Below are 54,822 nucleotides of genomic sequence, written 5' to 3'. Positions count from 1 at the left end.
GCGCCGGGATCCAGAAATAGAAGATGCGGAAGACGATCACCGCCGCGATGATCGCATCCTTCTGGGCGACGTCGGTGATGTGCATCGCGGTGATGAACACGATCTCGAACACGCCGAGGCCGCCGGGGGCGTGGGAGGCCAGGGCGACGGAGAACGAGGCGAGGAAGATCGCCAGCACCGGGATGAAGCCGGGGTTCATCGCATCCGGCAGGGCGAAATAGATGATGCCGGCCGCGCCGAGCAGCTCGAGGGGCGCCGCCAGGAGCTGCCGCACCATGATGCCGGGGCGCGGATATTCGAGCTTGAACGACCGGACGTGCAGCGGCCGCATGTGCAGGATCGAGCCCAGGGCGTAGAGGGCGACGAAGCCGAGCATGCAGGCGCCGACGACGAGGGCGGTCTTCGGATCGGTCAGGAAGCCCGGCAGCTTGCCGTCGAGCCGGGAGAGGAGCTGCGGATCGATGACCAGCGTCATGCCGCCGAGCAGCACCGTGCCGAGGAAGAACGTGAAGGAGCACAGGGCGACGAGGACGGCCACCTGCGCCGCCGAGAGCCCCTTGGCCGTGTAGGCGCGGTAGCGCACCAGCGCGCCGGAGAAGACCGAGGCGCCGATATTGTGCGAGAGCGCGTAGGTGGTGAAGGAGCAGAGCGAGACGAACAGCCACGAGATGTGGCGCACCCCGAGGTGCAGCAGCGCGATCCGGTCGTACCAGGCGAGCGCCGCGTAGGCGACCAGGGTTGAAAGCCCCGCCAGCAGGATCCGATGCGGAGGAATCGCCAGGATCGCGTCGCCGATAGCGGAAATCGAGGTCGTCTTGAGTTCCTGATACAGGAAGTAGCCGGAGATCACGACGGCCGCGAGGCCGATCACCGGCCAGATGAACTCGCTGAGCTTCTTCATGGACACCGACGCCTCGGGAACGACCCCTGATGCGCCACTATCCGGCGCGCCGCAACCCGGTCGAACCCGGCTGCTGGCGCGCTCCCATGTCACCCGATCGTGACGCTTTCGTGCAAGCCCGGCGGGGCTCCCGATTCAGGTGCGCGTCAGGCGCGGGCGCGGGAGAGGCCGATGCCGTCCATCGCCGCCTGATCGCGGGCGGATTCGGCGGCCCGCTCGGCCGAACGCTCCCGGTCGTCCAGGATCTCGACCTTCTTCAGTTCCTCGAACGCCTCGCCGAGCTCGGCCTTCGCCTCGGCCAGCTGGCCTTCGAGGGCCTGGGCCGACTGGCGCATGTTGTCCCGGCGGGTCGCCGCGGCGCGGGCATAGGTCGGGTAGGCGAAGTGGGCGACATCGGTGATGCCCGCCCGCGCCTCCTCCATGGCGACCTCCCGGTCGAGCTCGGTCGCCATGCGGTTGAAGTCCGCCATCATCATTTCGATTTGAGTGACGCGGCGACGCTTCTCATCGACCTGGAAGCGGCGCAGGCGGATCAGCGTGTCACGCGATTTCATTGGGGAACGCTCACTCCACGCGATGCGCGCCGGCCATTGCCGCCCGATGCGCGACGCTTATCAGCTCCCCCCGACGATCTGGGCGAGCCGTGCGTAACCATCGCCTATGGACGTTGCTTCTTCCTTACCCTGCCCCAGAAAAGCCTCAAGATCTGGCATGAGAGCGACCGCTTCATCGACCTCCTGCGACGAGCCGGCCCGGTAGGCGCCGAGGCGGATCAGCTCCTCCATGTCCGCGTAGGTGGAGAGCACCCGGCGCGCCCGGCGCACCACCGGCAGGTAGGCCGGATCGCAGGAGCGGGGCATGGTGCGGGACACCGATCGGAGCACGTTGATCGCCGGGTAGCGCCCGCGCTCGGCGATGGCGCGCTCCATGACGATGTGCCCGTCGAGGATGCCGCGGACCGCATCGGCCACCGGCTCGTTGTGGTCGTCGCCCTCCACCAGCACGGTGAAGAGGGCCGAGATCGTCCCCGCCCCGGTCCCCGGCCCGGCCCGCTCCAGCAGACGCGGCAGCTCGGAGAAGACCGTGGGGGTGTAGCCCTTCGCCGTCGGCGGCTCGCCCGCCGCGAGGCCGATGTCGCGCTGGGCCATGGCGAAGCGGGTGATCGAGTCGATCATGCACAGCACCCGCGCGCCCTGATCGCGGAAGTGCTCGGCCACGGAGAGGGTGACGTAGGCGGCGTTGCGGCGCATCAGGGCGGGCTCGTCGGAGGTCGCCACCACCACCACGGAACGGGCGAGGCCCGCCGCCCCCAGATCGTCCTGCAGGAACTCCTGCACCTCGCGCCCGCGCTCGCCCACGAGTCCGATGACCGCCACGTCCGCCGCGGTGTAGCGCGCGAGCATGGAGAGCAGCACAGACTTGCCGACGCCGCTGCCCGCGAAGATGCCCATGCGCTGGCCGGCGCACATCGTGAGGAAGGTGTTGAGGCAGCGGATGCCGAGGTCGAGGGGGGCCCCCACCCGCTGCCGGGCATGGGCCGGCGGCGGATCGGCCCGGAGCGGATAGATCTCCGGCCCCTGCGGCAGGGGGCCGAGCCCGTCCACCGGCCGCCCCAGGGCGTCGATGACCCGGCCGAGCCAGGCCGGGGACGGGCGGATCGCGCCGGCGGCCTCGTCCCGGACATAGGCCGGGCAGCCCCGGCGCACGCCCTCCAGCGAGCCGAACGGCATCGCCAGCGCCCGGTCGCCCTGGAAGCCGATGATCTCGCACGGGATCGCCCCCTGCCCGCCCGCACCTTCGACGTCCAGGCGCCCGCCCAGGCGCATGGCCGCCACCGGGCCGGCGACCTCGATCAGCAGGCCGCGGATCGCCACTACGCGCCCGTAGGTCTGGAGTGTCCCGATTTGGTCGATGCCGGCCAGGGCGCCGGACAAAGAAGTCACGATTCTTGCCGGCTCGTTCGCCAAAGGGCCCGCCCTCAACGGTTCGTTTACCCGCCTCCTTAACACTGCGGTCATCGGGCTTGTAGCGGCCCGGCGCCGGGACCCTCGTCGGCCATCTCCCCCCCGCATTGCAGGGCGGGTGTGGCAGGCGGGTCACGCCCCTTCGCCGGAGCGTTGCGGCCGAAGCACTTAGACACGGGTCGCGGGCGAATCCAGCGACGATCGAGGGGACGCTCCGGCGTCCCACCCACGAGGCGGGGGCACTTTTCTCCGGCCAATCTGGTCGATCGCGCAAGTAAGAGCTTGCGGGCGGGAATCAGGTTTTGTTAACGATTAACTCATAGCGTTTCACGTCAAGAGCGGTGGGGCGCCTGTCCACAGGCCGGTGGCAGGCTGTCGACGGGGACGTGTGCGCGCACTGATACGGCCGGCTGGGCTGGGGACCTACGATGCGGGTACTTCTGATCGAGGACGACAGCGCGACTGCGCAAAGCATCGAGTTGATGCTGAAGTCCGAGAACTTCAACACTTACACGACAGACCTTGGCGAAGAGGGGATCGACCTCGGCAAGCTGTACGACTACGACATCATCCTACTCGATCTGAACCTGCCCGACATGTCGGGCTACGAGGTGCTCCGCAACCTCCGGGTTGCGAAGGTGAAGACCCCGATCCTGATCCTTTCCGGCCTCGCCGGGATCGAGGACAAGGTGAAGGGCCTCGGCTTCGGCGCCGACGACTACCTGACCAAGCCGTTCCACAAGGACGAACTGGTGGCCCGTATCCACGCCATCGTCCGTCGCTCGAAGGGACATGCCCAGTCGGTCATCACCACCGGCGACCTGATCGTGAACCTCGATCAGAAGACCGTCGAAGTCGGCGGCGCCCGGGTCCACCTCACCGGCAAGGAGTACCAGATGCTGGAACTCCTCTCGCTCCGGAAGGGCACGACCCTCACCAAGGAGATGTTCCTGAACCATCTCTACGGCGGCATGGACGAGCCCGAGTTGAAGATCATCGACGTCTTCATCTGTAAGCTGCGTAAGAAGCTGGCCAATGCGAGCCAGGGCAAGAACTACATCGAGACCGTCTGGGGTCGCGGCTACGTGCTGCGCGAGCCGATGGACAGCGAAGAGCGCATGGCGGTCTGATCCGCCCCACCTCCACCCAGCCCTTCGACCCCGCCGGCCCGCGCCGCGCGGGGTTTTTCGTTGCGGGGTGTTCCGTTGCCGGCCTTCCGCCGCGCGGTCAGCGCACGGCCGAGCCGGAGAAGACCTGCGCTGCGGGCGCGACGATGACGTAGCGGCCGCAGGGCGCCGACTTGGCGATGACCGCACTGGCCACGCCCCAAACATAGGTGCCGCCCCGGTCCGTCGCGACGACGGGGCCGCCCGAATCACCGAGGCAGATCCGCCCGCCATCCACCCGGGCGATAGTCAGGCCCGTGCTGGTGGAGGCGACCGGCGTGAGGCCCGTCGTGCGCAGGTATCCGACCCCCGCCCGGGACAGGCCGGTGCCGGCGAATCGCAGGTGCTTCGGCACCCGGCTCGGGTCGCTGGCCAGCGGCACCGGCCGGCGGCCGCGCACGGGCTCGGTCAGGCGCAACACCGCGAGGTCCACGGAGAGGTCGGCCAAGCTGATATCGGGCGCCGCGTTGGGCAGCATCTCGCCGGGATCGGGGCTGTAGCGGGCGGCGATCCGCGCCGCGTAGACCGGGCGCACCGGGTTGGCCCCCCGGTAGAAGACCACCAGCGCCCCGAGCGGCTCGCCGTTCACGCAATGGGCCGCGGTCAGCACGAGGTCCGGCGCCACGAGCACGCCCGAACAGCGTGACAGGCGCAGGGCCTCCTCCGGCCGCGTGATCGTCCCGATGCCCACCGTGGCCTGGGTGAGGGCGTCGTTCCCCGCCGCGGCGCCGCCGTCGATGGCGAGCGCGGGGGACGAGGCGAGCCACGCCATGGCCGCGGCAAGGAGGAAGCGGCCCCGTCCGACGAATCGCAAATGCCTGCTCCCGCTGCGGACCGCGCTCACCCCGCGACGGTCCAGGTGGTGGTGCCGTCCTTGTTGTCCTTCACCGCCACGCCCATGGCGGCGAGCGCGTCCCGGGCCCGGTCGGAGGCCGCCCAGTCCTTGGCGGCCCGGGCCTCCTTCCGCGCGGCGACCAGCGCTTCGACCGCCGCCACGTCGACGCCGGAGGCCGCCACCCGCGCATGCTCGCGCTCGGAGCGGGTCTGGCGCAGGAAGCCGAACAGGTTGGCCCCGGCCCGCAGGCTCGCCGGAACGTCGAGCTTGTGCAGTTCGGCGAGGGACGCGGGGGTGTTGAGGTCGTCGAGGAGGGGCGCCAGCACGGTCTCCGGCGTCTCCGCCGCCGGGGCCGCGTCGCCGGCCGCCGCGTACCACCGCTCCAGCATCCGACCGGACTCTTCGAGGCCCCGGACGGTCCAGTCGATCGGCTGCCGGTAATGCGTCTTGAGCATGTTGAGGCGCACGACCTCGCCCGGCCAATCGGCGAGCACCTGCCGGATGGTGATGAAGTTGCCGAGGGACTTCGACATCTTCTCCCCCTCCACCTGGAGGAAGCCGTTGTGCATCCACACGTTGGCCATCACCGGCGTGCCGAAGCAGCAGCGCGACTGGGCCACCTCGTTCTCGTGGTGGGGGAAGATGAGGTCGATTCCACCGGCATGGATGTCGAAGGTCCGGCCGAGGTGCTTGGCCGACATGGCCGAGCATTCGATATGCCAGCCCGGCCGTCCAGGCCCGGCGATGCCGCAGGGCGAGGGCCAGGAGGGCTCGCCCGGCTTCGACGGCTTCCACAGCACGAAATCGAGGGGCGAGCGCTTGTAGGGCGCCACCTCGACCCGGGCGCCGGCCTCCATCTCGTCCAGGGGCCGTTTCGAGAGACGGCCGTAATCGGGCATCGAGGGCACGTCGAACAGGACATGCCCGTCCGCGACGTAGGCGTGGCCGGCGGCCACGAGGCCCTCGATCATCGCCGCCATCTCGGCAATGTGATCGGTCGCCCGCGGCTCGATGAAACGGGGCGGTTCGCCGGGCACGTTCACGTCCTCCGGCATGAGGATGCCGAGGTCGCGGATGTCCGCGTGGAACGTCGCCAGCGTCCCGTCCGTCAACTCGCGGATGGTGATGCCGCGCTCCGCCGCCCGGGCGTTGATCTTGTCGTCCACGTCCGTGACGTTGCGCGCGTAGGTGACGTGCGCCGGCCCGTAGAGACGGCGCAACAGCCTGAACAACAGATCGAAAACGACGATCGGCCGGGCGTTGCCGATATGGGCGGCATCGTAGACCGTCGGGCCGCAGGCATAGAGGCGCACATGGGCGGGATCGATCGGGCGGAAGGTGTCCTTCTGCCCGGTCAGCGTGTTGTAGAGCCGCAACATCGGCGCCATGAACCCCCGAACCTCCCGGCCGCTTCCGCCCGGCGACCCATCTCGAATTCGCCCCGCGCCCCAAGGGCCTGGGCGGCGCTCCGGCGAGGAAGCGGCGAAACCGTGGCACGCCGCGGGACGCGGCCCGGCTGCGTGTTGCACCGCCGCGACGGTCCTCGGCGCCCGATGGGGCTAACGCAAATGCGTGAGGAATTCGAGAAGGGCGACGGGCGATCGGGTCGAGCGGGACCGTAAGGGTTCCTTAACCCCACTCTCCGACCGTCCCTTCAGCGATCGTCACGTCACCCTTCCCGTGACAGAGGAACCCCCATGCGACGCAGTGCTGCCGGATCCCTTGCTATCGTTGCGCTGACGGCGATCGGCCTCGCCGGGCAGGCCCTCGCGGGCGGCGACGGCGAGACGCCCCGGGCGGCGGCGAACCACGTGGAGAAGACCTTCCTGATCCCGTCCAGCGACGGCTACGGCGTGGCCGATTGCCTGACCTCCCCGGGCAGCGAGTGCGGGCAGGTCGTCGCCAACGCGTGGTGCGAATCGCAGGGCTTCGCCTCGGCCGGCTCCTACGGCACCGCCGCCGCCGACGAGTATACCGGCGCCATCGAGCAGCCGGCCGTCACCAAGCCGGCCGACCGCCCGATCCGCATCACCTGCCAGGATTGATCCCCGCCTTACCCCTTGAAGAAGTCGGCGCATTTGGCCGCCGGCTCGGTCCCCCAGGGGGCGAGCGGCACCGCCGATGTCGAGTTCTTCGGCGAGCCCTGGATCACCTTGTCCGAATAGACCATGTAGATCAGGGTGTTGCGTGCGACGTCGCAGCCGCGCACGATCTGCATCGACTTGAAGATCAGCGAGCGGCGCTCGCTGAAGACGACTTCGCCCTGCTTCATCTTCTCCTTGAACTGGATAGGCCCTGTCTGTCGGCAGGCGAGGGAGATGTCGGAGACATCCTCGGCGAGGCCGAGGGTGCCCTTGATGCCCCCCTTCTCCGGCTGCGTGTACCAGCAGGCGACGCCCGACACGGCCGGATCGTCGACCCCGTAGACCACGAGCTTGTCGTTGGGCGTCAGCGGACGCCACACGGTGGATTTGTCGAAGATCCGGTCGGGCTCCTGCGCCACCGCGCCGGAGGCGGCACAGAGCGCCAGCGCGCCCGCAAGGCCGATGCCGGTGAGACTACGAAACAACATGAGCGATCAATTCCCCCTCGTGTCAGGCGCCCCGCATGTAAGAGGGGTGACGCCCCAGTGCGAGGAGGGCTAAGATTGCTTTCGCTTCCCCCGAATACGCGAACCGGCCGCGCAGCGGTCGCAGCCCGACCCAGAGCGCGATTTCTGCGATGACACGGATGCGTCCAACGCCGCTCGCCCGTCTGGCCGGCCGCCCCCGGGCGGTGCTGCGCCGCGTGGCCCTCGTGCTCGTCGCGGCCCTCGGTGCCGGGGCGGCGCAGGCGCTCCCGAGCCCCGTGCCGGACAGGCCGGACGCGCCCACCCGGGCCGAGCCCGTGGCGCCCCAGCTCCCCTCGCCGGAATGCCGGCGTTACCGGGCCGAGCTCGCCTCGATCCAGAACGGCGCGAGCGCGACGCGTGCCCTCCAGGACGAGATCGGCCGCCTGCAGACCTACTATCGCAGCCTCAACTGTGAGGGCGGCAAGTTCCTGTTCTTCGATACGCGCCCGCCGCAATGCGGAGCGGTGGAGCAGCGCATCCGCGCCCTCAACGCGACCTATGGCGGCGCGGTGATCGACGACAATTCCGGCCGCCGGCGCGAGCTGCAGGGCCTCGTGGCGCGGACCTGCACGGCCCGCGAGGGGGCGTCCATGCCCACGGGCGAGACCTATGCCCGCGGCGGGGCGCAGGTCATCTGCGTCCGCACCTGCGACGGCGGCTACTTCCCCATGCCCAACCTGCCCGAGGGCCGGAGCGGCGCCGACGAGATGTGCCAAGCCCTCTGCCCCGGCACCGAGGCGGTGGCCTACTCGATGCCCCACGGCGACGAGGCGCTGAAGCAGGCGGCCACGGTGAAGGGCAGCCGCGCCTATACCGGCCTCGCCAACGCCTTCCGGTTCCGCAAGGCCTTCACGCCGAACTGCTCGTGCAAGCCGGACGGCAAGACCTGGGCGCAGTCCCTCGTGAAGGCGGAGAGCATGCTGGTCCGGCACAAGGGCGACATCTTCGTCACGCCGATGCAGGCGGAGGCCCTGTCGCGGCCGAAGGTCCGCCTCACCCTGGTCGGCCGGGCCGACAAGACCGCGGCGGAGCTCGCCGCCGACGCGGCGGACCGGGCCGGCCTCGATACCGCGAGGGGCGCCGACCCGCTGTCCAAGGCGCTGAGTGCGGCGGACGCGGACGGGCGCCGGGGCGAGCACGTCCCCGTCCGGGTCATCGCCCCGGATCTCGTGGCGGTGCCGGGCCGGCCGACGCCCTGATCCCGGGAACCTTTCGGCATCTGCGCTGTTCGGTACCGCCCGAATAGAGCGAAATGCCGATGCAGCGTTACCGCCTCCTCCTCCTGGCTGGCACCGTCCTGCCGGGCCTCGTCCTGGCTCAGGTCGCCGCCGCGCGGCCGGAGGGAATCCTCCTGGCTCAGGGGGGGCCGGAGGAGCGTGGTCCCGGCGGGCACGGGGGCCCCGGCGGCCCGCGCCCCGGCCCCGAGCGCGCTCCGGGCCCCGAGCGAGGCCCCGGCCCCGAGCGTGGTCCCGCCCCGCCGCCCCGCGAGCGACCCGAACCCCGCCAGGAGCGCCCGGCGCCCCCCGTCCAGCGTGAGCGTCCGGAGGCGCCGCCCGCCCAGCGCGAGCGTCCCGAGCCGCGCCCCGAGCGGGCACCTCCGCAGGCCCCTCCGCAGGCCCGCGAGCGGCCGGAGCCGCGGGAGGCACCGGAGCCCCGTCAGCCCCGTCCCGAACCCCAGCAGGAGCGCCCGGCACCGCCGCGTCAGCAGCAGCCCGTGCCCCCGCGCGAGGACCGCCGTCCGGAGCAGAGGCAGGAGCGACCCGACCGGCGCGAGGATCGCGAGGCGCCGCCTCCGGGCCGTGCCGCGCCCGAGCGTGCCGCCCCGCCGGCCGCCGCCCCGCGCCCGCAGCCCCAGGCCGCCCCCGACCGGCCGACCCCGGAGCGCGGGTCGCAGGAGCGTGACCGAGGCCCCGACCGTCCCGGCGCCGGCCCCGACCGTGGCCCGCCCCAGGGCGGCCCTGATCGTGCGCCCCCCGGCGCCGACCGCAACGCTCAACCGCCCGCCCCGAACGCGGCACCCGGCGTTCCCGGCCGCCCGGTGCAGCGGCTCGAGACCGCGCCCTCGCCCGGCGAGCGCAACGGCACGCCGCCGGCCCCGAACGCCGGGCCCGGCCAGCCCAACCAGCGCCCGGACGGCGCCCCCGGTGCCGGCCCCGACCGCCCGCTTCCGCCGAACATGCGGCCCGGCGTCCCCGGCCGTCCCGTGCAGGCACCGGGTCAAGCTCCCGGCGCCCTGGGTCAGCCCGGCGGGCCGGGCCAGCCCCCCGTCGCCCCGGGCCAGCCCCCCGTCGCCCCGGGCCAGCCCGGCGGGCCGGGCCAGCCCCCCGTCGCCCCCGGCCAGCCCGGCGGACCGGGTCAGCCCCCCGCCGGCCCGGGCCAGCCCCCTGGCATTCAAGGCCAGCCCGGCGGGCCCGGCCAAGCCCCCGGTGCCCCGGGTCAGTTCGGCAGGCCGGGTCAGCCGCCCGGTGCCGTCGGCCAACCCGGCTTGCCGGGCCAGCCGCCGGTGCCCGGTCAGGCGCCGGGACAGGGACAGTTCCGCAACGACCAGGGTGCCAACGGCCCGGCGCGGGGCGACTTCAACGTGCCCGGTCGCCCGGGCTACATCCCCGGCGGATTCCGCGACAACGACGAGGTCCGCGACTACGAGCAGGTCCGCCGCGACCGCCGCGAGTTCAGCGCGGACGGGCGCACCTATTATCGTGAGCCGGGCCGCCTGATCGTGCAGGACCGCAACGGCTACCTGATCCGCCACGACGAGAACGAGCGGTTCCGGGAGCTGGACCCGCGGGGCTACCGCTCCGAGCGCCGCGGCGACGACTATGTCAGCTATATCGACCGCCCCGGAGGCGACCGCATCTACACGGTCACCGACGACGACGGCCGGATGCTGCGCCGCTACCGCCGCTTCCCGGACGGGCGCGAGGTGGTGATCATCGACAACAGCTACGCCGGTCCGCCGCGCCCGATCTACGACGACGTCGTGGTCCTGCCGCCGCCGGACATCCGCATCCCGCGGGACCGCTACGTGGTCGAGTACGATCAGGCCGATCCGGGCCTCGTCTACGAGGCGCTGACGGCTCCGCCGATCATGGCGGTGGACCGCCGCTACACCCTGGACCAGATCCGCTACAGCCCGGACCTGCGCGCCCGGATGCGCTCCGTCGACATCGACACGATCAACTTCGACACGGGCTCCTTCACGGTCACGCCGGATCAGGGCCGTCGCCTCTCGGTGATCGCCGACGCGATCAACAAGGCGATCCGCGCCAACCCGCAGGAGGTGTTCCTCATCGAGGGGTACACCGACGCGGTCGGCTCCGACATCGACAACCTGTCCCTGTCGGATCGCCGGGCGCAATCGGTGGCGACGGTGCTGACGCAGCAGTTCCAGGTGCCGCCGGAGAACCTGACCACCCAGGGCTACGGCGAGCAGTACCTGAAGGTGAACACGCAGGCCCCGAGCCGCGAGAACCGCCGCGTCACGGTCCGCCGCATCACCCCGCTCCTGCAGCAGGGTGGCGGCCAGGGCCAAGCCGCCCCGCCGCGGTAGCCTGCCCTTACCTCCCGCCCCCTCTCCGGGGGCGGGAGGCCGTTTCGCACGAAGCCGTGTAAGAGGCGGCGTGCCGTTTCCCGCCCCAGCATCCCCCGACGTGGCCGACCTCCGCATCGCGGACCTCGCCCACCGCGCCCTCCTCGACGAGTTGGAGGCGTGGCCCAAGCCCGGCCTCGTCAGTCCGGTCGATTCGGGCAGCCACCGGGACATGGATGCACGGACCCTCCGGCGCAGCGCCGGGGCCATCGCCCCCTTCTTCGCGGAGCTGGCCCGGGCCGGGGCGGAGGACGCCCCCCTCGCCACCCTGCGCCGGATCGGCATCCAGGCCGAAGCCGCCATGCTGGCCGCGACCGGCGGGATCAACGCCCACAAGGGCGCCATCTTCTCCCTGGGACTCATCTGCGCCGCCACGGCCCGCGCGGGGACACCGGTCTCCGCCGAGGCCCTGGCCGAGCGGGTCGGCACCCTGTGGGGCCGCGAGATCGCCCGCCGGCCGGCCTCCCCCGTCACCCATGGCGGCCTCGCGGCCCTGCGCTATGGCGTCGGCGGGGCCGGGTCCGAGGCGGCGGCCGGCTTCCCGGCCGTGCGCGCCTTCGGCCTTCCGGCCCTGCGGCGGGGGCGGCTCCTGGCACCGGGGGATTCCCAGGCGGCGCGGATCGAATGCCTCTTCGCCCTGATGGCTGAGCTGGACGACACCAACCTGCTCCACCGCGGCGGCCCGGAGGGGTTGCGTTTCGCCCAGGCCGCGGCCCGGGAGTTCCTGGATGCCGGCGGGGTCGGTGTCGCCAATTGGCGGGACCGGGCGCTCGCCCTTCACCGCGCCTTCGTCGCCGCCCGCCTCAGCCCCGGCGGATCGGCCGACCTGCTCGCCGTCACCCTCTTCCTCGACAGCCTCGCGGACGGGTGAGGACTGTCCGCGACCGAGTTCACATTCAGGACGCGGGGGGGCCTGCCGCTCCGGGTGATGCGTCGCGGCGGCGCCGGGTAGGGCGTCGAGCGCCGATCAGTTCCGGGCCATGCGGACGGGGCCGGAGGCGTCGGCGAGGTTCGGCGGTGCTCCGCCGGCGCCGGCCACCACGACGAGTTGGCGCACCTCCCCGCGCAGGTACGCGTCGAGGAACCGGTTGTAGTCCCGGAACGAGACGCAGCCGTTCGAGGCCCCGTTCGGCCCGAGCATGAAGGTATGGGCGAGGAGCCCCACCCGGCCGTAGACCGCCTCGGCCCCGCCGACCGGCGTCAGGCGGATCGCCCGCACCCCGTGGAACGCCTGCTCGCGCTCGGTCAGCACGTAGGTGCCGGGCGGCGTCGCCCCGCGCATCCGCACGTTGACGAAGCGCGGGTCGTCCATGATCTCGCCGAGGCCGGAATGGGCCTCCAGGCGCTCGCCGCTCGGCAGGATCACCACCCGCGCCGTGATGTCGTAGGTGGCCGTCCCACCCCCGGCCACGGGTGGCGCGAGGGGCGGGCTCAGCCGCGGGCGGGGGGTGAGGTCCGCGGGCTTGGTCTCCAGCGCCGTGTAGGCGCGGGCGGGGGTCGATTCCACGCCGAACAGCTTTTCGAAGAACGACCGGTTGTCCTCCGGCGCGGGGGGCGGCGGCAGCGCAGCCTCCTGCCGGGCGGGGCCCCGGGCGGCCCGGCGGGGGGCGCTGGCGGACCCGCGCAGCTCCGGCGGGCGCGGCACCGGCAGGGGCACCGTCATCGCCGTGCGGGGCGGCGCCACGTCCGCGGGGGCCGGGGCGGCGACGGCCTGCTCCTCGGCCGGGGGCGGGGGTGCCTCCGGCGTCCAGGCCCAGCGCGAGAGCCTGCCGGCGAGGTCGCTGTGCCAGGGATCGAGGAGGTTTTCGGTCAGGACCGGCGCGGCCGGACCCGGCTCGGGATCGGGCGTGCGCAAGGCGGTCTGCACCGCGGCCGGCACGGGGGGCACGGGCGTCGGCGCCCCGGTGAGATGGCCCTGGGCGAAGGCGGCCAGGGCCACCGCCACCGCGAAGAGTCCCAGCGGCGGCAGGCAGGAACGGCGCTGGCCGGATCCCGAGCCGGCGGCAGGCTGAGTGCGGTCGATCATCGGGACGCCCTTGCTCCTGGTCGCGGGGCGGATGCTGCCACCGGTTGCGCTCGCGAATCGCGGCAGCGCAGGTCGGCGAGGCAGGATCCACGCAGGCGGAATCAGCGTAACGGGCGGGGCGATTTCAGGGCGCGGGCGTGGTCGTTCCGGGCCGTAACCGGACGCTTTTCAGGCGAAAGGCCGGACGATCCACCTTTCGGCCGCAATTGGAAGTTGCAGTACGTCGCGCCGAACTGGGAGGGGGGAAGAAGAGAGTGGTGCCGGAGGAGGGATTTGAACCCCCGACCTTCGCTTTACGAAAGCGCTGCTCTACCACTGAGCTACACCGGCAACCGCCCTGGCGCTCGGCCGGGACGCGGGAACGCTCATAGCCCCCCGCCCCGCCCAAAGCAAGACGGTGGAACCGCTTCAGTCCGCTGCAAGCTCGCCTTCGAGGAAGGCCCGCACCTCCGCCCGGTCGATCCCGGGCGCGATGAAGCTCCGCCCGATCCCCCTGGCGAGGATGAAGGTGAGCGCGCCGTCGCGGACCTTCTTGTCTTGGCCCATGGCGTCGAGGATGGCGTCGGCGTCGCCGCTGCCGCCGGGCACCTGCTGCAGGCGGGTCGGCAGCCCGGCGAGGGCGAGGTGGTTGGCCACGCGCCCGGCCTCCTGCCCGCCGCACAGGCCGAGCCGGGCCGAGAACCGGAACGCCAGGGCGAGGCCGATGGCGACCCCCTCCCCGTGGACGAGGCGCTCCGAGGAATAGCCGGTGATCCGCTCCAGGGCGTGGCCGAACGTGTGGCCGAGGTTGAGCAGCGCCCGCTCCCCGTCCTCCCGTTCGTCCCGGATGACGACGCCGGCCTTGGCCCGGCAGCAGGCGGCGACGGCCTCATCCCGCTCCGGGCCGCCGGAGAAGATGCCCCGCCAGTTGGCCTCGCACCACGCGAAGAAGGGCTCGTCGGCGATCAGCCCGTATTTGGCGACTTCGGCGTAGCCCGCGCGCATCTCCCGCTCGGAGAGGGTGTCGAGGCTCGCCGTGTCGGCCAGCACCAGCCGGGGCTGGTGGAAGGCGCCGATGAGGTTCTTGCCGTGAGGCGAGTTGATGCCGGTCTTGCCGCCCACCGACGAGTCGACCTGGGCCAGCAGGCTGGTGGGCACCTGCACGAACCGCACGCCCCGCCGGAGGCTCGCGGCGGCGAAGCCCGCGAGGTCGCCGACCACGCCGCCGCCCAGCGCGATCACCAGATCGTTGCGCTCGATCCTCAGGGCGAGGAGCCCGTCGCAGACCTCGGCGAAGCGCCCGTAGGATTTCGACGCCTCGCCGGGGGGGATGGTGACGATCCCGGTGCGCAGCCCGGCCGCCTCCAGGCTCGCCTTCAGCTCCGCCGCGTAGAGGGCGCCCACGGTGGTGTCGGTGACGATCCCCGCCGCCTTCGCGCCGAGGGCGGCGACCCGCGCGCCCGCCCCGGCCACGAGGCCCCGGCCGATCAGGATGTCGTAGGCACGGTCGCCGTCGAGGGCGACGTGGACGGAGAGCGGTTCGGTCACGGCGGGGGGCTCACTGGGCCGCCAGGGCGGGCGGCGGATCGAGATAGGCGACGAGGGATTCCATCACGTCCTCGACGACGCGGTCGTGGGAGACGTCGCGGGAGACCACCACCACGTCGGCCTCGGCATAGACCGGATGGCGGATCTCCATCAGCGCCTTCATGGTCGCCTCGGGATCCTCGGTCTGCAGCAGGGGCCGGTTGCCGCGCTTGCGCACCCGGCGCATCAGCACGTCCAGATCCGCCTTCAGCCAGACGGAGACGCCCCGCTCGCGGATGCGCTCGCGGGTGGTCTCACGCAGGAAGGCGCCTCCCCCCGTGGCGAGCACCAGGGGGCCGGCCCGCAGCAGGCGGCCGATCACCCGCTCCTCGCCATCGCGAAAACTCGGCTCGCCGTAGATCGAGAAGATATCGGGGATGGTGAGGCCCGCGGCGGCCTCGATCTCGTTGTCGGCGTCCTTGAACAGCAGGCCGAGGCGGCTGGCGAGGCGGCGCCCCACGGTGCTCTTGCCCGCGCCCATCAGCCCGACGAGCACGATCGACCGGAGCCCGAGGCCCCGTCGCAGACGCGCTTCGATAGGCTCGCCGGCCTCCGCTTCGTTCATCGATACCCGCAACACACGTGTCACACGACGCCCGTACCCGCCTGCCGATCAGCCGGGCTCCGGCAGCGGCCACCCCGGTGCCGCATCCTGTGCGTGGCTCTTAGCGCGTTTCACGGCCAGCGCGAAACACGCCGTTCGCACCGGCGCTGTGGCGCCGCCGGCCTTGTCAGCGCCGCGTTCGCATGGTGGAAACCGGCTGTCCGATGCGGCCGGGCTTGGCGGCCGAACGGCCCCCCCGGACCCGCGCCCGTCCGCCCGAGGATCGACCGACGTGCCGACCCTGTTCCGTTTCTTCGCCACCATCGCGATCCTCGCCGGCCTCGTCTTCGCCGGCATGTTCGCCCTGGCGACCTTCGTGAAGCCGACCCCGCGGGAGATGAGCGTCTCGATCCCCGCCGCGAAGCTCCAGCCGCCCCGGTGAGCGAGCCGGCGGCCCAGCCCTCACCGGAGGTCGGCGACTACCTCGAGATGATGGCCGCCGAGCGGGGCGCGGGCGCCAACACCATCGAGGCCTACCGGCGGGACCTCGCGGATTATCTCGCCTACCTCGCCCGCGTGGGCCTCGGCCTCGGCCAGGCCGACACCGCCACGCTCCGCGGCTTCATGGCCGACCTCGAGACTCGGGGACTCTCGGCCTCCACCGCCGCCCGGCGCCTCTCCTGCGTGCGCGGCTTCCACAAGTTCCTCTACGCCGAGGGCATGGCCGAGGCCGATCCGAGCGCACCGGTCTCCGGCCCGCGCCGGGGTCGCCCCCTGCCGAAGGTCCTGTCCGTGGCCGAGGTCGACCGGCTCCTCGCCGGGGCGCAGGAGGCCGCGGCCCGGCCCGACCAGCCCCCCGGGCCGGGCCGCCGGGCGCGCCGGATGGCCTGCCTCCTCGAACTGCTCTACGCGACGGGACTGCGCGTCTCGGAACTCGTCGCCCTGCCGCGCTCGGCGGCGGGCCGGGACGCCCGGATCCTGATGGTGAAGGGCAAGGGAGGGCGCGAGCGCCTCGTGCCCCTGACGGAGACGGCGCGGGCGGCCATGGCGGCCCACCTGCCCGCGGTGCCGGAGGAGAGCCCGTGGCTGTTCCCCGCCGACAGCGAGAGCGGCCACCTCACCCGGCAGGCCTTCGCCCGGGACCTGAAGGAGGCCGCCGCCGCGGCGGGGCTCCGGGCCGACCGGGTCAGCCCCCACGTCCTGCGCCACGCCTTCGCGAGCCACCTGCTCCATAACGGCGCCGATCTGCGCATCGTCCAGGAGTTGCTCGGCCACGCCGACATCTCCACCACGCAGATCTACACCCATGTGCTCGATGATCGCCTGAAGGCGATGGTCCGGGATCTGCATCCGTTGATGGACAGCGCCCAGGACGCGGCCTGAGGATCGTTTGAATTCATTGTGCCACCGCGGTGAAGTGTCTAGATATCGACCATGGTGGTGGGACGGCACGCCGACCGACCGTCGGTGACGTGTCGTCCCGATCGCGTCCGGGCGCGTTGCGCCGTCGCGGATGTTCGGAAAGGTGGACGAATGGCGGGGCCCGCCTTGACGCGCAAGAGCGCACCGACGACCGAATACGCGGTGGGGCCGGAGGGTGGCGAGGCCGTCGTGAACGACTCTCAGCGCCTCGACAACCAGCTCTGCTTCGCGGTCTACGCGGCGGCCCATGCCTTCGGCCGTGCCTACCGCAACCTCCTCGGGCGGCACGACCTCACCTATCCGCAGTACCTCGTGCTGATGGTGCTGTGGGAGGAGGACGGCCTGACCGTGAAGGAGATCGGCGAGCGGCTGTTCCTCGACTCGGGGACGCTGACGCCCCTGCTCAAGCGGCTCGAAGCCTCGGGCCGGGTCCGCCGCTCCCGCGACCGGCCGGACGAGCGCCAGGTCAGCATCCTGCTCACCGAAACGGGCGAGAGCCTGCGCGGAACCCTGGCCTGCATCCCCGACGAGGCCGGCGGCATGACCGGGCTCGACGTGGAGAGCCGGAAGGATCTGCTGCGGAGCCTCGTCACGCTGCGCCAGGGCCTGCGGAGCAGCGACCTGACCTGAGAGGCACACCGGGACGTCGGCCCCCACTCGCGAACGACGCGACGGCGGGGTTGGATCACGACGGCCACCCCGGCCTCCCGGCGATGGGTCGACCCGGCTGCGCCACGGTCCCCGCGGTGGGTGAAAGGCGGCGTACCGTGCCTCGGGCCCCGGTTGAGGGGGGCCTTCCGGCACGGTGATGCCCGGCCCTGGGGCCGGGCACGGGAGAAGCTTTAGGACTGGGTCTTCAGGTAGGCGATCACGTCGTTGATCTTCTTGTCGTCAGGGTAGCCCTGGAAGATCATCTTGGTGCCCGGCACCTTGGCCTTCGGGTTCTTCAGCCACTCGTGCAGGTTCGCCTCGTCCCAGGTGATGCCCGAGTTCTTGAGGGCGGCCGAGTAGGTGTAGCCCTCGTAGGTGCCCGCCTTGCGGCCAACGACGCCCTTCAGGTCCGGCCCGACGCCGTTCTTCTGGAAGTTGTGGCACGCCTTGCAGGGCGCGAACGCCTTCTCACCGGCTGCCGCATCGCCGGCCTCCTGGGCCTGGGCCGACAGGGGGATCATCGCGGCGAGGATGGCACCGAGAACGAGCTGACGCATGTATTTCCTCCTAATCACGGCTTGGTCGGCGCGCGGGCGCGTACCCGTCGCGACTGGAACAGGTCTAAGCTGAACCCGACAATCCTGGCAACGCCCCGACCCCGCAACATGCTCCGTCATTTTGCGCGAACCGTCACGATTCGCACGTGACACGATGGCTGCGGCGGCGGAACCGGGGCGGAAGGGGGCTAGCCGTGCTAGCGTGTGGCCCATGCCCCGTTGGATCTTCGTCCTATTCTGCATCGCCCTCGGCCTGTCGGTCGTGGGGAGTGTGCTGATCGTGCTGCACAGCCCGAATTCCCTGCCCCCGGCCACGAACCAGCCTCGCACGCCGACATAGGGGCGTCACAGCCGCCAGAGGTCGATCCCGGGGGGGATCGCCCTCCGGTCGAGGATGCCGGCGATGTCGAGGACATCGCCCCGCCCCCCGTCCAGCAGGGTCGCGATCCCCGCCCAGCCCCGCTCGCGCAGTGCCCGGTGGGGCACGGCGAGGATCACCGCGTCGGCTGGCCTCAGCGCCTCGAAGGGCGTGAGGGCGAAACCCTGCTCGCGCTGCACGGCGGCGGCGTCGGCCATGGGGTCGCAGGCCTGCACCGTCACCCCGAACCCGACGAGCCCGCGCACCACGTCCGCCGCGCGGCTGTTGCGGATGTCGGGGATGTCCTCCTTGAAGGTGACGCCGAGGACGCTGACCCTCGGCGAGGCCCGGCCCCGGCGCAGCAGACGCCGGATGCAGGTCTCGACCACGTGGGACACCATGGATTCGTTGATCCGCCGGCCGGCGAGGACCAGCTCCGGGTGGTGCCCGGCCTCCTGCGCCCGGTGGGTCAGGTAGTAGGGATCGACCCCGATGCAGTGGCCGCCGACGAGGCCGGGGCGGAAGGGCAGGAAGTTCCACTTGGTCCGGGCCGCCGCCAGCACGTCGCCGGTGTCGAGGCCGATCCGCGCGAAGATCAGCGCCAGCTCGTTCATCAGGGCGATGTTGACGTCCCGCTGCACGTTCTCGATCACCTTGGCCGCCTCGGCGACGCGGATCGACGGCGCCCGGTGGATCCCCGCCAGGGCGACGGCCCCGTAGGTCCGGGCCACGATGTCCAGGCTCTCGGGATCGCCCGCGGAGACGACCTTCACCACGCTGTCGAGCCGGTGCGCCCGGTCTCCGGGGTTGATGCGCTCGGGGGAGTAGCCGAGGGCGAAGTCCCGCCCCGCGGTGAGGCCCGAGGCGTCCTCCAGGATCGGGGCGCAGACCTCCTCGGTCGCCCCCGGATAGACGGTGGATTCGAACACCACGATGCCGCCGGGCGACAGGGCGGCGCCGACGATGCGCGAGGCCGCCTCCAGGGCGCCGAGGTCGGGTGTGCGCGCCGGGGTGATCGGCGTCGGCACGGTGACGATGAAGAAGTCGCGCCCGCGCAGGTCGGCGGCGTCGGCGCTCACGCGCAGGCCCGGCAGGTCGGCCTCGGCCACCTCGCCGGTGCGGTCCCGCCCGGCCGCGATCTCCGCGATGCGGCCGGGATCGATGTCGAAGCCGAGACTGTCGAACCCCGCCCGCGCGAAGGCGACGGCCACGGGCAGGCCGACATAGCCGAGCCCGATCACCGCGATCCTGCGACCACGCTCCATCCCCATGCCCCGCCCGCTCCCGTTCCGGTGCCACGGGAGGGAGGCGGCGGGCTCCCGTCAAGCGCGATGGTAGTCGCGATACCACTCCACGAAGCGGGCGATGCCCGTCTCCAGGGGCGTTCCCGCCGTGAAACCGACGTCGCGGGCGAGGTCGGTGGTGTCGGCGTAGGTCTCCGGCACGTCGCCGGGCTGCATCGGGCGGAGATCCAGCAGCGCCTTGCGCCCGAGGGCGCGCTCCAACACGCCGATCATCTCCATGAGGTCGACGGGCTCGGAATTGCCGACGTTGTACAGGCGGTAGGGCGCGAGGCTGGTGCCGGGATCGGGCGCCGCGCCGTCCCAATCCGGGTTGCCGGCGGCCGGCCGGTCGGCGAGGCGGCAGACCGCCTCCACCACGTCGTCCACATAGGTGAAGTCCCGCCGCATCCGGCCCCCGTTGAAGACCATGATGGGCTCGCCCGCCAGGATCGCCTTGGTGAACAGGTACATGGCCATGTCGGGCCGGCCCCACGGACCGTAGACGGTGAAGAAGCGCAGGCCCGTCGTCGGCAGCCGGTAGAGGTGGCTGTAGCTGTGGGCCATCAGCTCGTTGGCCTTCTTCGTCGCCGCGTAGAGGCTGACGGGGTGGTCGACGTTGCCGTGGATCGAGAACGGCATCGCCGTCACCGCGCCGTAGACCGAGCTGGACGAGGCGTAGATCAGGTGCCCCACCCCATGGTGGCGGCAGCATTCGAGCACGTTGAGGAAGCCGGCGAGGTTGCTCGCGGCATAGGCGTGCGGATCGGTGATCGAATGCCGGACCCCCGCCTGCGCGGCGAGGTGGATCACCGTGGTGAAGCGCCCCTCCCGGAACAGGGCGTCCAGGGCGGGCAGGTCGGCCAGATCGAGGCGGTGGAAGGTGTAGCGCGCACCCGACAGCCGGCGCAGCCGCGCCTCCTTCAGGCCGGTGTCGTAATAGGTGTTGACGTTGTCGAGCCCCGCGACCCAACGCCCCTCTGCGATCAGGCGGTGGGCGACATGGTTGCCGATGAACCCGGCGACGCCCGTGATCAGGATGCGCGATTCGGTCATGCTGGGACGACATCTCCTGGCGAACGCTTTTCTACCATGGCGGGAAGGGCCAGCCCACAGCGCCGCGGAACGGCCGCTTCGAGGAAACGTGATCGCAACATTTTAGCCGGCGAGCATTTCGCGCTGTCCCGCCACGCGCTATTGCGCAAAACTCGACTCACGCGCTTGCCGCGGCACCGAACGAGTCCAATCTGTTGACCATGTCCGAGCCCCAGCGCCGTGGCGGAGGTTTCACCCTCCGCACCGTCCCGGTATCCGCGCAACCGCCCGTCCTCGACGAGTTCACCCGGCGTCGCCTGGGGCGGGAGCTGCGTGCCCTCTACGATCCGGTGATCGATGAGCCCATCGACCCGCGGCTGGCGGAACTGCTCCAGCAGCTCGAGACCGACCGGGCCGCCTCCTGAGGCCGAAGGCCGGCCTCATCGTTTGGTGAGCTTTTCGCGGTAGACGCGTCCCGGTCGCCGGGAGGATGTCGATGCGGCTCAGCGTGGTGATCTGCACCTTCGAGCGGCCCGCGCTGCTGGCGGCCCTCCTGCGATCGCTGATCGGCCAGGGCGGCACCGCCGGGGGCGATGTCGAGATCGTCGTGGTGGACAACAGCGACGGCGAGACCGCCCGGCCGGCGGTGGAGGCACTGGCCGCCGCCGCGCCGATGCCGCTGCGCTACCTCACGGCCCATCCCGCCAACATCTCCGTGGCCCGCAACGCCGGCTGCCGGGCGAGCCGGGGCGAGGCGGTGGCCTTCCTCGACGACGACCAGCAGGCCGAGCCGGGCTGGCTCGCCGCGGTGCTCGATGGCCTCGAACGCTTCCCCCACGACGCGTTCTTCGGGCCGATCACCCCGCATTTCGAGGATCCCACGGCGGTGACGCCCGCCGCCCGGACCCTGTTCACCCGCGCCTGGACGGAGCCCGCCGGACGGGAGGTGTTCGCCCTCCGCCGCCCGGCCTCGCAACCCTTCGTGGTGTCCACCGCCAACAGCATCTTCCGGCGTTCCACCACCCTGATGGAGCCCGAGCCCTTCGATCCGGATTTCGGGCAGTGCGGCGGCGAGGACCTTCACCTGCTGAGCCGCCTCGCCCGCGAGGGGCGGCGCTTCGCGTGGCTGCCGGAGGCGAGGGCCACGGACTTCGTGCCCCGGCACCGCTGCGGCACCGGCTACCTCGTCCGCAGGCACTTCGCCGGGGGGCAGGCCTACGCCGCCACGGTGATCCGCACCAGCCCGCGCCCCCTGCGCGACGAGGCGGTGCTGACCGCCAAATCCCTGGTGCAGGTCGGCATGCTGCCGCTCACCGGCATCGCCATGCTCCGGCGGGAGGCGCCGGGTCGCAGCCTCGCCATCCGCGCGGCGGGGATCGCCGGCAAGCTCCTGTGGCGGCGCCTCTATCCCCTCTACCGGGCCGAGGCGGCCTCCCTCGCGCCGCTCCCCACCCCTGCGGGTGGCAGATCGAGCGCCGCGGGCGAGACGAACTGAACAGATCGCCCCGCCGCACCGCGCATTCGCACCGGCCACCGGGTGCATCGCGGTTTTCCCGACCGCCAACACACTATTAACGCTGCCGGCAGTTCAGCCATCGACTTGGCCGCCGGCTTTAACTCCGGGCAAGCGGCTGCGCGTTACGGACAATCGTAGCGGGTATCGCACCCTGCGGGATTCTCGTCCCGTGAGGAACCGTCCCGTTTCGGAGCAGAACGTGCTGGGCAGCGACTTGCATCGACCGGGCTGTGCCCCGGTCCTTGGCTTCGAAGCCGGGATGCCGGGCGCTGCGCAATCGGGGAAAGCCGGTCGATGCAGTTGATCGAACGCGACAACAGCCGCGTCGCCCACACCGTCGAGCGCGACGAGTGGGACATGTTCCGCCTCGAGATCCGCGAGGCGGTCGCGTCCCTGCGCCGCCACGCCTTCGGGATCGGGATGTGCGTGCTGGCGAGCGTCGCCCTGGCAACGCCGGTCGTCCTGATGCGGACGCCCAACTACGTCGGCACGGCGCAGGTCCTCCTCGACCCCCGCGGCCTGAACGTGGTCAGCAACGAGCTCGTGCCGCAGCCGCCCTCGGCCGACGTGAACGACGCGGTCATCGAGACCCAGTCGCGCTTCCTGCATTTCGATGCGGTGCTGCAGGAGGTCGTGCAGCGCCTGCGGCTGACCGAGGACCCGGCCTACATCGCCAAGCCCGGCCTCAGCGCGCGGATCAAGGGCCTGCTCGGCCTGTCGAGCGAGGCCCAGCCGGTGGATGCCGTCGACGTGGCGACCAAGATCCTCGGCAAGCAGACCACCTTCCAGCGCGAGGGCAAGAGCTTCGTCGTCAACCTGTCGGTGAAAGCCAATGACCCGGTGAAGGCGGCCCGCCTCGCCGCGGCGATCGGGCAGGCCTTCGTGGACGACACCGAACGCCGCCGGAAGGAAGTGGTCGTCCGCGCCCGCGACGCCATCGGCGCCACGCTCAAGGGGCAGAGCGAGCACGTCATCGCCGCCGAGCATGCGGTTGAGACGTACAAGCGCGAGATCGGCGTGGTCGATCAGGACGGGCGGAGCGTCAACAGCGCCCGGATCACCGACCTGAACTCGCAGCTCCTGGCCGCGCGCGCCCAGACCCGCGCCGTGGCCTCGCGGGTGGCCGCTTTGGAAGGGCGCAGCCCGTCTCCCGGCGAGGGCGCCGGCGGCGATACCGTCGAATCCTCCACCCTGTCGCAGCTCCGCGTGAACCTCGCCGAGGTGGTCCGGCAACAGGACAACCTGCGGGCGACGCTCGGCCCGCGCCACCCGGCGGCGGTGGAGGTCGATGCCCAGGTGCGCAGCCTGCGCGCCGCCATCGCCCGGGAGACGCAGCGGCTGCAATCCTCCCTGCGCAGCGACCTCGCCGCCGCCCGCAACCGCGAGGACGCGATCACCCGCGACCTCGCCCGCGCCGAGGCCGACACCTCCAAGACCAACACCGCCCTCGTGACCCTGCGCCAGCTGGAGCGCGAGGCCCTGGCCCAGCGCTCCGTCTACGAGAAGACCCTGGGCCGGGAGCGCGAGCTTCTGGAGCAGGAGAGCGTCGGCACCTCGAACGTCTCCCTGGTGAGCGCCTCGAAGCCCGACCCGCAATCGGCCGACGTGCAGCCCGCCCTCGTGTTGGCGGCGGCGGCGCTCCTCGGGCTGCTGGCGAGTGCGGCGGCCGCGGTGCTGTTCGACCGGCGCGGCGGGCGGCTGCACTCGGCGGAACGGCTCACCGCCCGCACCGGCATCCCCGTCCTCGGCATCCTGCCCCTGTCGCGCAAGCGCCTGCGGGAGGCGAGCGAGACCGTCGCCGTCCTCGCCGGCTCCCGGGGCTCGTCCTCGGCGCGGATCCTCACGCGCCTCGCCGACTATCTGGACGAGGCGGCCGAGCGCGGGCAGGTGCGCCTCCTCATCGTCTCGGCCTCGAACGGGCCCATCGCCACGATCATCGCCCAGAACCTCGTTCTGGCGCAGGCCGCCCGGGGGCGCAGGGCGCTGCTCGTCGATGGCGACGCCCGCTCCGGCCGGCTCACCTGGATGATCCCCCGCGATCCGCAATCGGGGGTCGTCTCCTGCACCGTCGAGGGCTACCCGCCCTTCTGCGCCACCGCCGCCAGCGAACGCACCCACCCGGATGCCGCCCCGGACCGGGACGAGGGTTACGACTGCGTCGTCATCGACGGGGGAGAAGGCCAGGACGAGACCCGTCTTCGGCGCAGCGCCGCGACGGCGACGGCGGTGGTGCTGGTGGCCGAGGCGGGCGTCGCCACGAGCGACCGGATCGAGGAGCTGCGTGCGGCGCTCCTGTCGAACGCCGGCAAGATCGCCGGGGCGCTGTTCGTGGTCTCGGGCGCCGACCCCGTCGTGCCGGCCCCGGCCCGCTCGCGGCCGCTGCCGCAGCGCTTCGTCCTGACCGGCGACAAGGAGGCGCTGGCGTGAGCGCATCCTCCCCGTGAGCACGGCGCTTTCGCACCGGGCGTCGCTCCAGGACCTGTCGGCCCTGGCCCCCGCGGCAAGGCGGCCCCGGCACGCGCCGTGGTTCCTGCGGGTCCTGCCCTCCGCCCTCTACCTCGCTTTCCTGGCCTACATGTTCATCGGCGTGATGCCGATGAGCGATGCCAGCGCCATCACCTCCGGCGACGGCAACGCCACCGAACGCCTCGCGGTGCTCGGGATGACCGGGATCGCCCTGGTCGAGATCGTCCGCCGCCGCCGGGTGGTGCTGCCCCTGCTGATGCGCTCCTGGCCGGTCTGGCTCGTGCTCGGCTGGTTCTGCGCCAGCGTGTCCTGGGCGGCATTCCCGGACATCGCCGTGCGGCGCGTCAGCGTCATGGTGTTCCTCTGCCTGATCGCCCTGGCCATCGCCGCCGGCATCGGCCCGCTCCGGCGGACGCTCGGCCTGATGGCGGGCATCCTCGTCGTGGTGATCGCCGGGGACCTCGCGGTGACGGCCCTCAATCCGGCCTTCGCGTTCACCGAGATCGGCGTGCGCGGCTACCACCAGCAGAAGAACGTGGCGGGCCTCGTGGCGATGCTCGCGGTGATCGTCGGCATCGGCTGGACCTGCGCCGCCCCGCGCCCGGGGCGGGTCTTCGCCGGCCTCGCCTTCACGGTGGCCGCCTTCGCCTTCCTCGTGCTCACCAAGAGCAAGACCTCGATGATGCTGGCCCTGCTCGGCGCCGCCCTGCTGCCGGGCATGCTCCTGCTCCGGCGGATGGGCCCGGCGGCGGCGCTGGCCCTCACCCTCATGGGCGCGGGTGCGGTGGCGGTGACCTATCTCGGCGTGACGGCGTTCGGCGGCGACTTCGTCGGGCTCCTCACCCCCGGCAACGACGCGAGCTTCACCGGCCGGACGCAGATCTGGGATTTCGCGGCCTCGGAGATCGCGCGGCGGCCCTGGACGGGGTACGGATTCGGCTCGTTCTGGGACGTGGGCGACGCCAACGACCCATTGCTGCGGGCGCCGCCCGGCTCCTGGCTCGCCACCCTCAAGATCGGAGAACGGGCCGACGTGGTGATCAACGAGGCGCATAACGGCTACCTCGACCTGCGCCTCCAGGGGGGCGCCCCTGCGGTCGCCTTCGCCGTGCTGGCCCAGCTCCTCACCATCTTCGCCCTGGCCGTGAAACTGTTCTCCCGCCGCACCCCCCGCCCGGACGCGGTGGCGGCGGCGACCTTCCTCGTCATCGCCCTCGTGGTGCTGGTCCACAACGCCACCGAGTCGAGCCTCTGGATGCGCGGGCAGGTGCTCGCCAACGTCTCCATCCTCATCAGCCTGCTGGCCTTCCGCCGCGAGCCCACACGGGAGCCGACATGACGATCCGCCGGATCGGCGGCTGGATCGGGGCCGGACTCGCCGACGCGGCGGGACGGCTCGTCATCCTGTCCGCCACGACCGCCTTCCTCGCCCGCACCCTTCCGCCGGGGGATTTCGGCGCCACCGCCCTCACGCTCAGCATCGTCACCGCCTTCTCCATGGCGGTGGGGACGCCCTACGAGGAGGCGCTGACCCAGGCCAAGGTCGTGCGGAGGGCCGACCTCGGGGCGGTGCTCGCCGTCTCGACGGCGGCGGCGTTCGGCTTCCTCGCCCTGTGCGTGCCGGTCGGCCTGCTGCTCGACCACGTCTACGGTCGCGACGACCTCGGCCTGCTCCTGCCGGCCACGGGCCTGCTCCTGATCGCCCAGGGGCCGATGACGCTGGCCACCGCCGTCGCCCGGCGGCGGAAGGCGTTCTACATCATCAACGCGTCGAGCATCATCGGCCACCTCTTCGGGGCGGCGGCGGCCATCGCCCTGGGCTTCGCCGGGGCGGGGATCTGGGCCCTCGTGACCCTGCGCATCGTCCTCGTCTTCACCAGCGCGGCCAGCCTGTTCTGGATGCTCGGCCTCGCCGTGCGGCCGGTCTGGTCGTGGGGCCGCCTGCGCCGGTTCAACCGCTTCGCCGGGCTGGTGCTCGCCGCCCGGGTCGTGGAGAACGCGACATACGTCGTCTACAACACCCTCGTGGGCGCCCTGTTCGGGCTGACGGTGCTCGGCTACCTCAACATCGCCATGCGGCTGATCGAGCCGGTGCGGGGGGCCATCGTCGCCGTGACGCACAACCTGTGCTTCCCGCATTTCCGCGGCAGCGCCCAATCCAAGGAGAATGTCGGCGAGGCCGCGGCGGAGATCGCGCGGGAGAGCTCCGCCCTCGTGGCCCCGACCATGATGGGGCTGGCCGCCGTGAGCCCCCTCGTCGTGCCGCTGATGGCCGGTCCGGGCTGGACCACCGCCGAGCCGATCGCGGCGGCACTGGCCGCCGGCGGCCTCCTCGCCCTGCCCTCGCAGGTGGTGCAGACCGCCCTCTCGGCCAGCGGACGGCCGCAGAGTGTGCTGCTGTCCTACACCGTCGCCCTCGTGACCCTCGCCGCGACCCTGGTGGCGACGGCGGGGATGCATCCGGCGACCATCGGGCTGGCGCGGCTCGCGGGCGACTTCGCGCTGACCGCCACCACCGTCCTGGTCAACGGGCCGCTGATCGGCCTGTCGCCCTGGCCGCTCCTGCGGCGGCTCTCCGGCGTGTGGCTGGCCGCGGCGACGATGGCGGTGATCGTGGCGTGGCTCGGCATCCGCCTCGCCGACTCGCACGGCCAGGTCGTCGCCCTGCTGATCGCGATCCCGGCCGGGGTTCTGATCTACATCCCGCTGCTGTTCCTCATCAGCCGGGCGAGCTTCAATTCCCTGGTGGACAGGATCCGCCCGTTGATCGGACGCGCCGCCCTGGCCGACGCCCGATGACCGGCCCGGTCCTCGTCACCGGCGCGGGCGGGTTCATCGGCCGGGCCGTGGTGGCCCGGCTGGCCGAGACCGGCGTTCCCCTCCGGGCCGGGCTGCACCGGCTGCCGGAGGGCCGCTCGCCGGCCGAAGGCACCGTGCGCTGCGACCTCGACGAGGCGCGCAGCCTCGACGCCGCCTGCGCGGGCGCCTCCGCGATCATCCACGCCGGGGGGAGGAGCGCCGCCGCGATGCCGGACCAGCTCCGCGCCCTCCTCGCCGCGGCGGAGCGGGCCGGCATCGACCGGGTCGTCCATCTCAGCTCCATCGCCGTCTACGGCCCCGAGGAGGGCCGCATCGGCGAGCCGGACGCCCCGCCCGCCACCGCCGCCCCCGACGATCCCTATTGCGCGGCCAAGCGCGCCTGCGAGGCGATCCTGCGGGCCTGGATCGCGGCCCGGCCCGGCCGGCGCGCGGCGATCCTGCGGCCCGGCATCGTCTACGGGCGCGGGAGCGTCCTGTGGGTGGACAGGCCGGCCGCCGCCCTGCGGGCCGGCGTGCTCGGGGATCTCGGCCCCCGCGGCGAGGGGATCGCCGCGCTGGTCCACATCGGCGATGTGGCCGAGGCGGTCCGCTGCGCCCTGGCCGCCCTCAACGGGTCGGGCGCCCGGCTCCTGGCGGCCAACCTCGTGGGGCCGGACACGCCGACCTGGAACGCCTATTTCGCGGCGCTGGCCGGCCGCGCGGGACTGCCGGCGCCGCGCCGCCTCCCGCCGGGGCGGCTCGCGCTCCTCCGCGTCCTGGCGGTGCCGGCCAAGGCGATGGGGCGGCTGCACCTGCCCGCGCCCCGGTCCCTGCGCCTCGTCCCGGCGTCGGGCGAGCTGCGCCTGTTCGCCAGGGCCGCCCGGTACGACACCGCCCGCGCCCGGACCGACTTCGGATTCCGCCCCGCGATCCGCCTCGCGGAGGGCTTGGCCGACGCCCTGCCCTGATGGCCCGCCGCCTGCAGGATACGGCCCATCACGGCGGGGGTGATGGTCCTGAACGGGACGGACCGTCCCGCTGCCGCACACGCATCGCCCAGCCGAGGGACGACAGGATGTCCAGCATCGCCGAGCCGGCCCTTTCCCAGACGGCCGAGGCCGCCCGGCCGTCGCCGCGCACGAGCTTCCTCGACCTGCCCTTCGACAGGCTCGACCAGGCCGGGACGCTCGCCGCCCTGCTCTCGGTGCCGGCGGGGGACCGGTTCCGCTACCTCGTCACGCCCAACGTCGATCACATGATCCGGATCGCCGACGACCCCGCGATCGCCCGGCTCTACCGGGAGGCGTGGTTGTGCATCAACGACAGCCGGATCCTCACCCAGCTCGCCCGGACCTGCGCCATCGACCTGCCGGCCGTGCCCGGCTCGGACCTCGTGGCGGCGCTGCTCACGCACCCGGACCTCGCGGCGGACACGCCCATCCTGATCGTCGGCGGCGGCGACGGGCTCGCGCAGGCGGTCGCCTCCCTCTGCGGCCTGACGCGGGTCGCGCAGATCCGCCCGCCCATGGGCCTGCGCAAGGACCCGGCCAAGCTCGCCGCGACGGTGGAGGCGATCGAGGCCCAGCCGGCGCGCTTCGTGATCCTGGCCGTCGGGTCGCCCCAGCAGGAGATCCTCGCCGCCGCCGTGGCCCAGCGCGGGCGCGCCCAGGGGGTCGGGCTGTGCATCGGCGCCGGCCTCGAATTCCTGGTAGGCGACCGCCCCCGCGCCCCGGCGGTGTTCCGCGCCCTGAACCTCGAATGGCTGTTCCGCCTCGCCTGCGAGCCGACGCGCCTCGCCCGGCGCTACCTCATCGACGGGCCGCGCATCTTCCGGCTGGTCTGGGAGTACCGCCGCGGCGTCCGGTCACCGGACGCCTAGGACGACACATCCGCGCGCCCGATCGCCTGCGCCACGATCGTGCGCCGCGCCTCCGGCGAGAGGGGGATGGTCGACTGGATGCCGAGCCCGTAGCGGCCCGGCCCGACCTCGGGGATTGCGCCTCCCTCGGACCAGACGGTCTCGCACAGGCTGGCCTCGCTCGGGACGTGGCCGGCGGCGGCCAGTCCGAGCACCTTGTCGCAATAGACGCCGTAGAGGATGTACTCGGAGAAATCGCGGGTGCCGGCCAGGGCCTCGATGGGGTCGCGGCCGGTGGTCTGGCCGATCCGCTCCAGCAGGCCGCGAACGTTGGCCCGCCGCCACGTCACGAACTGATCGATGTAGTCGGCCCCGTGATACGCCGAGGGCTCCAGGCCCAGCAGCGCCGAGGCCGCCCTATGCCAGGGGGCGTGCATGGGATCGTCGGCCGCGCCGGGGAACCGGGCGAGGCGCACGCCCCCGTCCGCGCTCAGGGCGCCGGCCGGCAGGGGGCGGACGAAGGCGGTGTCGCTGTCGAGGTGGAGCACCGTGTCCGTGGCCGCGCCCGCGGCGGCGTTGAGCTTCATGATCTGCTGGGCGATCCAGCCCCGGACCGGCCGCCCCCTGAACGAGACGTAGACGTTGCGCCGTGGCAGCCTGAGGCGCCGCCGCCATTCCGGCCCCGGCAGGGGCAGTTTGCGCAGCCAGCCCGGCAGAAGGTCCTCCTGCGGCACGAGGGCCCGTCGCCCGCCGGCGAGCGGCCGGAACAGGGGGATGTCGGCCGCCGGCACCGCCAGGAGGTGCGCCGCCCCGGCGGGGGCGAAGCGGTCCGCCGTCTCGCAGAGGAGGCGGCAGCACTCGAAATCGCCCGCGAAGGACAGGGTGATCAGGGTCGGCGGCGTCGCGCGGTCCATCGTCGGTGGCTTCCTCGTCCGGGCCCGTCAGAGCGCCCAGTCCATCGGCCGCATCGCCCCGACCTGCGACGAGACGGTCGCGGGGCGCGGGAAGCGTTCGGGGTGTTGCAGCATCTCGGTCACCTCGGTGATGTGGACGGCGAGGTCCGCATCCATCCGGGGGGGCCGGTCTCCGGCGACGGCGTCGGCGAAGTCCCGCACGCCGCGCATGAAGTCCATCGTCGGCTTGCCCCGCCCGCCGCGGAACGGCACCGGCCGCGCCGCCGGCACCACCTTCCCCCGGCGGCCGGGGAAGCGCCGCTCCAGCAGCCTGTCCAGGCGGGTCGTGGCCGTCCGCTTCAACCTCACGGGGCCGGCGAAGTCCCACGGCTCCTCGACTTGGAGGACGCCCCCGTCGCCGACGATCCGCAGGCGGTGATCGTAGGGCGCCACGATGGAATTCGTGACGCGGGCGACGATGCCCCCGTCGAATTCCAGCAGGCCGCAGGAGAAATCCGGGGCCGGATGCACCGGCTGGTCGCATTCCTTGTCGGGGATCAGCAGGGCGGCGTGCGCCGTGACCCTCCGCACCGGGCCGAACATGGCCACGAGCAGCGTCACCACGTAGCCCGCATGCTCGAAGGTGCATCCCGTTTCGAATTCGCCCTCCGCGGGCCAGCGCCGCCCGCTGCGGCTGATCCAGCGGCGGTAATCCGCCTTGTGGACCATGCCGTCGTCCAGCTCGGCGTAGACGAGGCGCACCCGGCCGACCGCGCCCTGCCGCACCGCGCGCCAGAGGGTCTGCGCCTGCTCGCCGAGGATGTTGCTCGGCGCGGCGCCCAGGCGCACGCCCGCGGCCCCGGCGGCGTCGCGCAGGGCGCGAGCCTCGCCGAGGGTGAGCCCGAGGGGCTTCTCCGAATAGACGTGCCGCCCCGCCGCGATGGCGGCGCGGGTGACGGGGGCGTGGTTCTCCGGGTCGGTGAGGTTCAGGACGACGGACAGGCCGGGCTCGGCCAGGAGGTCGCCGAGCGAGGCGAAGGTCCGGTCGCCCCAGGTGCGGGCGAAGGCCGCGAGGCGCTCGGGATCCCGGTCGTAGACCCCAACGAGGTCGAGCCCGTCCGCGTGCAGGTCCAGGCAGTAGCGGTACATGTCGGCGACGTAGCCGCACCCCACCAGGGCGATGCGCACGCGGTTTTCGCCTCGACCGGACATCGCACCCCCGACAGCACTAAATTTACCAAGTTGATGAAAATGAGAGCGCAGACCGGCTATTGATCCCACGATCCATGATGCCGACTTCATTATTGACTGAGATAAGTCGCGACACCGCGCAAGTTAGAACGTCTCGGTTAGCTATTGATGAACCCCCCTGAAAGCATCGGAGACGGCATGCCCGGTACCGAGCCGTTCGCGGTGAGCGTGGTGATACCGACGCTGAACCGTCACCGGGCGCTGGAACGCGCCCTGTCCTGCATCCTGGCGCAGCAGTTGCCGGCGGGGCATGCGGCGGAAGTCATCGTGGTCGACAACTCCATCGACGGGAACGCCAAGCCCCTCGTCACCCGCCTGGCCGCGGCGGCCGCGATGCCGGTCGTCTACGTCTCCGTGCCCCGGCCGGGGATCGCGACCGCGCGCAACGCGGGGATCGCGGCGGCCCGGGGCCGGTGGATCGCCTTCATCGACGACGACGAGACCTGCGGGCCGCAATGGCTCGCCTCGCTGCTGGCGGTCGCCCACCGGGGCGGGTTCGACGCCGTGTTCGGCCCGGTGAACGCCAACGCCGACGACGGCGTCGAGATCGGCCCCTTCGCGGCCTATTTCGCCCGCGGCGTGACCGCGGGGGACAGCGAGGACGTGACCCACCGCGCGCCCTACCTCGGCACCAACAACTCGCTGTTCTCGGCCGCCGTCTGTGCGGTGCCGGGGGGGCCGTTTGAAGAGCGGCTGAACAGCGTCGGCGGGGAGGACAGCCTGTTCCTCCAGCGCCTCGTCCTGGAGGAGCGCCGCTTCGGCTGGGCGTCGCAGGCCGAGGTGACGGAATGGGTTCCGCCCCGCCGGCTCGACTGGGCCTACGTGCGCCGCCGCCGGTTCCTGAGCGGGCAGATCCGCACCTTCGTCAACGAGATGGTCTATCCCCGCCGCCGGATCGAGGTGGCCCGGTGGATGGCCGTCGGCGTGGCCCAGACCATCGTCTCCGGAGCGCTCTCGCTGATCCTGAAGCCGATCAACCCGCCCGCCGCCCGGCACCACCGGATCGCGGCCTGCGGCGGTCTCGGCAAGGTGTTCTGGATGACGCGCTTCCGCGGCTCCCTGTACGGGACCGGGCTGGTGTCGTGAATCCCAGCCGGCGGGCGCTGCTCGCGGGGGCCGGCGCGGCGGGCTGGGCGACGATCGCCGGGGCCGGGCCCGTGGCGGCCGTCCGGGTCCGCAACGGCGCCGCCCCGGTGGCGGTGAGCCCGCTCATCTTCGGCTCGGGCGAGATCGGCACCCTCGACGGGGGACCGCCCTCGGCGGAGCTGGACAGGGCGGCGGGCGTCACCCTCCGGCGCTTCGGCGGCAACTTCGCGACGACTTACAACTGGACCACGAACGCCTGCAACGCCGGCAAGGATTGGCAGCACGCCAACGGCGACTTCCTGGCCGAGACCCTCGGGTTGCCCGCCGCCGGGCGGAACGAGCCCGCCGGGGCGATCGCGGCGATGCACCGGGCCTCGCTCGCCATGGGCGCACGCAGCATCGTGACCCTGCCCCTCACCGGCTTCGTGGCGGCGGACAAGGACGGCCCCGTCCCCCCGGGGCAGGCCGCCCCCTCCCCGCGCTTCGTGCCCGTCGCCTGGGCCGGACGGCGAGCGGCCTCCGAGTCCATCGACCCCCGCGTGGCCGATATCCCGCACCTGCTCGCGCGGCTGGTGGCCCGGTACGGCCCGGCCTCGGACGCCACGGGGATCCGCGGCTACATCCTCGACAACGAACCCGGCCTCTGGGCCACCCAGCACCCGCGGATCGTCCGCGCCCCGGTGCGGATCGCCGACCTCATCGCCCGCTCCATCGCGGCGGCGCGGGCGATCAAGGCCATCGACCCCGAGGCCTGGGTGATCGGCCCGGCGAACTGGGGCGCCACGGGGATGGCGACCCTGCAGAACGCCCCCGACTGGGCGGCCTACGCGTCGCACGGCAGCTTCCTCGCCGCCTATCTCGCGGCCTTCAGGCTGGCCTCCGAGCACGAGGGCCGGCGCCTCCTCGATGCGCTCGACGTCCATTGGTATCCGTTCAGCGACCGGGGCACCCTCTACCGCACCGAGGATCCGGCGCTCGCCGCCCCCCTCCTCGATGCACCGCGCTCGCTCACCGAGCCCGGCTTCCGCGAGGCGAGCTGGGTCTCGCGTGCTTTGCCGGTCGCCGATGCGGGCGGCCTCGCCCTCCCCCTGCTTCCGGGCCTCGAACGGCTGGCCCGGGACAACTTCCCCGGCACGCGGATCGCCGTCACGGAGTACAATTACGGCGGCGCGGGCCAGCTCGCCTCCGGCCTCGCCCTGGCCGACGCCCTGGCGCGGTTCGCCCGGCCGGACATGCTGCTCGCCTCCCATTGGGGCGCGCTGGCCGGCCGGCTCGGGGCCGCCTTCCGCCTCTACCGCGACTATGACGGCGCGGGTGGACGGTTCCCGGACCGGGACCTTCCCGTGGACGTGCCGCGCCCGGACATCCTCACCGTCCGGGCGGGGGTGGAGGGGGGCAGGCTCCACCTCGTCCTGATCAACCGGGCGCCCGAGGCGCAGCCCGTCGAGGTCGCCCTCGACCGGCCCCTGCCCGCCTCCCGGCTCACGCGCCACGGCTTCGATGCCGCACACGCCGACATGGCCGCGATGGGCCCGGCCGAGCCCGTCTCCGGCGGCACGCTGCGGCTGATGCTGCCGCCCCGCTCGGCACAGCATTGTGTGGTCGCACCCGCCTAGGGGCCAAGGACCGCCGTTGTGCCGGAACCCGAGTCCGGTTACACAGTTCCGATGACGGTGCCCCGCGAGGGGTGAAAAGGGAACGCGGTGAGGGGGGACCCGAACCCGCGGCTGCCCCCGCAACTGTAAGCGGCAAGCGCCCGCCAGCAGCCACCGGAGCGATCCGGGAAGGCGGCGGGCGCGCCGAGCCGCGAGCCAGGAGACCTGCCGTCATCCCAGGACTTCGCAACGCCGCCGGTGGGGCGGCTGGAGAACAGCCATGACGACCTCGACGCAGACCACGACCCTCGCCCCCGTCGCCGTCCGCGCGAACGACCGGCTGATGGCGGCCACGCTGGCGGCCTTCCTCGGCCTCGGCCTCGTGTTCATGGCGGGCTTTTCGCCGGCCATCGCGTTCCACAACGCGGCGCACGACTTCCGGCACGCCCAGAACTTCCCCTGCCACTGACGCCAGCGCGCCAGGGATGATTCTCCGACTTCTGTCGGCGGCCCTCGCCGCCGGCTTCCTCGCGGCCGTCGTCGCCACGGGGCTGCAACTCTCCCTCACATCGCCCCTCATCCTCGAGGCCGAGCGGTACGAGCAGCGGGAGCCCAGCCGCGCGGCCGAAGTCCTGCCGCGCACCCTTCCCATCGTCCTCGCCCATTCGGGGCACGACCACGCGGCGCCCGACGCCGCGCCGGAATGGCAGCCGGCCCCCGGCCTCCAGCGCATGGCCTTCACCGGCCTCGCGACACTGGTCGGCGGCGTCGGCTACGCCCTGATCCTCGGCGCGGTGCTGCTCGCCTGCGGCCGGGAGCCGACCCTCCAGACCGGCCTCGCCTTCGCGCTGGCCGGCTTCGCCAGCGTCGCCCTGGCCCCCGGCCTCGGCCTGCCGCCGGAACTGCCCGGCCAGGAGGCCGCGCCCCTCCTCGCCCGGCAGGCCTGGTGGGCCATGACCGCGGTCTCCACCGCCATGGGCCTCTACCTGATCGGCGTCCGGCGCTCGCTGATCGCGATCCTCGGCGGGCTGGTGCTGATCGTGGCGCCGCACGTCGTCGGCGCGCCGCAGACGCCGGACGGAGCCTCGGAACTGCCGGCGGCGCTGGCGGCGCAGTTCGCGGCCCGGTCGCTGGCCATCGGCGCGGTGTTCTGGGCTATGATCGGCCTTGGCCTGGGCTGGGCGTGGCAGAGCTTCGGCTCTGCAGGGAGACGGCATGCCTGAAGGCGGGACGACCCTCTACGTCTGCACCACCTGCCGACGGGAGGGTGACGACCCCGAAGGCCCCCGGGCCGGCGCCCGGCTGCACGCCGCGCTCGCCCGGCGGGCCGAGGGCCTGCGCGTCGAGCCGGTGGAATGCCTCTCGGTGTGCAAGCGCCCGTGCACGGTGGCCGTGGCCTCCCCCGGCCGCTGGACCTACATCTACGGCGACCTCGACGCCGAGGCCGCCGCGGACACCATCCTCGACGGCCTCAAGCGCTATGCCGGCACCCCGGACGGGATCGTGCCCTGGCGGGAGCGCCCCAAGGAATTCCGCTCGGGCGTGATCGCCCGCATCCCGCCGTTCCCCCCTGTCCCCGAGGCCACCGAATGACCATCGTCGCGAAGATCCCCTGCACGATCGTCACCGGGTTCCTCGGTGCCGGCAAGACGACGCTCGTCCGCCACGTCATTGAGCACGCCAAGGGCCGCCGCCTCGCGATCCTCGTGAACGAGTTCGGCGATGTCGGCTTCGACCGCTCGTTCCTGGCCGCCTGCGGCGTCGAGGGCTGCACGGAGGAGTCCATCGTCGAGCTTCCGAACGGCTGCATCTGCTGCACCGTGGCGGACGATTTCGTGCCGGCGCTGGAGACGCTCCTCGCCCGCGACGAGCCCCCCGAGCACATCCTGATCGAGACCTCCGGCCTCGCCCTGCCGAAGCCCCTGGTCCAGGCGTTCCAGTGGCCGGCGATCCGCTCCCGCGTGACCGTCGATGGCGTCGTCGCGGTGGTGGACGGCCCGGCGGTGGCCACCGGCGCCTTCGCCGACGACCCCGAGGCCTCGGCCGCCCAGCGCGCGGCCGACACGTCGGTGGACCACGACAACCCCCTCGAGGAGGTGTTCGAGGACCAGCTCCTCTGCGCCGACCTCGTGGTGCTGAACAAGGCCGACCTGCTCGACGCGGCGTCCCTCGCCAAGGTCCGCGCCGAGGTGGAGGCCCACCTGCCCCGCGCCGTGAAGCTGATCGAGACCCAGAACGGCGCCATCGACCCCCGCGTGCTGCTCGGCCTCGGCGCCGCTGCGGAGGACGACCTCGCCAACCGCCCCTCGCACCACGGCGAGGGGGAGGACCACGATCATGACGACTTCGAGACCGTCGCCCTCCCCGTCCGCCCGGCGGTGACGGCCGGCGATCTCGCCGCCCGCGTCGAGAAGGCGGCGGAGACCGAGGGCGTCCTGCGGATCAAGGGTTTCGTGGAGGTCGAGGGCAAGCCGATGCGCCTCGTGGTGCAGGGCGTCGGCCGCCGGGTCTCCCACCATTTCGACCGGCCGTGGCGGGCGGGCGAGGCCCGGGACGGGCGCCTCGTGGTGATCGGCCTCAAGGGCTTCGACCAGGGCGCCGTCGCCAGGGCGCTGGCAGGATGAGGCGCGGACCGGACACGTCCCGCGCCGCCTGAGGGGGGAGCGCCATGCACCTCCTGCGCGTCGATACGGTCTCCCTGGACGAGGGCGAGGCGGCGGTGGATCTCGGCCAGGAGCCGGGTGACCTCGTGATCCTGTCCTTCACGGATAGCGACCTCGCCGGGCTCGCCTGGGTCCATGGGACGGAGCCGGGGCTGCCGTCCCTGCGGCTGGCCAAGCTCGCCAAGCTCCGGCACCCGCTCTCGGTCGATCTCTACGTCGAGAAGGTAATCGCCCGCGCCCGCGCGGTGGTGATCCGCTGCCTCGGCGGGCTCGATTACTGGCGCTACGGCATCGAACGATGCGCGGCGGCGGCACGGGCGCACGGCGTCGTGCTGGCCGTGCTGCCGGGGGACGACCGGCCGGACGACCGGCTGGCGGAGTTCTCGACCGATCCCGCCTTCGCCGACGACCTCGACGGCTATTTCCGCGCCGGCGGGCCGGAGAACCTGCGCCGGATGCTCCGACGCCTCGCGGCCGGGATCGGCGAGGGCGGGGCCGCCGAGCCGGCCGTGCCCCTGCCGCGCGGCTTCGCATGGTGCCCCGGCTGCGGGCCGGTCGAGCTGGACGTGGCGCTGGCGGCGGGCGCGAGCGCCGTGCCGCTCCCCCCCGTCCTTGCGAGCGGAGCGAAGCTATCCAGCGAAGCGCCACCTCCTGGAGCGGCCCACCTCCCTGGATTGCGTCGCTCTCGTAAGGACGGGGGGAGTGGATTGGGCCGGGGCGTGTCCCCCCTCGCCCTGCTCCTCGTCTACCGCTCGGCGATCCTCGGCGGGGACACCGCCCCGTTCGAAGCCCTGGCCCTCGCCCTGAGGGAGCGCGGCGTCGGCGTGCTGGTGCTCGCCGTGTCCAGCCTGAAGGATCCCGAGGCCGTCGCCGCGGTGAAGGACGCCCTCGCCGCACGCTCGCCGGACATCGTCATCGCCGCCACCGCCTTTTCGGCCCGGGACGATGCCGGGTTCGTCCTCGACCGGGCGGGCTGCCCAGTGCTGCAGGCCTTTACCGTGGGCTCGCCCCGGGACGCTTGGGCGGCCTCGGCGAGGGGGCTCGGCGCCTCCGACCTCGCCATGCAGGTGGCCCTGCCGGAATTCGACGGGCGGCTCTCCGGCTTCCCCATCGCCTTCAAGGAGGAGGCGCCGGAGGTGGCGGGCTTCTCCGAGCGGCGGCTCGTGCCCCATGCGGAGGGCATCGCGGCCCTGGCCGACCGGGCCTGCGGCTGGCTGCGCCTCGCCGCCCTCCCCTCCGCCGAACGGCGGGTGGCCGTGGTGCTGTCCGACTACCCGGCCCGGGGCGGCCGGGCGGGCTTCGCCGTCGGGCTCGACACCCCCGAGAGCGCCCGCGCCGTGTTCGCCGACCTTGCGGCGGCCGGCTACCCCGCCGCCCCGCTGCCCGAGGCGGACGCCCTGATGCAGGCGCTGACCGGGGGCGAGCCCAGCTTCGCGGTGCCGCTCGCGGACTACGCCGCATGGCTCGCTACCCTGCCGGAGGCGGCCCGCGCCGCCCTGACCGACGCCTGGGGTTCGCCGGGAGACGATCCCGCCTGCCGCGACGGCGCCTTCCGATTCCGCATGGTGGGGGGGTGTGAATCTCCTCTCCCCGTCATGCCGGGAGAGGGCTTCGGCGACCCTGTCGTCGCCGAAGCGAGGCGGCAGCCGATGGTGGGGGGGGCGGCAGAAGGAGCCTCATCCGGACAGCCCCCTCACCGCCGCACCGGCTCCGCCTCCGCTTCCGTCATGGACGCCGAGGGCCATGAAGGCCTCTCCCCGCAAGACGGGGAGAGGGAAGGCCCGTGCCCCCCCTGCGCCCTGTTCCTCCAGCCCGACCGGGGGCGTGATACCGACCGCAAGGCCGGCTACCACGACCCCGACCGGGTGCCGACCCACGCCTACCTCGCCTTCCATCTCGGCCTGCGCCGGCACTTCGACGTCCTGGTCCAGCTCGGCACCCACGGCACCGCGGAGTGGCTGCCCGGCAAGGCGGTGGCCCTGTCGCCGGGCTGCTGGCCCGCGCTCTGCGTCGGCGGCCTTCCGGTGGTCTACCCGTTCATCGTCGACGATCCCGGCGAGGCGGCTCCGCTCAAGCGGCGCCTCGGTGGCATCGCGCTGGGTCACCTGACCCCGACCGTCGCCGTCGCCGGCCTGCCGCCGGAGACGGCGCGGCTGCGCGAGCTGGTGGAGGAGTATTCCTCCGCCACGGTGCTCGACCCGCGCCGGGCGCGGCTGCTGGCCGCGTCCATCCTGGAGGAGGCGGACGGCCACGGGCTGCTGGCAGGCGCCGGAATCGTCCCCGGCACGCCGATGGAGGACGCGCTGAGTGCCCTCGACGCGCATCTCTGCGACCTCGGAGAGACGACCTTCCGCGACGGGCTGCACGTCTTCGGCCGCGCCCCCGGGGAGGCGCCGGATGCCGTCCGGGCCTGCGCGACGGGGGAGCGGGCCGGGCTGCTCGCCGCCCTCGACGGACGCTTCGTGCCCCCCGGCCCCGCCGGGTCGCCCTCCCGCGGGCGCCTCGACGTGATGCCGACCGGGCGCAACCTCACCACCCTCGACCCGCGGGCGATCCCGAGCCGGGCCGCGACCCTGCTCGGCGAGAAGGCCGCCGCGGCGGTCGTCACCCGCTACCTTCAGGACGAGGGCGCCTACCCGGCCCGGATCGTCATGGACCTCTGGGCCTCGCCGACCCTGCGCACGGGGGGCGAGGATGTCGCCCACGCCCTGGCGCTGATGGGCGTCCGGCCGGTCTGGGACCATGCCAGCACCCGCGTCACCGGTTTCGAGGTGCTGCCGCTGGCCGTCCTCGACCGGCCGCGGGTCGATGTCACCGTGCGCGTCTCCGGCGCGTTCCGCGACACCTTCCCCGACACGCTGGCGCTCCTCGACCGGGCCGTCCGCGCCGTGGCCGCCCGCGACGAGGAGGACGAGGACAACCCGCTGGCCGCCGCCGCCCGGAGGGGCGAGGCCGCCGCCCGGGTCTACGGCGCCGCGCCGGGCCGCTACGGGGCGGGCGCCGCCGCCCTCGCCCTCGACGGGGAATGGGACGGCCGGGACGACCTCGGCCGGGCCTATCTCGATGCCAGCGGCTACGCCTACGGCGACCGTGAGGGGCCGGATGCGGGTTTCGGCCGCCTCGTGGCCGGGGCGGACGCCTACGCCCACGCCTTCGACGTGGCCGAGCGCGACCTGTTCGACGGCGACGCCGCCGTGGACGCCATGGGCGGCTTCGCCGCCGCCGCGACCCTGGCCGGCGCGAAGCCCGCCCTCTACAGCCTCGACGTGTCGAAGCCCGAGCGCCCGAAGGCCCGCACCGCCCGCGAGGACGCCGCCCGGCTGATCCGCGGCCGCCTCGCCGATCCCCGCTGGATCGCCGCCCAGCTGCGCCACGGCTACCGGGGGGCGCAGGAGCTGGCCCAGGGGCTCGACGCGGTGTTCGTCCTCGCCGCCGGAAGCGACGCCGTGACCGATGCCGGGTTCGAGACGCTCTATTCCGCCTGGATCGCCGACCCGGAGGTGTTCGAGCACCTGCGCGCCGCCAACCCGGCCGCCACCCGCGCGATCCTTGACCGGTTCGATCAGGCCCGGGACCGGGGCCTGTGGGTGAGCCGCCGCAACGCACTCCCCGCCGACGCCCTGCTCGGGGAAGCGGCCGAATGAGCCGGCGCGCCCTCCCCGATGGCGCCCGCCGGGGCTGGTGCCCCGGCCTCGCCCGCCCGATGCCGACCGGCGACGGGCTCCTCGCGCGCCTTCACCCGCCGCTGGGAGTGCTGACCCTGCCGCAGGCCCGCGCCGTGGCCGAGGGCGCCCGCCGCTACGGCAACGGGCACCTCGACCTGACCGCCCGGGCGAACCTCCAGATCCGCGGTGTGAGCGAGGCGACGACGGCTCCGCTCGCGGCCCTGCTCGCCGCCGCCGGCCTCGGCGACACCCGCACCGACGGCGGCCCCCAGCGCCTCACCCTGACCGGGCCGCTCGCCGACGACGCCATTCGCACCCTGGCCCGCGCCATCGAAGCCGCCGGGCGCGGCATCCCCGGCCTGCCCGCCAAGACGCTGGTGGCGGTGGGGTTCGCCACGGACGAGGCGGACCTGTCGGTGGTGCCGGTAGCGGAGGGGCGGGTGGCGATCGGCCTGGCGACGGCTGCCGAGGCCATCGGCGTCTCCCCGCTGGCGGACGCCCCGGCCGTGGTGGCGTCCCTCCTCGCGGCCTTCGCGGCCACCGGACAGCGCCGGATGCGCGATCTGACGGCGGATGAATTGCGCGCGATCCTCCCTCCCCCCTCTGCGGGGGAGGGTGGCCCCCGAAGGGGGTCGGGAGAGGGGAGCGACGGTGGAGGCTGTGGCACGGCCCCCTCACGACACACAGTGCCCTTTCCGGCAGCCGCGTTCCCCTCTCCCCCCCCGCTTCGCGGGGTACCCTCCCCCGCAGAGGGGGGAGGGAATTCCGCAGTCGCGCTCCCACCCCGGCATGGCGAGCAAAGCGAAGCAATCCAGGGAAGCGAGGCGCTTCCGAACGGGGCGCTGCTCGCGATGACGGCCATCGGGCCGGCGCCCGGCCTGTCGGTCATCGACGGCCCGACCGGCATCGCCGTCCTCACCCTCGACGCCCCGTTCGGCCGCTGTACCGCCGACGCGTTCGTGCGGCTGATCGCCGTCGCGGAGGACATCGGTGCGGCGGAGTTCCGCCTGACGCCCTCCCGCGGCATCGTGCTGGTGGCCGCCCGGCCGGAGCGGGTGAAGGCCCACCTCCCCGCCCTCGCGGCGGACTTCATCACCGGCGCGGAGGATCCCCGCCGGGCGGTGGCCGCCTGCACTGGGGCGCCCGCCTGCGCCTCGGGCACCACGCCGACGCTCGCCGACGCCGCGCGCCTCGCGGACGCGTTCCAACCGCTGGCCGCGCGGGGCCTGTCGGCGCACGTCTCCGGCTGTGCCAAGGGCTGCGCCCGGCCGGGCCCGGCGGACCTCACCCTCGTCGGGCGGGACGGGGATTACGCCATCATTGTCGGCGGCGCCCCGGGCGATCCGTCGTTACTGCAAATCCCTATCGAGACGGCTTTGGAGCGGTTAGGAAGGGCGGCAACAGTCGGGCTCGCCGCCGCCTTCGCGCCGGAGACCATCGACAGGGGGAGGAACCGGAGACCCGCATGAGCGCGAGTTTGAACACCCTGCTTCCGCAGACCTCGCGCCAGGAGTCCTCTCACCAAGAGACCTCTCGTTACGAGTATGTCCGCGACGGCGGCGCGATCTACGCGAAGTCCTTCGCGATCATCCGCGGCGAGGCCGACCTCGCCCGTTGGTCCGGCGCGGCGGAACGCTGCGTGGTGCGCATGATCCACGCCTGCGGCATGACCGACCTGCCCGCCGACGTGGAAATGGCGGAGGGTTTCGCGGAGGCCGGCGTGGCCGCCCTGAAGGCCGGCGCCCCCGTGCTGTGCGACGTCCACATGGTGGCCGACGGCGTCACCCGCGCCCGGTTGCCGGCCGACAACCGGGTCATCTGCACCCTGCGCGATCCGCGGGTGCCCGAGATGGCGCAGCGGATGGGCACCACCCGCTCCGCCGCCGCGATGGACCTGTGGCGCGAGCACCTGCCCGGCAGCGTCGTGGCGGTGGGCAACGCGCCGACCTCCCTGTTCCGCCTGCTCGAACTGCTGGACGAGGGCGTGGCGCCCCCGGCGGCCATCATCGGCATCCCGGTCGGGTTCGTCGGCGCGGCGGAATCGAAGGAGGCCCTGGCCCGCGACGGCCGGGTGCCGTTCGTGGTGGTGCACGGGCGCCGGGGCGGGAGCGCGATGGCGGCGGCGGCGGTCAACGCGCTGGCCAGCGAGGTCGAGTGATGGACGGGCTGACGCCCTTCGAGGGCGAGACGGGGGAGCACCCGCGCCCGGCCACGACGGGGACGCTCTACGGGGTCGGCATGGGGCCGGGGGACCCGGACCTGCTCACCGTCAAGGCGCGGCGGATCCTGGAGCGGGCGCCGGTCCTCGTGCACTTCTGCAAGCAGGGCAAGCGCGGCAACGCCCGGGGCATCGCGGACGCGATCCTGCGCGACCCCTCCCGCGAGTTGCCGCTGGCCTATCCCTACACCACCGAATTGCACCCGGAGCACCCGGATTACGTGGCGGCGCTAGCCGCCTTCTACGACGAGGCGTCGGAGCGCCTCGCCGGGCACCTCGATGCCGGGCGGGACGTGGCGATCCTGTCGGAGGGCGATCCGTTCTTCTACGGCTCGTTCATGCACCTGTGGCGGCGGCTGAAGGACCGGTTCCCGGTGGACGTGATCCCCGGCGTCACCGGCATGTCGGGCTGCTGGACCCGGGCCGGCACGCCGATCACCTGGGGCGACGACGTGCTCACCGTCCTGCCGGCGACCCTGCCGCTGCCGGTGCTGATCGAGCGCCTGCGCGGCACCGACGCCGCCGTGGTGATGAAGCTCGGCCGGCACCTGCCGAAGGTCCGCGCCGCCCTGGCCGAGGCGGGGCTGCTGGCCCGGGCGGTCTACGTGGAGCGCGGGACGATGGCCGGCGAGCGGGTCATTCCCCTCGCCCTGAAGGCGGACGACGAGGCCCCGTATTTCTCGATGGTCCTGCTGCCCGGCGAGGGCCGGAGGCCGTGAGCGGCAGCGTCACGGTCGTCGGGCTCGGCCCCGGCGACCCGTCCCTGCTGACGGAGTCCGCCCGCCGCGCTCTCGATGCGGCCGAGGATCTGATCGGCTACTTCCCCTACGTGTCCCGGGTGCCGGAGCGGCCGGGCCTCGTCCGCCATGCCAGCGACAACCGGGTGGAGGTCGACCGCGCCCGCCATGCCCTGAGCCTCGCCGCCGCCGGCCGGCGGGTGGCGGTGGTCTCGGGGGGCGACCCCGGCGTGTTCGCCATGGCGGCGGCGGTGTTCGAGGCGGTGGAGCACGGGGAGCCCGGCTGGCGTGACCTCACCATCACCGTCGAGCCCGGCATCACCGCCATGCTCGCCGCCGCCGCGCGGCTCGGGGCGCCGCTCGGAGGGGATTTCTGCGCGATGTCCCTGTCCGACAACCTCAAGCCCTGGCCGGTGGTGACCGCCCGGCTGGAGGCGGTGCTGCGGGCCGATTTTGTGATCGCCCTCTACAACCCGATCTCCTCGGCGCGGCCCTGGCAGCTCGGCGCGGCCCTGGAACTCGCCGCCGCCATCCGTGCCCCCGACACGCCGGTGATGTTCGCCCGCGCGATCAGCCGGCCGGACGAAGCGATCCGCGTGACGACGCTCGCCGAAGCCCCCTCCGCGCCCGCCGACATGGCGACGATGGTGATCCTCGGCGCCTCCGGCACGCGGCTGATCCCGCGGGAGGGAAAGGCGCCGTTCGTCTACACCCTGCGCAGCGTGCCGGGGGCGGCGTGAGCCCCCGCCGCCGCCGCGCTTTCCCTCGACCCTCCGCGAGGGAGGGGGGCCCTCGCGTCGGTGGGGGTCGGGAGGGGGCCGTCGCGACGGTTCCGGCCACGCGACCCCCCTCTCCGCCCGAGGCGCCCTCCCCCACGAGGGGGCGACGGAGCCATGGGGCGTCATTGCGAGCCCAGCGAAGCGATCCCGCAGCGCCATGCCGAGTGATGTCCCGCTGCAACCGCGACGACGGCGGGGCGGCGGGATTGTCAGCAACGCGACTTCCTCAGCCACGCCAGCGCGCCCGCCGCATCCGACACGCTGTCCACATCGGGCTTGTCCGGCCGGCGGACCATCACCACCGGCAGGCGAAGGCGGCGGGCGGCGAGGAGCTTGCCCCGCGTGGCCGCGCCGCCGGCATTCTTGCTGACGACCACCGCGATGCCGGCCTCCCGCATCAGCGCCGCCTCGGCCTCGGCATCGAAGGGGCCGCGGGCGGCGATCGTCCTGAGATGCGGCACCGGCAGGGCATCGCCCACCGGCTCGATGGTGCGGACGACGTAGGAATGCTGCGGGGCCACCGCGAAGGCCGCCACCTCCTGCCGGCCGATGGTGAGGAACACCGTGCGCGGCTCCGGCCCGAGGGCGGCCACCGCGCCGGCCATGTCGGCGACCTCCGTCCAGCGGTCCCCCTCGCCCGCCACCCAGGGCGGACGGCGGATCGCCAGCAGCGGCACCCTCGCCTGCCGGGCCGCGATGGCGGCGTTGGCGGAGATCCGCGCGGCGAAGGGGTGCGTGGCATCGATCAGGCGGTCGATACGCTCCTCCGCCAGATACCGGGCGAGGCCGTCCGCACCGCCGAATCCGCCCGTGCGCGTGGGCACGGGGCTCGCCATCGGCGCGCTGGTGCGCCCGGCGAGGGAAAGCGTCGTCGCGAAGGCGCCGTCGCCGGCGAGCTGCCGCGCGAGGGCGGTGGCCTCCGTGGTGCCGCCGAGGATCAGGAGTCGCGTCGGGGAATCGGGCATGGCCGCCTTGTCCGCGTCCGCTGAGCCCGTGTCGAGCCGCTGGCTGGCCATCGTCGGCATCGGGGAGGACGGGCGGGCGGGCCTTTCCCCCGCCGCCGCCGCCGCCCTCGACGGGGCGGAGGTGGTCTATGGCGGGCGCCGGCACCTCGCCCTCGCCGCGCCCCTCGCCGCCGAGACCCGCCCCTGGCCGAGCCCGATCCACGAGGCCTATCCCGGCATCCTCGCCCGGCGGGGACGGCCGACCTGCCTGCTCGCCACCGGGGACCCGTTCCATTACGGCATCGGCGCCGAGATCGCCCGGCTGGTGCCGGCCGACGAGATCGCGGCCTTCCCGCAGCCCTCGGCCTTCAGCCTCGCCTGCGCCCGGCTCGGCTGGCCCTTGGCGGAATGCGGCCTCGTCACCCTGCACGGGCGGGCGCTGGAGCGGATCGTCCCGCACCTTCGGCCCGGCGCACGCCTCCTCGTCCTCGCCTGGGACGGCACGACCGCCGCCGCCGTGGCGGCCCTGCTGACCGGCCGGGGCTTCGGCGCGACGACGATCACCGTCCTCGAAGCGATGGGCGGCCCGCGGGAACGCATCCGCGCCGGACGGGCCGATGCCTTCGCCCTGGACGGGATCGCCCCCCTCAACACCCTCGCCCTCGACGTGGCGGGCGAGGGCGAGGGCCTGCCCCTGGCACCGGGCCTCGATGACGCCCTGTTCGAGAATGACGGGCAGCTCACCAAGGCCGAGATCCGGGCCCTCACCCTGTCCGCCCTGCGCCCGCAGCCGGGGCGGCACCTCTGGGACATCGGGGCGGGGGCGGGGTCGATCTCCATCGAGTGGATGCTCCGCGGCCCCTCCCTGCGGGCCACCGCCATCGAGGACAGGCCGGACCGGGCCGGGCGCATCCAGCGCAATGCCGCCTCCCTCGGCGTGCCCGACCTCGCGGTCGTCCTCGGGCGGGCCCCGGCCATTCTCGACGGGTTGCCGCCGCCGGATGCCGTCTTCGTGGGCGGGGGCGTGTCCGAGCCGGGGCTCCTCGACCGGGCCGCGGCGGCGCTGCGATCGGGCGGACGCTTCGTCGCCAACGCCGTGACCCTCGAAGGCGAGGCGGCGCTGCTGGCGGCCTTCGCCCACCGGGGCGGGAGCCTGCGCCGGTTCACGGTGGCCCGCGCCGCCGCGGTGGGCGGCCTCCACGGCTGGCGGACGGCGATGCCGGTGACCCAATGGGCCTGGACCAAGCCGTGAGCGCGCGGCCCGGGCTCGTCGCCGGCATCGGCTTCCGCCGCCATGCGCAGGCGGCGGAGATCGCATCTCTGATCCGGCGCGCCCTCGAGGAGGCTGAAGCGGGGCCGGCGGACCTCGCCGCCATCGCCACCGCCGGGGACCGGGCGGGGGAGCCGGCGATCCGCGAGGCCGCCGCCCTGTTCGGCCTCGTCCCCGAGGGGCTGTCCCCGGAGGCCCTCGCCGCCTGCGATCCGCAGGTGCGGACCCGCTCCGCCCGGATCGAGGCCCTGCGCGGGGTGGGATCGCTCTGCGAGGCCGCGGCCCTGGCCGCCGCTGGGCCGGCGGGACGCCTCGCCCTGGCGCGGATCGCCACGGGGAGCGTCACCTGCGCACTGGCCTTCCGGGCCGAAACGCGCGAGAGGCCTGAGGCATGACGGTCCATTTCATCGGCGCGGGGCCCGGCGCGGCCGATCTCATCACGGTCCGCGGGCGCGACCGCATCGCCGCCTGCCCGGTCTGCCTCTATGCCGGCTCCCTGGTCGCCCCGGAGATCCTGACCTGGTGCCCGCCGGGAACGCGGATCATCGACACGGCGCCGCTCTCCCTCGATGCGATCATGGACGAGATCGCGGCGGCCCACGCCGCCGGGCTCGACGTGGCGCGGCTGCATTCGGGCGACCTGTCCATCTGGAGCGCCCTGGCCGAACAGCTGCGCCGGCTCGACCGGCTCGGCATCCCCTACACCCTGACCCCCGGCGTGCCCGCCTTCGCGGCGGCGGCCTCCGTCCTCGGGCGGGAGCTGACCGTGCCGGGCCTCACGCAATCCGTCGTGCTCACCCGCACCTCGGGCAGGGCCAGCGCCATGCCGGACCGGGAGCGGCTGTCCGCCTTCGCCGCCACCGGGGCGACCCTGGCGATTCACCTGTCGATCCATGTGGTGGAGAAGGTGGCGGCAGAGCTCGTGCCGTTCTACGGTGCGGATTGCCCCTCCGCCGCAGTCTTCCGGGCGACGTGGCCGGACGAAACCATCATTCGCGGACGGCTTGCCGACATCCCGCAACTTGTGAGTGCAAAGAATCTGGAGCGGACGGCAATTATTTTCGTCGGCCCGGCCCTCGATGCAGCAGACTTCCGCGAAAGCGCCCTGTACGCCGCCGATTACGACCGCCGATTCAGGCCGAACGGTGCGGTGGGGGGTGTTTCGTCGTGAGCGCGCCCGGTCTTCTCATCGCCGCGCCGCGGTCGGGCTCCGGCAAGACGACGGTGACACTCGCGCTGATGCGGGCCCTGAGCCGCCGCGGATTGCGGGTGCGCGGGGCCAAATGCGGCCCGGACTACATCGACCCGGCCTTCCATAGGGCCGCCACAGGGGAACCGAGCTTCAACCTCGACAGCTTCGCCATGGAGCCGGACCTCCTCGACACCCTGGCCGCCTCCACCGCCGCCGAGGCGGACATCGTGCTCGCCGAAGGGTCGATGGGCCTGTTCGACGGGGTCCGCGCGGCGGAGAATCGCTCCGGCGCCAATGCCGACATCGCGGCCCGCTACGGCTGGCCGGTGATCCTGGTCATCGACGTGTCGGGCGCCGCGCAATCCGCCGCGGCGGTCGCCCTGGGCTGCCGCGCCTACGACCCGCGCCTGCATATCGCCGGCGTGATCCTCAACAAGGTCGCGAGCCCCCGCCATCGCCGGCTCGTGGAGGCGGGCATGGAGCGGGCCGGACTTCCGGTGCTCGGCGCCCTGTCGCGGGAGGCGGGGCTGGTCCTGCCGGAACGCCACCTCGGCCTCGTCCAGGCGGGCGAGACGGCCGACCTCGCCGCCCGGCTGGAGCGGCTGGCCGAGATCGCCGAGGCCGGCATCGACCTGTCCGCCCTCGTCGCCGCGGCGGGAGGGACGGTGCCGGCGAGCCGCGGACACGGCCTCGCCCGCCCGCCGGGGCAGCGCATCGCCGTCGCCCGCGACGAGGCGTTCAGCTTCGTCTACCCGCACATGGAAATGGGATGGCGCGGCGCGGGCGCGGAGCTCGTGCCGTTCTCGCCCCTCGCCGACGAAGGGCCGCCCGAGGATTGCGATGCCTGCTGGCTGCCGGGCGGCTACCCGGAGCTGCATGCCGGGCGAATCGCGGCCGCGCGCCGCTTCCTGCAGGCCACGCGGTCCTTCGCGCAGACCCGACCGGTGCATGGGGAGTGCGGCGGCTACATGGTGCTGGGGGAGGCCATCGAGGATGCCGATGGGGTGTCTCACCCGATGCTCGGCCTGCTGCCGGTGGCGACGTCCTATCACCGCAGGAAGCTGCACCTCGGCTATCGGGTGGCGCGCCTCACCGCGGACGGGCCGCTCGGCCAACGGGGCGCAACCCTCGTCGGTCATGAGTTCCACTATGCCAGCGTCACCTCGGTTGCGCCGGACGAGGGGAACGCCCTCGCCCGCATCACCGACGCCGAGGGCACCGACCTCGGCTTCATGGGACACCGCCTCGGACAGGTCAGCGGAAGCTTCTTCCACCTGATCGCCGCCGGACGTTGACCGGCACGGTCACCTGACTGCGCGCCGATCAACCCGGCAGCGTCTCCTGCGCCGCCGTGGCCCGCAGATGCGCGAGCCGGGCCGCGCTGCGCACCAGAGCCAGCACATCCCTGCGCATCTGATCGTCCACGATCTGCGTATAGGCCCGCAACAGTTCGACCGAGCCCTGCGCGTTGAGGAAGCTGAACACGTCCTCCTGAGGGCTGTCGGGGTTGGTGTTGTCGTCGAAGAACGCCGAGACCGGCACTTCGAGCAACCGGGCGATCTCGCGGAGGCGGCCTGCGCCCACGCGGTTCTGGCCCTTCTCGTACTTCTGGACCTGCTGGAACGTCACCCCGACGGCATTTCCGAGGGCCGTCTGGCTCAACCCACGCGCTTTGCGCAGGGCGGTGATCCGCAATCCGACCAGCCGGTCGACATCAGTGGTCTGCTTAGGCATGAGCGGGTTGATTGAATCCCTTACGATCGGACGGCTGCCCACTAAACTCGAATCCGTTACCTTACTGTCGCTGTTCTCCACCTTCCCCCACCCCATATTCCCCGTTGAACCGGTTCACGTTCTCTGCGCTTCCCGGCCAGGTGCCTGACGACACCTTCGCTGATTACTAGGACACGAAATCTTAGAATTCGCAAGTCTCGCGATGCAGCCTGTGGTTTCATAGGTCGGCGCGGGCATTTCACCCGGAAGTCATCAAAACGTGTCAGGGGTTGTACGCATTTTTAGTTTGCAACTGGAAGAGAACTTCTCCAAGTCATCGCTGGCACGACTTGGAGCGCCGCGCCCGACCTCGGGCAATCTATGGAGGGATCTCGGATGTTTGTCGCAATGAACCGGTTCAAAGTCGTGAAGGACATGTCGGATGAATTCGAGGCGGTATGGCGCGGTCGCGACAGCCACCTCGGTGAAATGCAAGGATTTGTTGAGTTTCATCTGCTAAGGGGCCCGGAACTGGACGATTGTATTTTGTATGCATCTCACACCGTGTGGCGCTCCCGGGCCGATTTCGAGGCCTGGACCCGCTCGGAGCAGTTCCGGAAGGCCCATAGCAGGGCGCCCTCGACCCGCCCGATGTACCTGGGACATCCCCAATTCGAGGGGTTCGAGGCGGTTCAGTAGCGCAGACAAATACCTCGGTTGCATCCAGCGCAGGGCAGCGGACCCATGGTCGGGTCCCCTGCCAAGCCCTCTCGCGCGCGAAAACAATTCGACGGTTTCGCGGTAAACGCGGATTAAGTATTTCGCGGAGTTGCCGCCGGCAATCTGCACGCCTACGCCTGAGTACACTTGACCGTCGCCGCGCGAATGCGAATCGCGGGCACCGGGAGACTCGGGGTGGGGACCGGGGGCCGACACGATCCGGCGGATGGGCTTCGGCTCGGCCGCCGGGTTACAGGGACAATGCTTCACGGCGGCGGGCTCGGAGCTTGCTCATACCCTCGATGAAAGCCGTGGCTGGAACCAAGACTGTTTCAAGGCGGCACAGAGACCGGTCGGGACGGGACAGGCACACCGATGCTTCAAGAGCGGGTCCCACAATCGTACGAGCCCATCACCCTCACGGGCATCCGCCGTCGACGCGTCTGGGCGGCGCTGCTGCCCCAGCGCGGCCGCGGTGCCATGCGGGTGATGCTGTCCGTCTCCGCGGCGATGGCGGATTTCGCGGCCATCGCCGGGGTCACCCTCGCCAGCGAACTCACCTACCGGCTGGCCTTCTCCGACGATGACGCGTGGCCGACGGAGACCCGCGGCCTCCAGCTCACGGCGTTGCTGAGCCTCATCATCGTCACCACCAACGCGCTGCGCGGGGAATATGCGCTGGACCGGCTGACCGAGGGCCGCGCCGGCCTGCGCCGGGTGGTGTCCCTGTGGTTCGTGGCGTGGTCCGTGGTGCTGGTCATCGGCTTCCTCACCAAGACGACGACCGACTATTCGCGTCTCGTCTCGATCGTGGTCTTCTTCGCCGGCCTGCCGACCCTGTTCGCGAGCCGCCTGGCGGCGGGCCACCTGATCGGCCGCAGCCTCAGCTCGGCCTCGCCCACGGTGAGCCGCGTGCACCTCGTCGGCTATGAGGAAGACATCCACGCCTTCTACGCCAGCAACCAGACGGACGGGCCGGGCCTGCGGGTCGTGGGCACCAGCTACCTCCGCCGGACGGATCCCCGCGCCGACGCGGCGAGCCGCTACGAGCAGCTTCAGGAGGACCTGGACCTCGCCGTGTCGGTGGTGCGCTTCCTGCGGCCGGACGACGTGTTCGTCCTCGTGCCCTGGGCGGATGCCGCCGAGGTCGAGCGCTGCATCGACGCCTTCCTGCGGGTGCCCGCGGCCCTGCACCTGCGCCCGGGCACGGTGCTCGACCGTTTCCCCGACATGCAGGTCGCCCGCGTCGGCAAGGTGTCCGGCATCAATATCGGCCGCCGGCCCCTGAACCTCGGCGAGATCGTGCTGAAGCGCTGCTTCGACGTGGCGGTGGCGATGCTCGCGGTGTTCGCCCTCTCGCCGCTGCTGGCGGTGGTCGCGGTGGCGATCAAGCTCGACAGCCCCGGCCCGGTCTTCTTCCGCCAGCGCCGCTACGGCTTCAACCAGCAGCCCTTCGACGTGTTCAAGTTCCGCTCCATGAAAGCGGAGCGCAACGCCGCCTTCAAGCAGGCGACGCGCAACGACACCCGCATCACCCGCGTGGGCGCCCTGCTGCGGCGGACCAACCTCGATGAGCTGCCCCAGCTCCTGAACGTCATCCTGGGCGACATGTCCCTCGTCGGCCCGCGCCCGCACGCGCTGGCCCACGACCGCAGCTTCGAGCGGCGGATCGCCCTCTACGCCCGCCGCCACAACGTGAAGCCGGGCATCACCGGCTGGGCGCAGGTGAACGGCTTCCGCGGCGAGACGCAGACCGACCAGGCCATGGCCGGCCGTGTCGAACACGACCTCTACTACATCGACCACTGGTCGATCTGGCTCGACATCCAGATCATGATCCTCACCGTGCTGTCGCGCCGGGCCTACCGCAACGCGTGCTGATCTCCCCGCGCAGGGCGGGCGATCTGGGGAAGAGCGGGACTTCTCGGACCGTCGCGCTTTCCTGGATTGCTTCGCTCCGCTCGCAAAGACGGTTGCGGCTGGCGGAAGGGCGGCGGCGTCCGGGAACCGCCGTTTCACGATGTCCCACCCCGTCATCGCGAGCGCAGCGAAGCGACCCAGGGCGGCGGGCTGCTGGCGAATGTAGCGCTGCTGGAGTGCTTCACTCCGTTCGCAATGATGGCTGAGCATCCGAGCGGCCCACCCCCGTTATCGCGAGCGCAGCGAAGCGACCCAGGGCAGCGGGCCGCTTGCGAGTGCGGCGCTGCTGTATTGCTTCACTCCGTTCGCAATGACGGCGGAGCGTCCGAGCGGCCCACCCCGTCATCGCGAGCGCAGCGAAGCGACCCAGGGCGGCGGGCCGCTGGCGAACGTAGCGCTGCTGGATTGCTTCACTCCGTTCGCAATGACGGCGGAGTTTCCGAGCGACCCACCCCGTCATCGGGAGCGCAGCGAAGCGATCCAGGGCGGCGGGCCGCTTGCGAATCTGGCGCTACTGGATGGCGTCACTACCGTTCGCGATGACGGCGGAGCGCCCGTACCGCCCACCCCGTCGTCGCGAGCGCAGCGAAGCGACCCGGGGCGGCGGGCCGCTGGCGGACGTGGCGCTGCTGGATAGCGTCACTTCGTTCGTGATGACGACGGCGTGTCGAGTGCCCCACCCGTCATCGCAGGCGAGGCGGCGAACCGCCTCGCCCTGGTCTTAACCGTTCAGTCGTCGGCCGGAGCGGGCTGCGGGGCCTGGCTCGGTGCCGCCGCGGGGCCGGGCTTGCCGGGGGTCTTGGCCGCGGGCTTCGGCGCGCCGGGCGCCTTGGCCATGTATTCCGGATCGGTGCGCGGGCCGTTCGGGCCGTTCGTCGGGCCGGGGAGCTGGCCGGCGATCAGGTCGTTCACCTTCGTCCACGTCTGCGACTTGCAGAGGAAGGCGATGAGGCAGCCCTTCACGGTCAATTCGCCCGGCGCGTCCGTCCAGATCGTGACCTTGTAGAACTTGCCGTCCTCGGAATTGTAGATCTGCCCCTCGTAATGCGCATCGTCGTTGGGCTTCAGGCCCATGATGAGCTGATGGCCGAGGGACGGGCGGGCCTGCTTCTTCGGGTCGGGGTTCTTGAAGTCGACCCGCGGCTCGCCCTTGTCGCTGAGGGGCACCTTCAGCCAGACCACGTAGCCGCACAGGCGGTCATTCGTGGCGCCGCACTTCTCCAGGCGGACGCGGGCGCGTCCGTCCTCGGTGAGGTAGGTGCCGGTGGGGTCGGTCGGTGTGGTGGCGCGGGCCGGACCGGCGAGGGCCGCCAACGCGAACAGCGCAAGCGGCGCGGCGCGGCGACCGAGCGTGCGAAACATCATCCCTGAATACTCCTCCATCGCGAGCCGCGAGCCTGAATGCGCCCGGCCGATGCGGACGGGCGCCATGCCACTGGCGACGCGCGGCGCCGATGCTGCCGGCAGCCGTCTCACGGGTGAAGTTGGCCGGATGATGACGACCGGCCATCAAGCCCGGTGCGTTCTCACGTGCAGTGCAGTTCCGTGGGGATCCGGTGGCCCTGGCCACCCGCGAAGGGCACCGCCCAAACGAAAAGGGCCGGCGCGCGGCGCCGGCCCTTCGAACAATCCCTGACGGTGCGATCACTCGGCCGCGGTCATCTCGGCGGTGAAGTGACCACACCAATCCTTGGTGGCGACCACCGGCCAGAGGCCCTTGGTGTCCGGACCCGGCTGGCTGACCGGCGGGTTGAAGCGGCAGAGGCCCTCGTCGGTCTTGGCGACCGAGCCATTGCCATGATGCTCGTCGTAGAAGCGGCAGCTCTCACAGGACGCATTCGCGGAACCGGACATGCCCACTCTCCTCGTATCGGGTGGCGGGGCCGGCTTCGGCCTCCGCCCGTAGTTCTTAATTAGAACAGCTCCAATCAGCGGTCAAGGGCTGGCGCGAGGGTGCGGGATCGTGGCGACGGCCGACTTCTCTGCGCCGGACAAGAAAAAGGCCCGAGGCATCCCTGCCCCGGGCCCTGACGTCCACCGCTACCGCGGGCGCCGCTGCGGGGCGTTTCAGCCCTGCTTGTCTTTCTTGTTCGCGCGGTGATGGCCGATGGCGCAGCCGGCGGCTGCACCCATCTTGCCGTGGCCGGCCATGTGGCCGGCGACGCCGCCGACGACGGCGCCCTTGAGGCAGCCCTTGGCCTCGGCCGGGGCGCTTCCGGCCACCGCGACGAGGGCGAAGGCCGAGAGGACGAGAGTGGTGCGCTTCATGGGGGATCTCCGTTTCACGGAATGAAACGGATGCCGCGCCCGAGGCGTTCCGGCCCCTCGCCCCGTCACGCGGCGGGGCGGGCCATGTCGTTCGAGGGATCGCGGAACAGCGCGGTGCAGCCCGAGCCGCGGTGCATGCTGAGGATCGACGCCCGGTCGATCTCGGAATGCATGGCGAGCACCCTGCGCACGCAGGCGAGGACCTTGTCGTACTGGACGGCGTCGAAGTTCGGCTCCAGCGGGCTCACGGCGATGTAGGTCTCGACCACGAGGACGCGCTCGGCGCGCTCCCGGCCGACCTCGACGGCGATCCACGAGGATTTGATGAGACTCGTGCTGCTGAGCATGGCGATTCCCTGCGGCTGCACCTGTAGGCCGCACCCGTCATGTGCGGTTCGGCACTTCCAGCCATACTACGCCCATGATCGCGCCTGCCAAGGGCGCCCGGCGCAATCCTACTCCCAGAACGGGGGGCGGCTCTCTTCGAGGTTCGGCCCGATGCGGATGGCGGCCACCTTCGTGGCGAGGCCGTCCGCCCCGGTTTCCACGGCGACGCCGCACAGGGTGCCCTGCCCGGTGGCGACCTCCCAGCGGGAGCCGGGGGTCTTCTGGATCAGCCGCCGGATCGGCTCGTGCTTCTGCATGCCGATGACCGAGTCGTAGTCTCCGCACATGCCGGAATCCGACATGTAGGCGGTGCCGCCGGGGAGGATCCGGTGGTCGGCCGTGGGCGTGTGGGTATGGGTGCCCACGACGAGGCTCAC

The 54,822-nt window shown here is 72.6% G+C and carries 54 protein-coding genes, 1 tRNA gene and 1 riboswitch (2 of these 56 only partly in view); of the genes, 33 read left to right on the top strand and 22 right to left on the bottom strand.

From position 1 onward, the window contains the following. The 3 genes from MKK53_RS12885 to fliI form a co-directional block, all read right to left on the bottom strand. A protein-coding gene (locus MKK53_RS12885; protein ID WP_243929161.1) for a lysylphosphatidylglycerol synthase domain-containing protein crosses the window boundary here: on the bottom strand, nucleotides 1–901 show its 5' portion. It extends 167 nt beyond the left edge of the window; only the first 901 of its 1,068 coding nucleotides appear in the window; its start codon is at nucleotides 899–901; its stop codon lies beyond the left edge, outside the window. Between the two features lie 146 nt (nucleotides 902–1,047). Next, nucleotides 1,048–1,455 (bottom strand): flagellar export protein FliJ, encoded by a 408-nt coding sequence (fliJ, locus tag MKK53_RS12880; RefSeq protein WP_243929099.1) that lies wholly within the window; start codon nucleotides 1,453–1,455, stop codon nucleotides 1,048–1,050. A gap of 60 nt (nucleotides 1,456–1,515) precedes the next feature. After that, on the bottom strand, nucleotides 1,516–2,868 hold the full coding sequence (fliI, locus tag MKK53_RS12875; protein ID WP_243929098.1) for a flagellar protein export ATPase FliI: 1,353 nt from the start codon (nucleotides 2,866–2,868) through the stop codon (nucleotides 1,516–1,518). A gap of 425 nt (nucleotides 2,869–3,293) precedes the next feature. Between fliI and ctrA the strand changes: the two genes are divergently transcribed. After that, nucleotides 3,294–3,995: a response regulator transcription factor CtrA gene (gene ctrA, locus MKK53_RS12870; protein WP_243929097.1), complete on the top strand. Its 702-nt coding sequence runs from the start codon at nucleotides 3,294–3,296 to the stop codon at nucleotides 3,993–3,995. Between the two features lie 97 nt (nucleotides 3,996–4,092). Here ctrA and MKK53_RS12865 read toward each other — a convergent pair whose 3' ends face one another. Continuing rightward, nucleotides 4,093–4,845, bottom strand: coding sequence for a S1 family peptidase (locus MKK53_RS12865; RefSeq protein WP_243929096.1), 753 nt, complete (start codon nucleotides 4,843–4,845; stop codon nucleotides 4,093–4,095). A 26-nt stretch (nucleotides 4,846–4,871) separates the two neighbouring features. Further along, a complete protein-coding gene (gene cysS / locus MKK53_RS12860; protein WP_243929095.1) occupies nucleotides 4,872–6,254 on the bottom strand; it encodes a cysteine--tRNA ligase in 1,383 nt (460 codons plus the stop codon). A 309-nt stretch (nucleotides 6,255–6,563) separates the two neighbouring features. Between cysS and MKK53_RS12855 the strand changes: the two genes are divergently transcribed. Further along, nucleotides 6,564–6,911 carry a hypothetical protein gene (locus MKK53_RS12855; RefSeq protein WP_243929094.1) on the top strand — a complete coding sequence of 116 codons (348 nt, stop codon included), beginning with the start codon at nucleotides 6,564–6,566 and terminating at the stop codon, nucleotides 6,909–6,911. Between the two features lie 8 nt (nucleotides 6,912–6,919). On the opposite strand, the gene MKK53_RS12850 is transcribed toward MKK53_RS12855, so the two are convergent. Next, complete coding sequence (locus MKK53_RS12850) at nucleotides 6,920–7,438, bottom strand: CreA family protein (protein WP_243929093.1); 519 nt, start codon at nucleotides 7,436–7,438, stop codon at nucleotides 6,920–6,922. A gap of 158 nt (nucleotides 7,439–7,596) precedes the next feature. On the opposite strand from MKK53_RS12850, the gene MKK53_RS12845 reads away from it, so the two are divergent. From MKK53_RS12845 to mdcB, 3 genes are all read left to right on the top strand, one after another. Continuing rightward, the gene (locus tag MKK53_RS12845) at nucleotides 7,597–8,676 is read left to right on the top strand and encodes a DUF2865 domain-containing protein (protein WP_243929092.1); all 1,080 of its coding nucleotides are present in this window, start codon (nucleotides 7,597–7,599) and stop codon (nucleotides 8,674–8,676) included. Nucleotides 8,677–8,735: 59 nt separating this feature from the next. Next, on the top strand, nucleotides 8,736–11,027 hold the full coding sequence (locus MKK53_RS12840) for an OmpA family protein (RefSeq protein ID WP_243929091.1): 2,292 nt from the start codon (nucleotides 8,736–8,738) through the stop codon (nucleotides 11,025–11,027). Between the two features lie 70 nt (nucleotides 11,028–11,097). Continuing rightward, nucleotides 11,098–11,937 (top strand): triphosphoribosyl-dephospho-CoA synthase MdcB, encoded by an 840-nt coding sequence (gene mdcB / locus MKK53_RS12835; protein ID WP_243929090.1) that lies wholly within the window; start codon nucleotides 11,098–11,100, stop codon nucleotides 11,935–11,937. A gap of 96 nt (nucleotides 11,938–12,033) precedes the next feature. On the opposite strand, the gene MKK53_RS12830 is transcribed toward mdcB, so the two are convergent. The 4 genes from MKK53_RS12830 to MKK53_RS12815 form a co-directional block, all read right to left on the bottom strand. Next, complete coding sequence (locus tag MKK53_RS12830; protein ID WP_243929089.1) at nucleotides 12,034–13,092, bottom strand: DUF2778 domain-containing protein; 1,059 nt, start codon at nucleotides 13,090–13,092, stop codon at nucleotides 12,034–12,036. 255 nt (nucleotides 13,093–13,347) lie between these two features. Continuing rightward, nucleotides 13,348–13,422, bottom strand: a tRNA-Thr gene (locus MKK53_RS12825). 78 nt (nucleotides 13,423–13,500) lie between these two features. Continuing rightward, complete coding sequence (gene aroB, locus MKK53_RS12820; protein ID WP_243929088.1) at nucleotides 13,501–14,619, bottom strand: 3-dehydroquinate synthase; 1,119 nt, start codon at nucleotides 14,617–14,619, stop codon at nucleotides 13,501–13,503. Nucleotides 14,620–14,629: 10 nt separating this feature from the next. Beyond that, the gene (locus MKK53_RS12815; RefSeq protein WP_243929087.1) at nucleotides 14,630–15,223 is read right to left on the bottom strand and encodes a shikimate kinase; all 594 of its coding nucleotides are present in this window, start codon (nucleotides 15,221–15,223) and stop codon (nucleotides 14,630–14,632) included. A 271-nt stretch (nucleotides 15,224–15,494) separates the two neighbouring features. On the opposite strand from MKK53_RS12815, the gene MKK53_RS12810 reads away from it, so the two are divergent. From MKK53_RS12810 to MKK53_RS12800, 3 genes are all read left to right on the top strand, one after another. Continuing rightward, on the top strand, nucleotides 15,495–15,644 hold the full coding sequence (locus MKK53_RS12810; protein ID WP_243929086.1) for a histidine kinase: 150 nt from the start codon (nucleotides 15,495–15,497) through the stop codon (nucleotides 15,642–15,644). Beyond that, entirely contained in the window at nucleotides 15,641–16,585 is a 945-nt protein-coding gene (locus tag MKK53_RS12805) for a site-specific tyrosine recombinase XerD (protein WP_313901546.1), read from the top strand. The genes MKK53_RS12810 and MKK53_RS12805 overlap by 4 nt, the downstream gene beginning before the upstream one ends. A gap of 150 nt (nucleotides 16,586–16,735) precedes the next feature. Beyond that, complete coding sequence (locus MKK53_RS12800) at nucleotides 16,736–17,254, top strand: MarR family winged helix-turn-helix transcriptional regulator (protein WP_243929085.1); 519 nt, start codon at nucleotides 16,736–16,738, stop codon at nucleotides 17,252–17,254. A 212-nt stretch (nucleotides 17,255–17,466) separates the two neighbouring features. Here MKK53_RS12800 and MKK53_RS12795 read toward each other — a convergent pair whose 3' ends face one another. Further along, entirely contained in the window at nucleotides 17,467–17,832 is a 366-nt protein-coding gene (locus MKK53_RS12795; RefSeq protein WP_243929084.1) for a c-type cytochrome, read from the bottom strand. A gap of 211 nt (nucleotides 17,833–18,043) precedes the next feature. Here MKK53_RS12795 and MKK53_RS25435 point away from each other — a divergent pair, with 211 nt between their 5' ends. Next, a complete protein-coding gene (locus MKK53_RS25435) occupies nucleotides 18,044–18,172 on the top strand; it encodes a hypothetical protein (RefSeq protein ID WP_279598996.1) in 129 nt (42 codons plus the stop codon). A gap of 5 nt (nucleotides 18,173–18,177) precedes the next feature. Here the strand turns inward: MKK53_RS25435 and MKK53_RS12790 are convergent, their stop codons facing one another. Further along, nucleotides 18,178–19,455, bottom strand: a complete 1,278-nt coding sequence (locus tag MKK53_RS12790; RefSeq protein WP_243929159.1) for a nucleotide sugar dehydrogenase — start codon at nucleotides 19,453–19,455, stop codon at nucleotides 18,178–18,180. Between the two features lie 57 nt (nucleotides 19,456–19,512). Then, nucleotides 19,513–20,526 (bottom strand): NAD-dependent epimerase, encoded by a 1,014-nt coding sequence (locus MKK53_RS12785; protein WP_243929083.1) that lies wholly within the window; start codon nucleotides 20,524–20,526, stop codon nucleotides 19,513–19,515. A gap of 200 nt (nucleotides 20,527–20,726) precedes the next feature. Between MKK53_RS12785 and MKK53_RS12780 the strand changes: the two genes are divergently transcribed. From MKK53_RS12780 to MKK53_RS12750, 7 genes are all read left to right on the top strand, one after another. After that, nucleotides 20,727–20,930 (top strand): NepR family anti-sigma factor, encoded by a 204-nt coding sequence (locus tag MKK53_RS12780; RefSeq protein WP_243929082.1) that lies wholly within the window; start codon nucleotides 20,727–20,729, stop codon nucleotides 20,928–20,930. 71 nt (nucleotides 20,931–21,001) lie between these two features. Beyond that, a complete protein-coding gene (locus MKK53_RS12775; protein ID WP_243929081.1) occupies nucleotides 21,002–22,000 on the top strand; it encodes a glycosyltransferase family 2 protein in 999 nt (332 codons plus the stop codon). A 315-nt stretch (nucleotides 22,001–22,315) separates the two neighbouring features. Then, nucleotides 22,316–24,448 carry an exopolysaccharide transport family protein gene (locus MKK53_RS12770; RefSeq protein ID WP_243929080.1) on the top strand — a complete coding sequence of 711 codons (2,133 nt, stop codon included), beginning with the start codon at nucleotides 22,316–22,318 and terminating at the stop codon, nucleotides 24,446–24,448. 13 nt (nucleotides 24,449–24,461) lie between these two features. Next, nucleotides 24,462–25,826 carry an O-antigen ligase family protein gene (locus MKK53_RS25580; protein ID WP_243929079.1) on the top strand — a complete coding sequence of 455 codons (1,365 nt, stop codon included), beginning with the start codon at nucleotides 24,462–24,464 and terminating at the stop codon, nucleotides 25,824–25,826. Next, nucleotides 25,823–27,286 carry an oligosaccharide flippase family protein gene (locus MKK53_RS12760; protein WP_243929078.1) on the top strand — a complete coding sequence of 488 codons (1,464 nt, stop codon included), beginning with the start codon at nucleotides 25,823–25,825 and terminating at the stop codon, nucleotides 27,284–27,286. Before MKK53_RS25580 ends, MKK53_RS12760 begins: the two co-directional genes overlap by 4 nt. Beyond that, nucleotides 27,283–28,254 carry an NAD-dependent epimerase/dehydratase family protein gene (locus MKK53_RS12755; protein ID WP_243929077.1) on the top strand — a complete coding sequence of 324 codons (972 nt, stop codon included), beginning with the start codon at nucleotides 27,283–27,285 and terminating at the stop codon, nucleotides 28,252–28,254. Before MKK53_RS12760 ends, MKK53_RS12755 begins: the two co-directional genes overlap by 4 nt. 107 nt (nucleotides 28,255–28,361) lie before the next feature. After that, nucleotides 28,362–29,165 (top strand): WecB/TagA/CpsF family glycosyltransferase, encoded by an 804-nt coding sequence (locus MKK53_RS12750; protein ID WP_243929076.1) that lies wholly within the window; start codon nucleotides 28,362–28,364, stop codon nucleotides 29,163–29,165. On the opposite strand, the gene MKK53_RS12745 is transcribed toward MKK53_RS12750, so the two are convergent. Both MKK53_RS12745 and MKK53_RS12740 read right to left on the bottom strand, forming a co-directional pair. Then, nucleotides 29,162–30,058 carry a DUF6492 family protein gene (locus MKK53_RS12745; RefSeq protein WP_243929075.1) on the bottom strand — a complete coding sequence of 299 codons (897 nt, stop codon included), beginning with the start codon at nucleotides 30,056–30,058 and terminating at the stop codon, nucleotides 29,162–29,164. The genes MKK53_RS12750 and MKK53_RS12745 overlap by 4 nt on opposite strands. A 27-nt stretch (nucleotides 30,059–30,085) precedes the next feature. After that, nucleotides 30,086–31,225: a Gfo/Idh/MocA family protein gene (locus MKK53_RS12740; protein WP_243929074.1), complete on the bottom strand. Its 1,140-nt coding sequence runs from the start codon at nucleotides 31,223–31,225 to the stop codon at nucleotides 30,086–30,088. Nucleotides 31,226–31,426: 201 nt separating this feature from the next. Here MKK53_RS12740 and MKK53_RS12735 point away from each other — a divergent pair, with 201 nt between their 5' ends. From MKK53_RS12735 to cobJ, 11 genes are all read left to right on the top strand, one after another. Then, nucleotides 31,427–32,374, top strand: a complete 948-nt coding sequence (locus tag MKK53_RS12735) for a glycosyltransferase family A protein (RefSeq protein WP_243929073.1) — start codon at nucleotides 31,427–31,429, stop codon at nucleotides 32,372–32,374. Beyond that, nucleotides 32,371–33,990: a glycoside hydrolase family 44 protein gene (locus MKK53_RS12730; RefSeq protein WP_243929072.1), complete on the top strand. Its 1,620-nt coding sequence runs from the start codon at nucleotides 32,371–32,373 to the stop codon at nucleotides 33,988–33,990. The genes MKK53_RS12735 and MKK53_RS12730 overlap by 4 nt, the downstream gene beginning before the upstream one ends. Nucleotides 33,991–34,028: 38 nt before the next feature. Then, nucleotides 34,029–34,217: riboswitch (cobalamin riboswitch) on the top strand. Between the two features lie 32 nt (nucleotides 34,218–34,249). Continuing rightward, nucleotides 34,250–34,438, top strand: coding sequence for a CbtB-domain containing protein (locus MKK53_RS12725; protein ID WP_409564322.1), 189 nt, complete (start codon nucleotides 34,250–34,252; stop codon nucleotides 34,436–34,438). A 16-nt stretch (nucleotides 34,439–34,454) separates the two neighbouring features. Then, nucleotides 34,455–35,192, top strand: a complete 738-nt coding sequence (locus MKK53_RS12720; protein WP_243929071.1) for a CbtA family protein — start codon at nucleotides 34,455–34,457, stop codon at nucleotides 35,190–35,192. Further along, on the top strand, nucleotides 35,185–35,562 hold the full coding sequence (locus tag MKK53_RS12715) for a DUF1636 family protein (RefSeq protein WP_243929070.1): 378 nt from the start codon (nucleotides 35,185–35,187) through the stop codon (nucleotides 35,560–35,562). The genes MKK53_RS12720 and MKK53_RS12715 overlap by 8 nt, the downstream gene beginning before the upstream one ends. After that, complete coding sequence (cobW, locus tag MKK53_RS12710) at nucleotides 35,559–36,593, top strand: cobalamin biosynthesis protein CobW (RefSeq protein ID WP_243929069.1); 1,035 nt, start codon at nucleotides 35,559–35,561, stop codon at nucleotides 36,591–36,593. The genes MKK53_RS12715 and cobW overlap by 4 nt, the downstream gene beginning before the upstream one ends. 44 nt (nucleotides 36,594–36,637) lie before the next feature. Further along, a complete protein-coding gene (cobN, locus tag MKK53_RS12705) occupies nucleotides 36,638–40,276 on the top strand; it encodes a cobaltochelatase subunit CobN (protein WP_243929068.1) in 3,639 nt (1,212 codons plus the stop codon). After that, a complete protein-coding gene (locus tag MKK53_RS12700) occupies nucleotides 40,273–41,766 on the top strand; it encodes a precorrin-3B synthase (protein WP_243929067.1) in 1,494 nt (497 codons plus the stop codon). Before cobN ends, MKK53_RS12700 begins: the two co-directional genes overlap by 4 nt. Beyond that, nucleotides 41,763–42,455 (top strand): precorrin-8X methylmutase, encoded by a 693-nt coding sequence (locus tag MKK53_RS12695; RefSeq protein WP_243929066.1) that lies wholly within the window; start codon nucleotides 41,763–41,765, stop codon nucleotides 42,453–42,455. The genes MKK53_RS12700 and MKK53_RS12695 overlap by 4 nt, the downstream gene beginning before the upstream one ends. Continuing rightward, a complete protein-coding gene (locus tag MKK53_RS12690; RefSeq protein ID WP_243929065.1) occupies nucleotides 42,455–43,234 on the top strand; it encodes a precorrin-2 C(20)-methyltransferase in 780 nt (259 codons plus the stop codon). The genes MKK53_RS12695 and MKK53_RS12690 overlap by 1 nt, the downstream gene beginning before the upstream one ends. Next, nucleotides 43,231–43,992 (top strand): precorrin-3B C(17)-methyltransferase, encoded by a 762-nt coding sequence (gene cobJ, locus MKK53_RS12685; protein ID WP_243929064.1) that lies wholly within the window; start codon nucleotides 43,231–43,233, stop codon nucleotides 43,990–43,992. Before MKK53_RS12690 ends, cobJ begins: the two co-directional genes overlap by 4 nt. A gap of 248 nt (nucleotides 43,993–44,240) precedes the next feature. Here cobJ and MKK53_RS12680 read toward each other — a convergent pair whose 3' ends face one another. Next, nucleotides 44,241–44,996, bottom strand: coding sequence for a cobalt-precorrin-6A reductase (locus MKK53_RS12680; protein WP_243929063.1), 756 nt, complete (start codon nucleotides 44,994–44,996; stop codon nucleotides 44,241–44,243). On the opposite strand from MKK53_RS12680, the gene cbiE reads away from it, so the two are divergent. The 4 genes from cbiE to MKK53_RS12660 are packed head-to-tail and all read left to right on the top strand — an operon-like array spanning nucleotide 44,995 to nucleotide 48,732. Then, on the top strand, nucleotides 44,995–46,227 hold the full coding sequence (gene cbiE, locus MKK53_RS12675; protein WP_243929062.1) for a precorrin-6y C5,15-methyltransferase (decarboxylating) subunit CbiE: 1,233 nt from the start codon (nucleotides 44,995–44,997) through the stop codon (nucleotides 46,225–46,227). The genes MKK53_RS12680 and cbiE overlap by 2 nt on opposite strands. Next, complete coding sequence (locus tag MKK53_RS12670; protein ID WP_243929061.1) at nucleotides 46,206–46,640, top strand: cobalamin biosynthesis protein; 435 nt, start codon at nucleotides 46,206–46,208, stop codon at nucleotides 46,638–46,640. The genes cbiE and MKK53_RS12670 overlap by 22 nt, the downstream gene beginning before the upstream one ends. Then, nucleotides 46,637–47,416, top strand: a complete 780-nt coding sequence (cobM, locus tag MKK53_RS12665) for a precorrin-4 C(11)-methyltransferase (protein WP_243929060.1) — start codon at nucleotides 46,637–46,639, stop codon at nucleotides 47,414–47,416. The genes MKK53_RS12670 and cobM overlap by 4 nt, the downstream gene beginning before the upstream one ends. Further along, complete coding sequence (locus MKK53_RS12660; protein WP_243929059.1) at nucleotides 47,413–48,732, top strand: cobyrinate a,c-diamide synthase; 1,320 nt, start codon at nucleotides 47,413–47,415, stop codon at nucleotides 48,730–48,732. Before cobM ends, MKK53_RS12660 begins: the two co-directional genes overlap by 4 nt. Before the next feature lie 28 nt (nucleotides 48,733–48,760). On the opposite strand, the gene MKK53_RS12655 is transcribed toward MKK53_RS12660, so the two are convergent. After that, a complete protein-coding gene (locus MKK53_RS12655) occupies nucleotides 48,761–49,171 on the bottom strand; it encodes a helix-turn-helix domain-containing protein (protein WP_243929058.1) in 411 nt (136 codons plus the stop codon). A 375-nt stretch (nucleotides 49,172–49,546) separates the two neighbouring features. Between MKK53_RS12655 and MKK53_RS12650 the strand changes: the two genes are divergently transcribed. Together MKK53_RS12650 and MKK53_RS12645 are read left to right on the top strand one after the other, a co-directional pair. Further along, nucleotides 49,547–49,849 carry an antibiotic biosynthesis monooxygenase family protein gene (locus tag MKK53_RS12650; protein WP_243929057.1) on the top strand — a complete coding sequence of 101 codons (303 nt, stop codon included), beginning with the start codon at nucleotides 49,547–49,549 and terminating at the stop codon, nucleotides 49,847–49,849. A gap of 396 nt (nucleotides 49,850–50,245) precedes the next feature. After that, nucleotides 50,246–51,751, top strand: a complete 1,506-nt coding sequence (locus tag MKK53_RS12645) for an undecaprenyl-phosphate glucose phosphotransferase (protein WP_243929056.1) — start codon at nucleotides 50,246–50,248, stop codon at nucleotides 51,749–51,751. A gap of 768 nt (nucleotides 51,752–52,519) precedes the next feature. Here the strand turns inward: MKK53_RS12645 and MKK53_RS12640 are convergent. From MKK53_RS12640 to MKK53_RS12620, 5 genes are all read right to left on the bottom strand, one after another. Next, nucleotides 52,520–53,155 (bottom strand): DUF2147 domain-containing protein, encoded by a 636-nt coding sequence (locus MKK53_RS12640; RefSeq protein ID WP_243929055.1) that lies wholly within the window; start codon nucleotides 53,153–53,155, stop codon nucleotides 52,520–52,522. Nucleotides 53,156–53,434: 279 nt separating this feature from the next. Continuing rightward, nucleotides 53,435–53,644, bottom strand: coding sequence for a hypothetical protein (locus MKK53_RS12635; RefSeq protein ID WP_243929054.1), 210 nt, complete (start codon nucleotides 53,642–53,644; stop codon nucleotides 53,435–53,437). A gap of 213 nt (nucleotides 53,645–53,857) precedes the next feature. Next, entirely contained in the window at nucleotides 53,858–54,058 is a 201-nt protein-coding gene (locus MKK53_RS12630) for a hypothetical protein (RefSeq protein ID WP_243929053.1), read from the bottom strand. Between the two features lie 65 nt (nucleotides 54,059–54,123). Further along, nucleotides 54,124–54,405, bottom strand: coding sequence for a hypothetical protein (locus MKK53_RS12625; protein WP_243929052.1), 282 nt, complete (start codon nucleotides 54,403–54,405; stop codon nucleotides 54,124–54,126). Nucleotides 54,406–54,513: 108 nt separating this feature from the next. Beyond that, nucleotides 54,514–54,822 carry the final stretch of a TIGR00282 family metallophosphoesterase gene (locus MKK53_RS12620; protein ID WP_243929051.1) on the bottom strand. It continues 510 nt past the right edge of the window, so 309 of the gene's 819 nt are visible here — the last part of the coding sequence; the start codon falls outside the window, past its right edge; the stop codon is at nucleotides 54,514–54,516.

The organism is Methylobacterium sp. J-076, from assembly GCF_022829405.1.
In the GTDB taxonomy this organism is placed as follows: Bacteria; Pseudomonadota; Alphaproteobacteria; order Rhizobiales; family Beijerinckiaceae; genus Methylobacterium.
This window is presented reverse-complemented; position numbering and strand designations above follow the sequence as displayed.

What these genes read in the sequence shown, in the direction of transcription:
- MKK53_RS12790 (WP_243929159.1), bottom strand. Translation starts at nt 19,455, where the DNA reads ATGGAGCGTGGTCGCAGGATCGCGGTGATCGGGCTCGGCTATGTCGGC.
- MKK53_RS12695 (WP_243929066.1), top strand. Translation starts at nt 41,763, where the DNA reads ATGAGCGCGAGTTTGAACACCCTGCTTCCGCAGACCTCGCGCCAGGAG.
- MKK53_RS12725 (WP_409564322.1), top strand. Translation starts at nt 34,250, where the DNA reads ATGACGACCTCGACGCAGACCACGACCCTCGCCCCCGTCGCCGTCCGC.
- MKK53_RS12755 (WP_243929077.1), top strand. Translation starts at nt 27,283, where the DNA reads ATGACCGGCCCGGTCCTCGTCACCGGCGCGGGCGGGTTCATCGGCCGG.
- cbiE (WP_243929062.1), top strand. Translation starts at nt 44,995, where the DNA reads ATGGCCGCCTTGTCCGCGTCCGCTGAGCCCGTGTCGAGCCGCTGGCTG.
- MKK53_RS12785 (WP_243929083.1), bottom strand. Translation starts at nt 20,526, where the DNA reads ATGACCGAATCGCGCATCCTGATCACGGGCGTCGCCGGGTTCATCGGC.
- MKK53_RS12855 (WP_243929094.1), top strand. Translation starts at nt 6,564, where the DNA reads ATGCGACGCAGTGCTGCCGGATCCCTTGCTATCGTTGCGCTGACGGCG.
- MKK53_RS12625 (WP_243929052.1), bottom strand. Translation starts at nt 54,405, where the DNA reads ATGCTCAGCAGCACGAGTCTCATCAAATCCTCGTGGATCGCCGTCGAG.
- cobN (WP_243929068.1), top strand. Translation starts at nt 36,638, where the DNA reads ATGCACCTCCTGCGCGTCGATACGGTCTCCCTGGACGAGGGCGAGGCG.
- MKK53_RS12700 (WP_243929067.1), top strand. Translation starts at nt 40,273, where the DNA reads ATGAGCCGGCGCGCCCTCCCCGATGGCGCCCGCCGGGGCTGGTGCCCC.
- MKK53_RS12750 (WP_243929076.1), top strand. Translation starts at nt 28,362, where the DNA reads ATGTCCAGCATCGCCGAGCCGGCCCTTTCCCAGACGGCCGAGGCCGCC.
- MKK53_RS12840 (WP_243929091.1), top strand. Translation starts at nt 8,736, where the DNA reads ATGCAGCGTTACCGCCTCCTCCTCCTGGCTGGCACCGTCCTGCCGGGC.
- MKK53_RS12655 (WP_243929058.1), bottom strand. Translation starts at nt 49,171, where the DNA reads ATGCCTAAGCAGACCACTGATGTCGACCGGCTGGTCGGATTGCGGATC.
- MKK53_RS25435 (WP_279598996.1), top strand. Translation starts at nt 18,044, where the DNA reads ATGCCCCGTTGGATCTTCGTCCTATTCTGCATCGCCCTCGGCCTGTCG.
- cysS (WP_243929095.1), bottom strand. Translation starts at nt 6,254, where the DNA reads ATGGCGCCGATGTTGCGGCTCTACAACACGCTGACCGGGCAGAAGGAC.
- MKK53_RS12795 (WP_243929084.1), bottom strand. Translation starts at nt 17,832, where the DNA reads ATGCGTCAGCTCGTTCTCGGTGCCATCCTCGCCGCGATGATCCCCCTG.
- MKK53_RS12630 (WP_243929053.1), bottom strand. Translation starts at nt 54,058, where the DNA reads ATGAAGCGCACCACTCTCGTCCTCTCGGCCTTCGCCCTCGTCGCGGTG.
- cobW (WP_243929069.1), top strand. Translation starts at nt 35,559, where the DNA reads ATGACCATCGTCGCGAAGATCCCCTGCACGATCGTCACCGGGTTCCTC.
- MKK53_RS12735 (WP_243929073.1), top strand. Translation starts at nt 31,427, where the DNA reads ATGCCCGGTACCGAGCCGTTCGCGGTGAGCGTGGTGATACCGACGCTG.
- MKK53_RS12780 (WP_243929082.1), top strand. Translation starts at nt 20,727, where the DNA reads ATGTCCGAGCCCCAGCGCCGTGGCGGAGGTTTCACCCTCCGCACCGTC.
- ctrA (WP_243929097.1), top strand. Translation starts at nt 3,294, where the DNA reads ATGCGGGTACTTCTGATCGAGGACGACAGCGCGACTGCGCAAAGCATC.
- MKK53_RS12680 (WP_243929063.1), bottom strand. Translation starts at nt 44,996, where the DNA reads ATGCCCGATTCCCCGACGCGACTCCTGATCCTCGGCGGCACCACGGAG.
- MKK53_RS12745 (WP_243929075.1), bottom strand. Translation starts at nt 30,058, where the DNA reads ATGGACCGCGCGACGCCGCCGACCCTGATCACCCTGTCCTTCGCGGGC.
- MKK53_RS12760 (WP_243929078.1), top strand. Translation starts at nt 25,823, where the DNA reads ATGACGATCCGCCGGATCGGCGGCTGGATCGGGGCCGGACTCGCCGAC.
- MKK53_RS12845 (WP_243929092.1), top strand. Translation starts at nt 7,597, where the DNA reads ATGCGTCCAACGCCGCTCGCCCGTCTGGCCGGCCGCCCCCGGGCGGTG.
- MKK53_RS12635 (WP_243929054.1), bottom strand. Translation starts at nt 53,644, where the DNA reads ATGTCCGGTTCCGCGAATGCGTCCTGTGAGAGCTGCCGCTTCTACGAC.
- MKK53_RS12690 (WP_243929065.1), top strand. Translation starts at nt 42,455, where the DNA reads ATGGACGGGCTGACGCCCTTCGAGGGCGAGACGGGGGAGCACCCGCGC.
- MKK53_RS12770 (WP_243929080.1), top strand. Translation starts at nt 22,316, where the DNA reads ATGCAGTTGATCGAACGCGACAACAGCCGCGTCGCCCACACCGTCGAG.
- MKK53_RS12715 (WP_243929070.1), top strand. Translation starts at nt 35,185, where the DNA reads ATGCCTGAAGGCGGGACGACCCTCTACGTCTGCACCACCTGCCGACGG.
- MKK53_RS12650 (WP_243929057.1), top strand. Translation starts at nt 49,547, where the DNA reads ATGTTTGTCGCAATGAACCGGTTCAAAGTCGTGAAGGACATGTCGGAT.
- MKK53_RS12775 (WP_243929081.1), top strand. Translation starts at nt 21,002, where the DNA reads ATGCGGCTCAGCGTGGTGATCTGCACCTTCGAGCGGCCCGCGCTGCTG.
- MKK53_RS12645 (WP_243929056.1), top strand. Translation starts at nt 50,246, where the DNA reads ATGCTTCAAGAGCGGGTCCCACAATCGTACGAGCCCATCACCCTCACG.
- MKK53_RS12720 (WP_243929071.1), top strand. Translation starts at nt 34,455, where the DNA reads ATGATTCTCCGACTTCTGTCGGCGGCCCTCGCCGCCGGCTTCCTCGCG.
- MKK53_RS12830 (WP_243929089.1), bottom strand. Translation starts at nt 13,092, where the DNA reads ATGATCGACCGCACTCAGCCTGCCGCCGGCTCGGGATCCGGCCAGCGC.
- MKK53_RS12800 (WP_243929085.1), top strand. Translation starts at nt 16,736, where the DNA reads ATGGCGGGGCCCGCCTTGACGCGCAAGAGCGCACCGACGACCGAATAC.
- fliJ (WP_243929099.1), bottom strand. Translation starts at nt 1,455, where the DNA reads ATGAAATCGCGTGACACGCTGATCCGCCTGCGCCGCTTCCAGGTCGAT.
- MKK53_RS12850 (WP_243929093.1), bottom strand. Translation starts at nt 7,438, where the DNA reads ATGTTGTTTCGTAGTCTCACCGGCATCGGCCTTGCGGGCGCGCTGGCG.
- MKK53_RS12670 (WP_243929061.1), top strand. Translation starts at nt 46,206, where the DNA reads ATGGGCCTGGACCAAGCCGTGAGCGCGCGGCCCGGGCTCGTCGCCGGC.
- cobM (WP_243929060.1), top strand. Translation starts at nt 46,637, where the DNA reads ATGACGGTCCATTTCATCGGCGCGGGGCCCGGCGCGGCCGATCTCATC.
- MKK53_RS12640 (WP_243929055.1), bottom strand. Translation starts at nt 53,155, where the DNA reads ATGATGTTTCGCACGCTCGGTCGCCGCGCCGCGCCGCTTGCGCTGTTC.
- MKK53_RS12815 (WP_243929087.1), bottom strand. Translation starts at nt 15,223, where the DNA reads ATGAACGAAGCGGAGGCCGGCGAGCCTATCGAAGCGCGTCTGCGACGG.